The sequence below is a fragment of the Nocardia anaemiae NBRC 100462 genome (genome assembly GCF_001612725.1).
GTDB classification, from domain to species: Bacteria; Actinomycetota; Actinomycetes; order Mycobacteriales; family Mycobacteriaceae; genus Nocardia; species Nocardia anaemiae.
In genome coordinates this window covers 1-54,689 of the sequence record NZ_BDAZ01000033.1, presented here as the reverse complement: position 1 = coordinate 54,689, position 54,689 = coordinate 1, and the positions used below count along the sequence as shown (strand labels likewise).

At 64.8% G+C, this 54,689-nt stretch carries 53 protein-coding genes, 1 tRNA gene and 2 pseudogenes; 30 read left to right on the top strand and 26 right to left on the bottom strand.

The features are described 5' to 3' along the window. From NA5_RS41355 to NA5_RS20765, 3 genes and pseudogenes are all read left to right on the top strand, one after another. Nucleotides 1-228: pseudogene (locus NA5_RS41355) on the top strand (hypothetical protein); the annotation flags it as partial. Between the two features lie 10 nt (nucleotides 229-238). After that, nucleotides 239-754, top strand: coding sequence for an ImmA/IrrE family metallo-endopeptidase (locus tag NA5_RS20770; protein ID WP_062988544.1), 516 nt, complete (start codon nucleotides 239-241; stop codon nucleotides 752-754). Beyond that, entirely contained in the window at nucleotides 751-1,761 is a 1,011-nt protein-coding gene (locus NA5_RS20765; RefSeq protein WP_062988541.1) for a hypothetical protein, read from the top strand. Before NA5_RS20770 ends, NA5_RS20765 begins: the two co-directional genes overlap by 4 nt. 313 nt (nucleotides 1,762-2,074) lie before the next feature. Here NA5_RS20765 and NA5_RS20760 read toward each other — a convergent pair whose 3' ends face one another. Both NA5_RS20760 and NA5_RS20755 read right to left on the bottom strand, forming a co-directional pair. After that, entirely contained in the window at nucleotides 2,075-2,491 is a 417-nt protein-coding gene (locus NA5_RS20760; RefSeq protein WP_011207048.1) for a helix-turn-helix domain-containing protein, read from the bottom strand. 362 nt (nucleotides 2,492-2,853) lie between these two features. Beyond that, nucleotides 2,854-4,017 (bottom strand): steroid 3-ketoacyl-CoA thiolase, encoded by a 1,164-nt coding sequence (locus NA5_RS20755; protein WP_062988539.1) that lies wholly within the window; start codon nucleotides 4,015-4,017, stop codon nucleotides 2,854-2,856. Between the two features lie 98 nt (nucleotides 4,018-4,115). Between NA5_RS20755 and NA5_RS20750 the strand changes: the two genes are divergently transcribed. Next, a complete protein-coding gene (locus NA5_RS20750; protein ID WP_062988537.1) occupies nucleotides 4,116-5,423 on the top strand; it encodes a cytochrome P450 in 1,308 nt (435 codons plus the stop codon). Nucleotides 5,424-5,556: 133 nt separating this feature from the next. Here the strand turns inward: NA5_RS20750 and NA5_RS20745 are convergent, their stop codons facing one another. Genes NA5_RS20745 through NA5_RS20725 form a run of 5 tightly spaced genes read right to left on the bottom strand, consistent with a single transcriptional unit; the run spans nucleotide 5,557 to nucleotide 10,047 of the window. After that, complete coding sequence (locus NA5_RS20745) at nucleotides 5,557-5,973, bottom strand: nuclear transport factor 2 family protein (protein WP_062988535.1); 417 nt, start codon at nucleotides 5,971-5,973, stop codon at nucleotides 5,557-5,559. Further along, the gene (locus tag NA5_RS20740) at nucleotides 5,970-6,860 is read right to left on the bottom strand and encodes a TIGR03619 family F420-dependent LLM class oxidoreductase (protein ID WP_062988556.1); all 891 of its coding nucleotides are present in this window, start codon (nucleotides 6,858-6,860) and stop codon (nucleotides 5,970-5,972) included. The genes NA5_RS20745 and NA5_RS20740 overlap by 4 nt, the downstream gene beginning before the upstream one ends. A gap of 8 nt (nucleotides 6,861-6,868) precedes the next feature. Continuing rightward, nucleotides 6,869-8,038, bottom strand: a complete 1,170-nt coding sequence (locus NA5_RS20735; protein WP_062988533.1) for a thiolase family protein — start codon at nucleotides 8,036-8,038, stop codon at nucleotides 6,869-6,871. Next, entirely contained in the window at nucleotides 8,035-9,075 is a 1,041-nt protein-coding gene (locus NA5_RS20730; protein ID WP_062988530.1) for a thiolase family protein, read from the bottom strand. Before NA5_RS20730 ends, NA5_RS20735 begins: the two co-directional genes overlap by 4 nt. 9 nt (nucleotides 9,076-9,084) lie before the next feature. Next, nucleotides 9,085-10,047, bottom strand: coding sequence for a Zn-ribbon domain-containing OB-fold protein (locus NA5_RS20725; protein WP_062988528.1), 963 nt, complete (start codon nucleotides 10,045-10,047; stop codon nucleotides 9,085-9,087). Between the two features lie 115 nt (nucleotides 10,048-10,162). Between NA5_RS20725 and NA5_RS20720 the strand changes: the two genes are divergently transcribed. Both NA5_RS20720 and NA5_RS20715 read left to right on the top strand, forming a co-directional pair. Beyond that, nucleotides 10,163-11,200: an LLM class F420-dependent oxidoreductase gene (locus NA5_RS20720; RefSeq protein WP_062988526.1), complete on the top strand. Its 1,038-nt coding sequence runs from the start codon at nucleotides 10,163-10,165 to the stop codon at nucleotides 11,198-11,200. 22 nt (nucleotides 11,201-11,222) lie between these two features. Then, nucleotides 11,223-12,773 carry an acyl-CoA synthetase gene (locus NA5_RS20715; protein WP_062988524.1) on the top strand — a complete coding sequence of 517 codons (1,551 nt, stop codon included), beginning with the start codon at nucleotides 11,223-11,225 and terminating at the stop codon, nucleotides 12,771-12,773. Between the two features lie 402 nt (nucleotides 12,774-13,175). Here the strand turns inward: NA5_RS20715 and istA are convergent. Together istA and NA5_RS20705 are read right to left on the bottom strand one after the other, a co-directional pair. Beyond that, nucleotides 13,176-14,366, bottom strand: a pseudogene (gene istA, locus NA5_RS20710) (IS21 family transposase); the annotation flags it as partial. A gap of 1,046 nt (nucleotides 14,367-15,412) precedes the next feature. Then, nucleotides 15,413-16,402: a sigma-70 family RNA polymerase sigma factor gene (locus NA5_RS20705; RefSeq protein WP_062988522.1), complete on the bottom strand. Its 990-nt coding sequence runs from the start codon at nucleotides 16,400-16,402 to the stop codon at nucleotides 15,413-15,415. A gap of 173 nt (nucleotides 16,403-16,575) precedes the next feature. On the opposite strand from NA5_RS20705, the gene NA5_RS20700 reads away from it, so the two are divergent. Next, on the top strand, nucleotides 16,576-16,992 hold the full coding sequence (locus NA5_RS20700) for a VOC family protein (RefSeq protein ID WP_062988520.1): 417 nt from the start codon (nucleotides 16,576-16,578) through the stop codon (nucleotides 16,990-16,992). Between the two features lie 368 nt (nucleotides 16,993-17,360). After that, nucleotides 17,361-17,579 carry a hypothetical protein gene (locus NA5_RS20695; RefSeq protein WP_157110546.1) on the top strand — a complete coding sequence of 73 codons (219 nt, stop codon included), beginning with the start codon at nucleotides 17,361-17,363 and terminating at the stop codon, nucleotides 17,577-17,579. 1 nt (nucleotide 17,580) lies between these two features. Here NA5_RS20695 and NA5_RS20690 read toward each other — a convergent pair whose 3' ends face one another. After that, nucleotides 17,581-18,357 (bottom strand): crotonase/enoyl-CoA hydratase family protein, encoded by a 777-nt coding sequence (locus NA5_RS20690; RefSeq protein ID WP_062988516.1) that lies wholly within the window; start codon nucleotides 18,355-18,357, stop codon nucleotides 17,581-17,583. A gap of 103 nt (nucleotides 18,358-18,460) precedes the next feature. Between NA5_RS20690 and NA5_RS20685 the strand changes: the two genes are divergently transcribed. Both NA5_RS20685 and NA5_RS20680 read left to right on the top strand, forming a co-directional pair. Beyond that, a complete protein-coding gene (locus NA5_RS20685) occupies nucleotides 18,461-20,110 on the top strand; it encodes an acyl-CoA synthetase (RefSeq protein WP_062988514.1) in 1,650 nt (549 codons plus the stop codon). A gap of 91 nt (nucleotides 20,111-20,201) precedes the next feature. Next, complete coding sequence (locus tag NA5_RS20680; RefSeq protein WP_062988512.1) at nucleotides 20,202-21,032, top strand: thioesterase family protein; 831 nt, start codon at nucleotides 20,202-20,204, stop codon at nucleotides 21,030-21,032. Between the two features lie 41 nt (nucleotides 21,033-21,073). Here NA5_RS20680 and NA5_RS20675 read toward each other — a convergent pair whose 3' ends face one another. Then, nucleotides 21,074-22,255: an FAD-dependent oxidoreductase gene (locus NA5_RS20675; protein WP_062988510.1), complete on the bottom strand. Its 1,182-nt coding sequence runs from the start codon at nucleotides 22,253-22,255 to the stop codon at nucleotides 21,074-21,076. Between the two features lie 100 nt (nucleotides 22,256-22,355). Here NA5_RS20675 and NA5_RS20670 point away from each other — a divergent pair, with 100 nt between their 5' ends. Continuing rightward, complete coding sequence (locus NA5_RS20670) at nucleotides 22,356-22,970, top strand: TetR/AcrR family transcriptional regulator (RefSeq protein WP_062988508.1); 615 nt, start codon at nucleotides 22,356-22,358, stop codon at nucleotides 22,968-22,970. On the opposite strand, the gene NA5_RS20665 is transcribed toward NA5_RS20670, so the two are convergent. The 7 genes from NA5_RS20665 to NA5_RS20640 all read right to left on the bottom strand — a co-directional run bounded on the left by NA5_RS20665 (nucleotide 22,943) and on the right by NA5_RS20640 (nucleotide 28,916). Further along, nucleotides 22,943-23,710 (bottom strand): SDR family NAD(P)-dependent oxidoreductase, encoded by a 768-nt coding sequence (locus NA5_RS20665; RefSeq protein ID WP_062988506.1) that lies wholly within the window; start codon nucleotides 23,708-23,710, stop codon nucleotides 22,943-22,945. The genes NA5_RS20670 and NA5_RS20665 overlap by 28 nt on opposite strands. Beyond that, nucleotides 23,707-24,681, bottom strand: a complete 975-nt coding sequence (locus NA5_RS20660) for a hypothetical protein (protein WP_062988504.1) — start codon at nucleotides 24,679-24,681, stop codon at nucleotides 23,707-23,709. The genes NA5_RS20665 and NA5_RS20660 overlap by 4 nt, the downstream gene beginning before the upstream one ends. Nucleotides 24,682-24,870: 189 nt before the next feature. Beyond that, the gene (locus NA5_RS20655) at nucleotides 24,871-25,662 is read right to left on the bottom strand and encodes an alpha/beta fold hydrolase (protein WP_062988502.1); all 792 of its coding nucleotides are present in this window, start codon (nucleotides 25,660-25,662) and stop codon (nucleotides 24,871-24,873) included. Nucleotides 25,663-25,732: 70 nt separating this feature from the next. Further along, nucleotides 25,733-26,842 (bottom strand): cytochrome P450, encoded by a 1,110-nt coding sequence (locus NA5_RS20650; RefSeq protein WP_062988500.1) that lies wholly within the window; start codon nucleotides 26,840-26,842, stop codon nucleotides 25,733-25,735. Between the two features lie 33 nt (nucleotides 26,843-26,875). Continuing rightward, nucleotides 26,876-27,775, bottom strand: coding sequence for an SMP-30/gluconolactonase/LRE family protein (locus NA5_RS20645; protein ID WP_157110544.1), 900 nt, complete (start codon nucleotides 27,773-27,775; stop codon nucleotides 26,876-26,878). After that, complete coding sequence (locus NA5_RS42340) at nucleotides 27,772-28,188, bottom strand: cytochrome P450 (RefSeq protein ID WP_245672318.1); 417 nt, start codon at nucleotides 28,186-28,188, stop codon at nucleotides 27,772-27,774. The genes NA5_RS20645 and NA5_RS42340 overlap by 4 nt, the downstream gene beginning before the upstream one ends. Continuing rightward, a complete protein-coding gene (locus NA5_RS20640) occupies nucleotides 28,158-28,916 on the bottom strand; it encodes a cytochrome P450 family protein (protein ID WP_245672317.1) in 759 nt (252 codons plus the stop codon). Before NA5_RS20640 ends, NA5_RS42340 begins: the two co-directional genes overlap by 31 nt. 86 nt (nucleotides 28,917-29,002) lie before the next feature. On the opposite strand from NA5_RS20640, the gene NA5_RS20635 reads away from it, so the two are divergent. Together NA5_RS20635 and NA5_RS20630 are read left to right on the top strand one after the other, a co-directional pair. Further along, the gene (locus NA5_RS20635; protein WP_245672316.1) at nucleotides 29,003-29,614 is read left to right on the top strand and encodes a TetR/AcrR family transcriptional regulator; all 612 of its coding nucleotides are present in this window, start codon (nucleotides 29,003-29,005) and stop codon (nucleotides 29,612-29,614) included. A gap of 47 nt (nucleotides 29,615-29,661) precedes the next feature. Then, nucleotides 29,662-30,411 carry a helix-turn-helix transcriptional regulator gene (locus NA5_RS20630; RefSeq protein WP_062988494.1) on the top strand — a complete coding sequence of 250 codons (750 nt, stop codon included), beginning with the start codon at nucleotides 29,662-29,664 and terminating at the stop codon, nucleotides 30,409-30,411. A gap of 154 nt (nucleotides 30,412-30,565) precedes the next feature. Here the strand turns inward: NA5_RS20630 and NA5_RS20625 are convergent, their stop codons facing one another. Both NA5_RS20625 and NA5_RS20620 read right to left on the bottom strand, forming a co-directional pair. Continuing rightward, on the bottom strand, nucleotides 30,566-31,672 hold the full coding sequence (locus tag NA5_RS20625) for an acyl-CoA dehydrogenase family protein (RefSeq protein WP_062988492.1): 1,107 nt from the start codon (nucleotides 31,670-31,672) through the stop codon (nucleotides 30,566-30,568). A gap of 20 nt (nucleotides 31,673-31,692) precedes the next feature. Further along, nucleotides 31,693-32,886, bottom strand: a complete 1,194-nt coding sequence (locus NA5_RS20620; protein WP_062988491.1) for an acyl-CoA dehydrogenase family protein — start codon at nucleotides 32,884-32,886, stop codon at nucleotides 31,693-31,695. A 156-nt stretch (nucleotides 32,887-33,042) separates the two neighbouring features. On the opposite strand from NA5_RS20620, the gene NA5_RS20615 reads away from it, so the two are divergent. The 12 genes from NA5_RS20615 to NA5_RS20560 all read left to right on the top strand — a co-directional run bounded on the left by NA5_RS20615 (nucleotide 33,043) and on the right by NA5_RS20560 (nucleotide 44,527). Beyond that, the gene (locus NA5_RS20615; RefSeq protein ID WP_062988489.1) at nucleotides 33,043-33,231 is read left to right on the top strand and encodes a ferredoxin; all 189 of its coding nucleotides are present in this window, start codon (nucleotides 33,043-33,045) and stop codon (nucleotides 33,229-33,231) included. 44 nt (nucleotides 33,232-33,275) lie between these two features. Continuing rightward, nucleotides 33,276-34,193 carry a 3-oxoacyl-ACP reductase gene (locus NA5_RS20610; protein ID WP_062988487.1) on the top strand — a complete coding sequence of 306 codons (918 nt, stop codon included), beginning with the start codon at nucleotides 33,276-33,278 and terminating at the stop codon, nucleotides 34,191-34,193. Between the two features lie 296 nt (nucleotides 34,194-34,489). Further along, a complete protein-coding gene (locus NA5_RS20605) occupies nucleotides 34,490-35,254 on the top strand; it encodes an MlaE family ABC transporter permease (protein WP_062988486.1) in 765 nt (254 codons plus the stop codon). Nucleotides 35,255-35,258: 4 nt separating this feature from the next. After that, nucleotides 35,259-36,110 (top strand): MlaE family ABC transporter permease, encoded by an 852-nt coding sequence (locus NA5_RS20600; protein ID WP_062988484.1) that lies wholly within the window; start codon nucleotides 35,259-35,261, stop codon nucleotides 36,108-36,110. Nucleotides 36,111-36,209: 99 nt separating this feature from the next. Continuing rightward, complete coding sequence (locus NA5_RS20595) at nucleotides 36,210-37,343, top strand: MCE family protein (RefSeq protein WP_062988555.1); 1,134 nt, start codon at nucleotides 36,210-36,212, stop codon at nucleotides 37,341-37,343. Then, nucleotides 37,340-38,368, top strand: coding sequence for an MCE family protein (locus NA5_RS20590; RefSeq protein WP_084484290.1), 1,029 nt, complete (start codon nucleotides 37,340-37,342; stop codon nucleotides 38,366-38,368). The genes NA5_RS20595 and NA5_RS20590 overlap by 4 nt, the downstream gene beginning before the upstream one ends. Continuing rightward, the gene (locus NA5_RS20585) at nucleotides 38,365-39,432 is read left to right on the top strand and encodes an MCE family protein (protein ID WP_062988482.1); all 1,068 of its coding nucleotides are present in this window, start codon (nucleotides 38,365-38,367) and stop codon (nucleotides 39,430-39,432) included. The genes NA5_RS20590 and NA5_RS20585 overlap by 4 nt, the downstream gene beginning before the upstream one ends. Then, nucleotides 39,429-40,697: an MCE family protein gene (locus tag NA5_RS20580; RefSeq protein WP_062988480.1), complete on the top strand. Its 1,269-nt coding sequence runs from the start codon at nucleotides 39,429-39,431 to the stop codon at nucleotides 40,695-40,697. Before NA5_RS20585 ends, NA5_RS20580 begins: the two co-directional genes overlap by 4 nt. After that, nucleotides 40,694-41,914: an MCE family protein gene (locus NA5_RS20575; RefSeq protein ID WP_062988479.1), complete on the top strand. Its 1,221-nt coding sequence runs from the start codon at nucleotides 40,694-40,696 to the stop codon at nucleotides 41,912-41,914. The genes NA5_RS20580 and NA5_RS20575 overlap by 4 nt, the downstream gene beginning before the upstream one ends. Next, a complete protein-coding gene (locus NA5_RS20570; RefSeq protein WP_062988477.1) occupies nucleotides 41,911-43,320 on the top strand; it encodes an MCE family protein in 1,410 nt (469 codons plus the stop codon). The genes NA5_RS20575 and NA5_RS20570 overlap by 4 nt, the downstream gene beginning before the upstream one ends. Further along, on the top strand, nucleotides 43,317-44,045 hold the full coding sequence (locus tag NA5_RS39430) for an Rv1363c family protein (protein WP_062988475.1): 729 nt from the start codon (nucleotides 43,317-43,319) through the stop codon (nucleotides 44,043-44,045). The genes NA5_RS20570 and NA5_RS39430 overlap by 4 nt, the downstream gene beginning before the upstream one ends. Beyond that, nucleotides 44,042-44,527, top strand: coding sequence for an Rv1363c family protein (locus NA5_RS20560; protein ID WP_062988473.1), 486 nt, complete (start codon nucleotides 44,042-44,044; stop codon nucleotides 44,525-44,527). Before NA5_RS39430 ends, NA5_RS20560 begins: the two co-directional genes overlap by 4 nt. A 41-nt stretch (nucleotides 44,528-44,568) precedes the next feature. Here the strand turns inward: NA5_RS20560 and NA5_RS20555 are convergent, their stop codons facing one another. The 4 genes from NA5_RS20555 to NA5_RS20540 all read right to left on the bottom strand — a co-directional run bounded on the left by NA5_RS20555 (nucleotide 44,569) and on the right by NA5_RS20540 (nucleotide 47,690). Beyond that, complete coding sequence (locus tag NA5_RS20555; RefSeq protein ID WP_084484289.1) at nucleotides 44,569-46,089, bottom strand: serine hydrolase domain-containing protein; 1,521 nt, start codon at nucleotides 46,087-46,089, stop codon at nucleotides 44,569-44,571. A gap of 201 nt (nucleotides 46,090-46,290) precedes the next feature. Further along, a tRNA-Thr gene (locus NA5_RS20550) sits at nucleotides 46,291-46,365 on the bottom strand. A 119-nt stretch (nucleotides 46,366-46,484) separates the two neighbouring features. Next, nucleotides 46,485-46,727 carry an MbtH family protein gene (locus NA5_RS20545; RefSeq protein ID WP_011207082.1) on the bottom strand — a complete coding sequence of 81 codons (243 nt, stop codon included), beginning with the start codon at nucleotides 46,725-46,727 and terminating at the stop codon, nucleotides 46,485-46,487. Nucleotides 46,728-46,856: 129 nt separating this feature from the next. Beyond that, nucleotides 46,857-47,690 (bottom strand): alpha/beta fold hydrolase, encoded by an 834-nt coding sequence (locus tag NA5_RS20540; protein WP_062988469.1) that lies wholly within the window; start codon nucleotides 47,688-47,690, stop codon nucleotides 46,857-46,859. A 187-nt stretch (nucleotides 47,691-47,877) separates the two neighbouring features. Here NA5_RS20540 and NA5_RS41350 point away from each other — a divergent pair, with 187 nt between their 5' ends. The 4 genes from NA5_RS41350 to NA5_RS20525 all read left to right on the top strand — a co-directional run bounded on the left by NA5_RS41350 (nucleotide 47,878) and on the right by NA5_RS20525 (nucleotide 52,009). Then, complete coding sequence (locus NA5_RS41350) at nucleotides 47,878-48,048, top strand: hypothetical protein (RefSeq protein WP_169338030.1); 171 nt, start codon at nucleotides 47,878-47,880, stop codon at nucleotides 48,046-48,048. A 178-nt stretch (nucleotides 48,049-48,226) separates the two neighbouring features. Continuing rightward, the gene (locus NA5_RS20535; protein ID WP_062988552.1) at nucleotides 48,227-49,711 is read left to right on the top strand and encodes an alpha,alpha-trehalose-phosphate synthase (UDP-forming); all 1,485 of its coding nucleotides are present in this window, start codon (nucleotides 48,227-48,229) and stop codon (nucleotides 49,709-49,711) included. 67 nt (nucleotides 49,712-49,778) lie between these two features. Further along, the gene (locus NA5_RS20530) at nucleotides 49,779-50,516 is read left to right on the top strand and encodes a response regulator transcription factor (protein ID WP_169811338.1); all 738 of its coding nucleotides are present in this window, start codon (nucleotides 49,779-49,781) and stop codon (nucleotides 50,514-50,516) included. Next, nucleotides 50,513-52,009, top strand: a complete 1,497-nt coding sequence (locus NA5_RS20525) for a sensor histidine kinase (protein WP_169811337.1) — start codon at nucleotides 50,513-50,515, stop codon at nucleotides 52,007-52,009. The genes NA5_RS20530 and NA5_RS20525 overlap by 4 nt, the downstream gene beginning before the upstream one ends. Before the next feature lie 71 nt (nucleotides 52,010-52,080). Here NA5_RS20525 and NA5_RS20520 read toward each other — a convergent pair whose 3' ends face one another. Both NA5_RS20520 and NA5_RS20515 read right to left on the bottom strand, forming a co-directional pair. Continuing rightward, on the bottom strand, nucleotides 52,081-52,506 hold the full coding sequence (locus NA5_RS20520; RefSeq protein WP_062988466.1) for an HIT family protein: 426 nt from the start codon (nucleotides 52,504-52,506) through the stop codon (nucleotides 52,081-52,083). A gap of 176 nt (nucleotides 52,507-52,682) precedes the next feature. Beyond that, nucleotides 52,683-53,057 carry a PH domain-containing protein gene (locus tag NA5_RS20515; protein ID WP_062988464.1) on the bottom strand — a complete coding sequence of 125 codons (375 nt, stop codon included), beginning with the start codon at nucleotides 53,055-53,057 and terminating at the stop codon, nucleotides 52,683-52,685. A 254-nt stretch (nucleotides 53,058-53,311) separates the two neighbouring features. Here NA5_RS20515 and purD point away from each other — a divergent pair, with 254 nt between their 5' ends. Then, nucleotides 53,312-54,583, top strand: a complete 1,272-nt coding sequence (gene purD / locus NA5_RS20510) for a phosphoribosylamine--glycine ligase (protein ID WP_062988462.1) — start codon at nucleotides 53,312-53,314, stop codon at nucleotides 54,581-54,583. Nucleotides 54,584-54,689: the final 106 nt, after the last annotated feature.

Sequence of the window (54,689 nt, the reverse complement as noted above, 5' to 3'; positions counted from 1 at the left end):
GTGCCGCCCGTCGCACCGCCCGCGGCCTCGGCCAAACCGAATCCGGATGTCCGGCCGACCAGTGCCGACGACGGCATGCCGAAGCCCAACGTAGTTGGCGTCGTCGGCGGTCTGATCGCGCTCGCACTGGCCGGAACCGGTTCCGGCGCAGTGAGTTTCCAGAGCGCATCGGCCGCACAGGCCCGCATCGACGCCGCCCGTGCCGAATTCTTCGGACCGAGGACATAAGGGGGCTTCGATGAGTGAGAGCAGAACGCAAAGCGGACTCCGGGCCTACCGCCGGGTCGCGGCGGCGGTCGACGCGGTATGCGCCGTCGCCGCGGATTCCGATGCGACCACCCTGGAGGAGGTCGTCGCCTCCATTGCCAGCGAGCGGCGCCGCGAGATCGAAATCGCCAGTGCCGAACTGGGTCCCGGCGTCTGCGGTCAGCGCCGGTTCTATCCGGATCGCGATGTCATCGTGCTCGCCGCCGCACTGCCGAGCCGCGACCACACGCTCGCACACGAATTGGGCCATATCGTCTTCGACCACGAGGGTGCGCCCGCGCCGGAGGTGACGCTGGAAGCCAGCGACGATCTCATCGCCTACATGCTCAGTCAGCGGGCGCATCAGCAGATCGTCGACGACGGCGCCGACGAGCTCGCCGAATGGGAGGCCGAAACCTTCGCCGCCATGTTGATGACCCGACTCCGCGTATTCAATAGCCGGGGCGCAGGCGTCTCGGTCCTTCGATTCGATGAGGCGCTGGGATGACCCTCTGGTTGACGGCCATGCTGGTTTGGGTTGCCGCCGGTGCCCGTGTGGGGCGCGTGCTGGTGAAGCCAGCGACGACCGCTCGGGTGGCGATCGTCATCGCGGTCGCGGCGGTCGCGCTCGCCGCCACCGTCGCGGTGCCCGAGATCGCACTAGCGCTGGACAACCTGCTGCCGCGCGGCCTGCACTCGGGCATGCTCTCCGACGGTGTCGTGGCCTCGGCCTGGATCCTCTTCGCGACCGCGACCTCGGTGGTCGCCTCGGCGGCGTGGCCGGTCGTCTCCCGCACCAACCTGCGCCAGATCGCCTTCGTCATCTATGGCCTCGGTGTGCTCGCGGTGGCGGTGAATCTGTTCTGGTCCAACACCTTCGGCTGGATAATCGTCGCGCTCGGCTGTGTATTCATCGTCGTCACCGGTGTGCGCAATCTGGACTGGACCGCCCTGGGCCGCGGTATCGCGATCTACACCGCCGGTACCGCGATCGTCGCGGCGTTGTCTGTGCTGCAGGTACGTCGCGCCTGCACCGATGCGGCCCCCGTGCAGGCGGGTGAACCGGACTGGGGCTGGCCGATCTGGGAGGCGGCCGCGCTGCTCATCGCATTCGGCGCGGTCTGGATCGTGGTGGAGTTGTGGGTGCGCGCGCGAATCCTGTTGCGGCAGATCAAGGTTCTGCATCACATCATGGTCGACCGGTTCCCCGAGGTGGTCGCGCACGAGCAGACGGGTACCTCGACCCAGCTCAAGGCCTCCGATCAGGTCGCCCAGATCATGGATGCGCTGTATCTGCAGTCCGGCGGCGGCGTCGAATTGGTCGCCGCGGGTCCGCCACCGCCACTGGTATCGGCGCGAGCGGACCGAGTCGCGCAGTGGGCGCGAAACCCATTGGGCGATGTAGTAGTCGACGCGCGATGGATTGCTCCGCCCGAGGGGATTAGTCCCCGCGGTTGGGTCCAGGCAATCGCGCGTGCCTACGAAGCGGGTGCCGGAGCTGCTGCCCGAAATTGATCGTGTGCAATCAAAACCGATCAATCGGAAGCATTCTGAAGGACTCGCTCCGGGTATTCAATATGGTTGACATAGCATGGAATCCGGCAAGGCTGATGGACGTGTCGGATTCCATGTGTCTACCGACGTATCCGCACAACTGATTTCGTCACAAGCTGGTCACTGTGGGCGCGCTTTTATCGCAACCATGCGCTCGTCGCCAAGCCCATAATTTTATGGGTGATGCGGACGCGACGAAGTCGAGAAGCAACAATACCCATGACGCAGTACGGTGCGACCCTGTGGGCCGCACCGTACTGCGCTGTGGGAGAACCTATTCGGTACCGTCCGGAGGAATTTCGGGCAGACCTTCACTTGCCCGCAACTTCTCCGCCATGGAGGTGAGGAGGTTCTGTGATTCTTCGGACAGATCGAACGCCCTACTCGACAACCGTCGCAGTCCATAGCCCTGCAGCTGGGACAGCAACTCCAGATCGTGATCGATCTTGGCGGCATAGATGTCGTTGAAGAAGTAGTCCGGCTTGACCTTGAAGAACTTGGCCAGTGCAGCCACCGTTTCGTCCGACGGGTTGGTCCGCTGTCCCGACCGTAACTGCGAGAGGTACGGTTTCGAGATCGGATGCCCGGAGGCCGTCAGCGCAGCCGCAACCTCCGCGTTGGTGTGCGGCTTGCGCCCCGGGGGATGCACGGTTTCGAACAGCTTGTTCAGCCGCGCCGCGAAATCAGCCATTGTGAGCCGCCCAATTCCCTTCGCTGTACTAACAGTCGTTATCTCGGATACGTATCATTGATATTAGCGGCTCAGTAACTGAAAACCTACGCCTGATTCAGGATTTCCTTGAAGCTTCTAGGTGCCGCTCCGGGGAAGTGACTGCGACCGTTGCGTTTGCGGGTCACGCCAACGGCTCTTGAGAAAACGTGGTGTGAACCGGTTCTGGCCCGTCGCGGGGGTCTTCCCCGACAGGTCCATGATAGCGAAAAGATAGCTGATGGGTCATCTAGGCAGCTGTGCTGGGGTTTGTGTGGCGTACGACACGTTTTGGCCACATTGGGATGAACGTTCAACCTTTGGGACAGAATTGGTTGAATCCGCTACAAGCGCTCGATGATGGTGCCTGTCGCCAATGCGCCACCTGCGCACATGAGAACCATCGCGGTGCTGCCACCGGATCGTTCCAGTTCATGCAAAGCCGTTGTGATGAGCCGAGATCCGGTTGAACCGACGGGATGTCCGAGCGCAATCGCACCGCCGTTTACATTTACCCGGTCCATGTCTGGTTTGTGTACAGAGGCCCATGAAAGTGCAACGGCCGCAAAGGCCTCATTGATCTCGAAAAGGTCGATGTCGCCGATATTCATCCCGGAGCGTTCGAGCAGGCGGGTACATGCCTGCACTGGGCCGTCGAGATGGAATTCCGGTTCAGCGCCGACGAGCACCTGGGTCACGATCCGGGCGCGCGGACGCAAACCGGCTCGCTGCGCGGCCTTTTCGTCCATCAGCAGTACGGCGGCCGCGCCGTCGGAAATCTGCGAGGAGGTGCCCGCGGTGTGGATTCCTCCCTCCAGTACCGGTTTCAGCTTGGCCAGACCTTCGAGCGAGGTGTCGCGCAGGCCCTGATCCCTTGTTACGTCCAGCTTTTCGCCGGTGAGCTTGCCTTCCTTGTCGACGGCGGGCGCCGTCACGGTGAGCACCTCGCGGTCGAAGCGACCCTCGGCCCAGGCTTGGGCGGCCAACCGCTGCGAGCGGACGCCGAGTTCATCGAGATCGTCGCGAGTAAAGCCACGCCGCTTGGCAATACGCTCGGCCGCCTCGAATTGGTTCGGCAGGTCGATATTCCAGGAGGCGGGTCGGCGCGGGCCCGCGTTCTCGCCGACGTTGGCGCCCAACGGAACTCGGCTCATCGCCTCCACGCCGCAGGCCATGCCGATATCGATGGCGCCGGTGGCGATCAGTCCGGCGATCAGATGGTTGGCCTGCTGGGCCGATCCGCACTGCGCGTCGATGGTGGTGGCGCCGACCTGCCACGGCAGTCCGGCGTGCAACCAGGCGACCCGAGTCACGTTATTGGACTGTTCACCGGCCTGGGTGACGCAGCCGCCGATGACCTGCTCCACCGATGCCGGATCCAGGTGCGCCTTCTCGAGCAGTCCGCGCTGGGCGAGGCCGAGCAGTTCGGCGGCGTGCAGACCGGCGAGCCAGCCGCCGCGCTTGCCGATGGGGGTGCGAGCGGCCTCGACGATGACGGGTGTGCCCATGTCCAACCTTTCTTTTCGGGACAGAACTGAAACGTGTGTTCGCGCGTGTTGCGACGGAATCTGTCCTGTTCTTCCCTCATTATGCAGCCTATGCTTGAATGATTGTAGAACGTGTTTCAGTTTGTCGAAGGAGACATCTGGTGGTAGACCAGCGGAATGCCCGGCCGAATCTGCCGGATGGGTTCGATGTCACGGACCCGGACATTTATGCCGAGCGTGTTCCGGTCGAGGAGTACGCCGAACTGCGCCGTACCGCACCGATCTGGTGGAATCCGCAGCCTCCCGAGATCGGCGGCTTCCACGACGAGGGCTTCTGGGTGGTGAGCAAGCACGCCGACGTCAAGGAGGTCTCGCGCCGCAGCGATGTGTTCTCCACCTTCGAGAACACCGCGATCCCGCGCTTCAACGACGACATCACCCGCGAGCAGATCGAACTGCAGCGCTTCGTCCTGTTGAACATGGACGCGCCCCAGCACACCAAACTGCGCAAGATCATCTCCCGTGGCTTCACCCCGCGCGTGATCAACGGCCTGAAAGCAGAACTCAAGACCAGGGCCGAGGCCATCGTGAAGGAGGCCGTGGAGAACGGCACCGGCGATTTCGTCACCCAGGTCGCCTCCGAACTGCCGCTGCAGGCGATCGCCGAGCTGATCGGCATCCCGCAGGAGGACCGCAGGAAGGTCTTCACCTGGTCCAACGATATGACCGGCTACGACGATCCGGAGAGCACGGCCGATCCGGTCGCCGCCTCGGCCGAGGTGCTCGGCTACGCCTACCAGATGGCCGCGGCGCGCAAGGAATGTCCGGCCGACGATATCGTGACCAAGCTGATCGAGGCGGATGTCGACGGCGATGAGCTGACCCCGGAGGAGTTCGGCTTCTTCGTGATCATGCTGGCCGTTGCGGGCAATGAGACGACCCGTAATGCGATCACCCACGGCATGGCGGCCTTCCTGGAGCATCCGGACCAGTGGGAGCTGTTCAAAAAGGAGCGTCCGGCCACCGCCGCCGACGAGATCATCCGCTGGGCCACCCCGGTCACCTCGTTCCAGCGGACCGCGTTGGAGGACACCGAACTCGGTGGCGTGCAGATCAAGAAGGGCCAGCGGGTGGTCATGCTCTACCGCTCGGCCAACTTCGACGAGGACGTCTTCGAGAACCCGGAGAAGTTCGACATCATGCGAAAGGACAACCAGCACTTGTCCTTCGGCGGCACCGGCGCGCACTTCTGCATCGGCGCGAATCTGGCGCGCATGGAGGTCGATCTGATCTTCAACGCCATTGCCGATGCCATGCCCGATATCACCAAACTCGGTGATCCCAAGCGGCTGCGCTCCGGCTGGCTCAACGGGGTCAAGGAATTCCGGGTCGACTACAAGGCCTCGGGCTGTCCAGTCGCGCACTGAAGTGCGGGGATCCAGGCTTGTGTCGGCAGCCTGGATCCCCGGCCTTCGGTGACAGACAAGGGCCCCGCACCGGTTTGCCCAAAGCCGGTGCGGGGCCCTTGTTGTGCTGCCCCCGAGGGGAGAGGCAGCGTGCTCAGGTGCTCGGCTTCGCCGTCGCCATGGCGCGGTCGACCTCCCAGAAGGCCCGTAGCGCTGCGATTTTGCCCGATTCGTCGACCTTGTAGGTGAACACGCCCTCGGCATCGATCTGGTGTCCGCCCATCTTGGTGCGGATCAGACCGGTGAAGGCGATCTCGCTACCGCAAGCGAAGGAGTCCCCGAACAGGAACTCGATCGAATCGGTCTTCGCGATCGCCATATCCCAGAAGGCCGCGATGGCCTCCTTACCGCGATGGCCCTTGCCCTCCGGATCGAAACCCGAAGGGCCGATGGGATCTTCGACGATGCCATCGGTTGCGAACAGGTCGACCCAGGCTTGCTTATCCCTGGCCCGCACCGCCGCCTGCGAGGCTAGTCCGGCGGCTCGTGCTGGATGTTCGGAATTACTCATACGCGTGCCTTCGCGACGATGGGTTCCTCGATATTCTTCGCGGCGAAGCGGCGCAGTGACTCCTGTTTGGCCGCCAGCTCACCGTCGAAGCCGATGCCGTCGGCCAGCCACGGGACCACGATCGCATCGGTCACCCCGGCATCGGCCAGATCCTGATATCCGGAGCGCCCGAACTTGTCGATGCACACCGCCTGGATTTCGAAAGGCACACTCGCCCTGCCGAATTCGGCGCGCAGTGTATCCAGCTTGCCGATGGTGGCGCACAGTTCGTCGTAGGTCATCATCGCCGAGGTCCAGCCGTCACCGACCTTGGCCGCCCGGCGCAGTGCGGGCGCGGTGTGGCCGCCGATGTAGAACGGCACCGGTTCGCTCGGCGCCGGGCTCATCTGCAGCGGCTCGAAATCGAAAAATTTCCCGTGGTATTCGACCATGCCGCCGCCGAGTACCAGCTTGATGACCTCGATCATCTCGTCGACGCGGGCGCCACGAGCGACATAGGGCACGCCGCACCATTCGAATTCCTCGGGCGCCCAGCCGATTCCGACACCGAATCCGAACCGGTTTCCGGACAGGTTGGCGACCGAGCCCACCTGGCGCGCGAGCAGCAGCGGATTGCGCGAGCCGAGCTTGAGCACGTTGGTGTAGAAGCGAATGCGGCTGGTCACCGCGGCCATGGCGGTCGCACCGATGAGCGGGTCGACCCACGGTGTGTCTGGACCCCAGAAGCGACTGCCGTCGGGGGTGTAGGGATACTTCGCCGACGCCGACTGCATATAGAACAGCGAATCCGGTAGGGCAATCGAGGAAAAGCCGCACTCCTCAGCGGTTTTCGCCAATTCTGGCAGCTGCTCCAGCGGACTCAGCGCGATTCCGACGGTGAACTTCAACGGGGTCATCAGCTCGGCGGCTCCGAGCCGACCACCCACATCGAGAAGTACTGCGAGCCACCGCCGTACGCATGCCCGAGTGCCTTCTTGGCATTCGCGACCTGATAGTCCCCGGCCCGGCCCATGACCTGCTTGGCGGCCTCGGCGAACCGGATGAGCCCGGACGCGCCGATCGGATTGGAGGAGAGCACGCCGCCGGACGGATTGACCGGCAGGGTGCCGCCGATCTCGGTCTCGCCCTTATCGGTGAGCTTCCAACCGTCGCCCTGCGGGACGAAGCCCAGGTTTTCCAGCCACATCGGCTCGAACCAGGAGAACGGCACGTAGATCTCGGCGACGTCGATTTCGTTGAGCGGGTCGGTGATTCCGGCGGCCTGCCACAGTGCGGCCGCGGCATCCTGTCCGGCCTGTGGATTGACCTGATCGCGTCCGGCGAAGGTGGTCGGCTCGGTGCGCATGGCGGTGCCGTGCACCCACGCGACCTTCTTGCCGGTGGCCTCGACGGCCTTGGCGGCATCCTCGTCACCGATCACCAGGGCACACGCACCGTCGGAGGACGGGCAGGTCTCGTCGAATCGGATCGGGTCCCAGAGCATTTGGGAGGAGAGCACCTTCTCCAGCGTGATATCGGGCTGGTGCAGATGGGCCAGCGGATTCTTCGCGCCGTTACGGCGATCCTTCACCGCGACCATCGCGCCGATATGGCCCGGCGCATTCGATCGACGGATGTAGGAACGCACATGCGGTGCGAAGTAGCCGCCCGCGCCAGCGCCGACCGGCATGGTGAAGGGCACCGGAAATGACAACGCCCACATGGCATTCGATTCCGACTGCTTTTCCCAGGCAATGGCGAGTACCCGCTTGTGCACCCCGGCCTGCACCAGATTGGCGGCGACGATACCGGTGGAGCCGCCGACGGAACCGGCGGTGTGCACACGCAGCAGCGGTTTTCCGGTGGCGCCCAACGCATCTGCCAGATACAGCTCCGGCATCATGACGCCCTCGAAGAAGTCGGGTGCCTTACCGACCACCACCGCATCGATATCGGCAATGGTGAGTCCGGCATCGACGAGTGCACGATCGATTGCCTCGCGGCACATGCCCGCCATGGACACATCGGTTCGTTTCGTCACGTGATGGGTTTGTCCGGTGCCGAGCACCGCAGCGGGAGTACTCATCGGCTCGCCTCCGAATCCAAAACGGCTACCAGGTTCTGTTGCAGCGCGGGACCACTGCTGGCATGAGCCAACGCCCGATTCGCGGTGCCCCCGATAATTGCCTCGGCCGCGAAGCCGATGCGCTCCAGACCCGCAGCGAACATCGGATTGGCGGCGAGTGCGCCGCCGGACGGATTCACCTTGGTCTCGGGCCGCAGGCCGATGGCCTCGGCGAGGATCAGCTGCTGATGGCTGAACTGCGCATGCAGTTCGGCGATATCGAAGCCACTGGTATCGCCGCCGGTAACCGACTGTGCCGCAGCCGAAGTCGACGGGGAAACGGTCAGATCACGGGCACCGAGATTGGGGGTGTCCACCCGATGCGCCATGCCGGTGATCCAGGCCGGACGCTCGCACAGTTCACGCGCCCGATCGCCGACCGCGAGCACAATGGCGGCCGCGCCGTCGGTGATCGGTGCGACATCGTGCGCGCGCAGCGGATCGGCGACATACGGTGCGGCGAGCAGAGTTTCGATATCGCCGGAGTCACCGGCCGCCACCGCCGCCATATCGCGCTCGGTCCAGCGGCCCGCATCCAGTCCGGCCTGCGCCTGTAGACCCGCGATGGACCACGCATCCGGCCACAGCGGAGTGACCAGATACGGATCGAGCTGCATGGTCAGAACCTGGCGCAGTGTACCCGCCGACGACTTGCCGAACCCGTACACCAGCGCCGTCTGCGCCTGGCCGGAGCGGAGTTTCACGAAGGCCTCGTAGAGCGCCCACGCGGCATCCATTTCCACATGCGATTCGTTGATCGGCGGCACCGCGCCGATGGCGTCGACCGCCGAGATGAACGAGAAGGCCCGGCCCGCAAGGTAATCCGAGGAACCAGAGCACCAGAAGTCGATATCTGACTTGGTAATGCCGAGTCGGTCGTAGAGCTGCTGGAAAATGGGCACCAGCATCTCGACACCATTGGTGGTGCCGAAGGTCTCCGGCACATGCGGTGCGTGGGCGAAGCCCACAACCGCGATGTCGCTATCGTTGTTCGTCAACGTGGCCTCTCAGAGGTGGTGCTTGTAGGTCTCGTAGTCGGCATCCGGCTCGCCGGTGGGTCGGAAGTGGTCCACATTGCTGAGCCCGAAGCCCCACTCCTCGCGCGGTTTCCACACCGCCTCCACCCGCATGCCCATCCGCACCTCGCTCGCATCGCATCCGAGCACCAGGTGCAGCACCGGGATATCGGCACCGTCGAGCAGCACATATGCCGCGACGTACGGCGGCTTGATCCGCTGGCCCATGAACGGCACATTCACGATGCAGAAGGTGGTGACGATGCCACGGTCGGGCAGTTCGACGATTTCGTCGGTCGGTCGGCCGTCGGTCGGATTGGCGCCGCGCGGCGGGAAGTACACCTTGCCCGCGGCATCCGTGCGCCCGCCGAGCAGTTTGCCCTCGGCCAGACCGCGCAGGTAGATGGTCTCCTGCGGCGATGCGCTGTGCATGTAGTGCAGGTCGACCGGGGTGATGAGCACCTCGACCGGCTCGACGTCCGCGCTGGATTCTGCGGGCACGGTGGAGGTCTCGCCCGGTTCGAAGCAGGCGATGTCCTTGATGCTGCCGATGGTCTCGTCGGCCCAACGCGCGACCACGCGCAGTCCGGTGTGGATGTCCTCGGGTGTGGAAACATCGACGGCGTGCAGCAGCGTGGTGTCCGCGCCGTCGAGCTTGATCAGTGCCCAGGCGAACGGGCGGTCGAACGGCTGGCCCGGCAGCGGCTCGCGCACGAAGGTCCACGACTCGACGGTGCCGGTATCGGCCACATCGACGAATTCGGTCAGCCGTGCGGAGGTGACCGGATCGTATTCCGGCGGCGGCACCAACACCCGCCCGTCCGAGCCGCGCACACCGACGATCCGGCGGGCGCGCAGCTCGCCGAGGAAGGTGCCGATGGTCGGTCCGACCGATCGCGTGTAGTCGAATTGCACCCGCAGGGGTGCGCTGAGTACATCGGGTCCCGTGTTCAAATTCGACCCTCTCTCATCCGTGATTGTGCCGGATGCGGTATTCCCCTGAGTCACGATATCGAGTAGAACAGGTTCTTATTCTGCTGGCAAGAAGTTGTGTGGAAAGAGGCCTCCCATGAAGTTCGGATTGCAACTCGGGTACTGGATGGCGCAGCCGCCGCAGAATGCCGGTGAGTTGGTGGTCGCCGCCGAGGCGGCCGGTTTCGATGCGGTCTTCGCGGCCGAATCCTGGGGGTCGGATGCCTTCGGGCCGCTGATGTGGTGGGGGTCGTCGACGAATCGGGTGCGGCTCGGCACCTCGGTGGTGCAGATGTCGGCGCGCACGCCCGCCGCGACGGCCATGCACGCGCTGACCCTGGATCATCTCAGTGGCGGCCGGGCCATCCTCGGGCTCGGCGTTTCCGGGCCGCAGGTGGTGGAGGGCTGGTACGGGCAGCCGTTCGCCAAACCGTTGCAGCGCACAAGGGAGTACGTCGGCATCATTCGCCGCATCCTGGAGCGGCAGGCGCCGGTCACCAATGATGGACCGCAATACCCACTGCCCTACACCGGGCCGGGCGCCACCGGACTCGGTAAGCCGCTCAAGCCGATCGTGCATCCGCTACGAGCGGATTTGCCGATCTGGCTGGGCGCGGAGGGGCCGAAGAATGTGGCGCTGACGGCCGAGATCGCCGACGGCTGGCTGGCGATCTACTACGCGCCGCGGCTGGCCGGAATGTACAACGACTGGCTCGACGAGGGCTTCGCCAGGGCCGGGGCGCGGCGTTCGCGGGAGGATTTCGAGATCGCGGCGAGCTGTCAGGTGGTGATCACCGACGATCCCAAGAGCGAGCTGGAGCGGATGCGCTGGATCATGGCGCTCTATATCGGCGGCATGGGCGCACCCGAACTGAATTTCCACGCTCAGGTCTACCGGCGGATGGGTTATGAGCGCGAGGTGGACGAGATCGGCAGGCTGTTCCAATCCGGGAAGAAGGCCGAAGCCGCCGCGATCGTGCCGGATGAGCTGATTCTGGATACCTCGATCATCGGCGACGAGGAGCATGTGCGTAAGCAACTCGGGGTCTGGGAGGCCGCGGGTGTCACCGAGATGCTGGTGTCGGTTCCAGATATCGAGCAATTGCATCGGCTCGCACCCCTTGTACAGATGTAGAACACGTTCTAGATTCGTAGGGGTGACGCAGCAGTCAGCAGAAATTCTCGGTCTCTGGAACATCGCGAACGCGGAACCCGATCGGATCGCATTGGTGGATCCATCCGGCCGCGAGGTGAGCTATCGCGAATTGGCCACGCTCGCAAACCGATACGGCACCGGATTGCGGGCGCTGGGCCTGCAGCCCGGCGACGTGCTGGTCAGCATGGTGCACAACTGCGTCGAGGCAGTCGCCGCCTACTTCGCTGCCTATCAGGCCGGGCTGTACATCGTCGCAGTCAACTGGCATCTGACCGGCCCGGAGGTCGCCTATATCCTCGCCGACAGCGAGGCCAAGGCCTTCATCGCCAGCGACCGGTTCGCCGCCGCCGCGATCGCCGCTGCGGATGAGGCCGGGCTGCCCGCCACCGCGCGCTTCGCGGTCGGTGAGATCGAAGGCTTCAAGTCGGTGTCGTGGCTTGGTGCCGCCGATACCGGTCGCCCCGACAACCGGACCACCGGTGCGCCGATGCTCTACACCTCGGGAACCACAGGGCGCCCCAAGGGCGTTCGGCGTCCGCTCACCGGCACCGACCCGGATGTGGTACCGCCGCATTCACCCGCATTCTTCGGCCTGTTCGGGCTGAAGCCCTACGACGATCACGTGCACATCTGCGGGTCGCCGCTGTATCACACGGCCGTGCTGAACTTCGCGACCATCTCGATCCAGTTGGGGCACAAGGTCGTTCTGATGGATCGCTGGGACGCCGAGGAAATGCTGCGGCTCATCGAGAAGCATCGGGTCACGCACAGCCATATGGTGCCGACCCAATTCCACCGTCTGCTCGCGCTGCCCGCCGATGTGCGCGCCAAGTACGACGTGTCCTCGTTGCGCAGCATGGTGCACGGTGCGGCCCCCTGCCCCGCCGAGACCAAGCGGCAGATGTTGGAGTGGTGGGGCCCGACCGTCACCGAGTACTACGCGGCCACCGAGGGTGGCGGCACGGTGATCAGCGGCACCGAATGGCTGCAGAAGCCCGGTTCGGTCGGCAAGGCCTGGCCCTGGTCGGTGATCAAGGTGCTGAGCGAGGAAGACGGTTCCGAAGTTCCCGCGGGCGAGACCGGTCTGGTCTATATGCGCATGGGTGCGTCCAGCTTCGAATACCACCACGCCAAGGAGAAGACCGAAGAGTCAAGGGTCGGTGACCTTTTCACGGTCGGCGATATCGGCCACCTCGACGAGGACGGCTACCTCTACCTGCACGACCGCCGCTCCGACCTCATCCTGTCCGGCGGTGTGAACATCTATCCGGCCGAAATCGAGAACGTACTGACCACCCACCCGAAGGTCGAAGATGTCGCGGTCTTCGGTCTACCCCACCCGGATTGGGGCCAAGAGGTCAAGGCCGTCGTCCAGCCGGTCGCGGGCGTCGAAGGCAACGACGAACTCACCGCCGAACTACTGGCCTACGCCGCAACCCAATTGGCGAAATACAAAATCCCCCGCTCCATCGACTACCTAGACGAACTCCCCCGCGACCCCAACGGCAAACTCTACAAACGCAAACTCCGCGACCGCTACATCCCGGCCTAACCCCCGCCGCTCCCTCCGCACAGGCACCGCAATCAGCGGTGCCTGCGCTGGTCTGCTTGCCCCCTGACCGCGCGCCAGGGATCGCTGTCGCATACCCACTGACTGTCGCGCACAGGGCATACGCTATGCGCAATAGCCACTGCTTGTGCGAAAAGCTCCCAGTCTGTGCGTGGCGGGGTGCGGGCCTCCGCTGGTCTGGCCGGGCTGCACCGTCGTTGTCATCACTTGTGCCGCAGACGTTTTCGCGCCCTGCGGACGGACTTGCGCGGCATGTGTTGCTGTCGCACATCCAGTGACTATCGCGCAGAGGCTATACGTTGTGCGCGATAGCCACTGCCTGTGCGGGAGGCTCACACATCGTGCGACATGCTCGGAGGGTATGCGAGACGGTCGCGGGCGCCCGCCGAAACGGGCGTCGTAGTCGGCGAGGTTGCGCACCAATCCACCGTCATCGCTCTCTGTTGGGGATCGCTTGTGTCCGAATGCTTCTCGCAGCCGCGCCGCTGTCTCGACATGGGCAGGATCGGTGATGGTCAACGCTTTCGACCACGCTCTGCGGTGAGTGGCGACGAGCAGTCCTTCGCAGCGGGCGGTGACGGTATCCAGATCGGCATGAACGTCGATCATCCGGCCGATCACGGTCGGGTCGACCGAGTAGTCGTTGCCTAGAACCCGCAGGTAGTAGTCCCGCGGCAACCGGGCCCGGTGGGTGAACCCGACCGCAGGGCTGATCGGCGGCAACGCTGTCATCGCCGCCCGGTCGGTGGCGATCAACTCGGCTGGGCTGGCGGCGATGCGCCGAACGTGTCGAGTGTTCGCGATCGGCAGCCACTCGGTGAGCTGGGTGTTGAAATCGGTTGGTGAATCGAATGACCGGCCTGGCAGGAACGAGGTTTCCAGATAGCCGTTGACGCGTTCGACGATGCCCTTCGATTCCGGGTCGAACGGTTTGCACTGGATGATGCGGGTGGCCAGCATCCCGGTGAACGCGGCCACCCCGGCCGCCAGATGCCCGCCCTTGCCGATACCGGATTCGTTGTCCCACAACAATCTTCGCGGCACCTTGCCCAACTGTCCCGACAGCAGCGACCACATCCCGGCCAGCAGATCCGCCGTCGTCCGCGTCGGGATCATCATCGCGGTGATGAACCGCGAGAACGACGCCACGATCACCAGAACCGGCGGTGTTCCGATCTGCCCGGCGCCCAACGGAATCGGTGTCGGCGGGAACCACAGATCACACTGCGCCTGATCACCAGGTCGATACTCAAGCCGATCAGCTGGATCCTTCGGCGCGTACTCCGGGCGCAGCTCGGCGACCTTCTTACGAAACCACGACGCCGACCCCGACCAGCCCACCCGCTCGGCGATCACCGCCGCCGGCATCACCGGGAACTCCGCCAACAACGCCCGCACCAGCGGCTCGAACTCATCGAACGCCGAGGGACCCGCCACCCGCTGATACCGCGGAGGCGAGTCCGACTTGATCGCCCGCGAAACCGTGTCCCGCGAGATCCCCAACCTGGTCGCGATCGCCCGCATCGACAGGCCCTCGCTCGCATGGAGATACCTGATCTGCGCCCAATCCTGCACTGAGATCACCCTTCCGATCGTGGATGGGTGGCCGATTTTCAAAGAGCGCTAGTGGCCAGGTTTTCGAAGAGCGCTGACAGGCATCGAGCTGCTATCGCATACCCAGTGGCTATCGCGCAGAGGGTATACGTTGTGCGCGATAGCCATTGCTTGTGCGGGAAGCTCATACGCTGTGCGTGGCGGGCGCGCGGTTACCCGGTTCGCCGTCTGCGCGACAGCCGCAGGCGCTGCGCGGCGTTCACCGGGAGTGCAGGACGGCGGCGCGTGTCCGCGGTCGGGTCTGCGCGCCTCGGCTGGCCGGTTCGCCCCTTCGCTCAGCTGTCCGTTGCGGATTTGTCTTGTTCGTCCACAGGTCCGGCCTGCGCGCGGCCTCCTGGTCACCTCGCCAGATGCTGTCGCATATCCAGTGACTATCGCGCACAAGGTATACGTTGTGCGCGATGGCCACTGCTTGTGCGGGAGGCTCACAGGCTGTGCGTGAGGGGGCGTGTGTGCGCTGGTTCGGTGTGGTTGGCACGGTTTGGTCTGGAGTGCTTCAGGGTTGGCTGTTCTTCGCGGGGTTCGGATCGTTCGTCCGCTGGCCCGGACTACCTGCCTCTCGTCGGGTCTGCTCGGTCGTCGGGTCGGCTTCCTCGCCGGGCCTGGTCGTCGGTTTTGCTTCCTCGCCTGGCCTGCTGGTCGAGCTTGCCTCCTCACCCGGCCTGGCCGTCGGGTCTGCTTCCTCGCCTGGTTTGCTGGTCGGGCTTGCTTCCTCGCCTGGCTTGGTCGTCGGTTTTGCTTGCTCGCCTGGTTTGCTGGTCGGGCTTGCTTCCTCGCCTGGCTTGGTCGTCGGTTTTGCTTGCTCGCCTGGCTTGCTGGTCGAGCTTGCTTCCTCGCCTGGCTTGGTCGTCGGGTCTGCTCCCTCGCCTGGCCTGCGCGTCGGGTCTGCTTCCTCGCCGGGCCTCCTCGCCCGGCCTGCTCCCTCGCTCGGCAACCCTCCCGCCCAACCGACCGCCGTCTCCTCTGCCAACCCTCCCCATCCCCGGCGCGGCGGAACACCCTCCCCTTCAGGCAGTTTCGCGCAGCTCCGGGGCCAAGCCGAAGAGGGGGAACAGCTTTTCGGTGTCGAGGAAGAAGTTGAGTCCGGCGATCGAGTCGCCATCGAGTTCCAGCACCGTGATGGACCATGGCACCCAGACGCCCGGTTCGGTTTCACTCGGCTTGTAGTGGCCGAAGGCGGGCAGGCCGTTGGCGCCTTCCAAGCGGATCATGCGGGAATCGCGGCAGCCTTTGCCGTGGCCGAGCATGAACGCGGCCACGTTCTCGGGGCCCGAGACCCACAGTTCGATCGGCGGCATGGACAGTGCCACATCGGTTTTCAGCAGGGTGGTCAAGGTGTCCATGTCATAGGCCTCGAAGGCCTTGACGAAATTGTCGACGAGTTTGCGTTGATCGTCATCGGATTCGTCATAGGTGTCGGTGGCCGTGGGCTGCACCTTCGACATGGTGGCCCTGGCCCGTTGCAGTGCGCTGTTCACCGAGGCGGGCGACATGGTGAGCGCCTCGGCCGTCTCGCTGGCCGAGAACCGCAGCACTTCGCGCATGATCAGAATGGCGCGCTGGGTTGCGGGCAGATGTTGACAGGCCGCGACGAAGGCCAGCCGCAGTGTGTCCTTGGCCGAGGCGTGCTCGGCCGGATCCGACCCGAATGCCAGTGCGTTCGGGATCGGTTCGATCCAGACGTAATCCGGCTGCGGCATCGGCATCGGCGAATCCGGTCGCGACGGACCGGACAGATCCATCGGCCTGGCCCGCCGTTGTGGGCCGTCGAGCATATCGAGGCAGACATTGGTAGTGATCTTGTATAGCCAGGACCGTAAGCTGGCGCGACCCTCGAACGAGTCGTAGGACTTCCAGGCGCGGGTGAAGGTTTCCTGTACCGCGTCCTCCGCTTCGAAGGACGAGCCGAGCATGCGATAGGCGTACGCGCACAGTTCCCGCCGGTGTCCTTCGAAGGAATCGAGGACGTCCGGGGTGAGGCCGACGGAGTCGTTCATGGGTGTCACCCTGCCACAGCCCACCGACACATTCGAGACCCGAAATGGCTCTACCTGCAGCTTCAAGATCATCGACAGATGTGTTCGGCCACACAGCGCCTGGAACCGATGAGTTTCGCGTGCTCGCACCGTCACTACATAGAAGCCGCCGAAGCCGACGTAAGGGATCCCGCATGCCCAGCAAGATGATCTTCATCAACCTTCCCGTCGCCGACCTGGGCCGGTCCAAGGACTTCTACGAGGCGATCGGCTGGAAGGTGAATCAGGACTTCACCGATGACAATGCCGCGTGCATCGTCATCGACGACAATATCTGCGCCATGCTGCTGACCAAGGATTTCTATTCGACCTTCAGCAAGCGCCCGATCGCCGACACGATCGCGACCACCGGCGGCGCGTACGCGTTATCCCTGGCCAGCGCACAAGAGGTCGACGCACTGACCAATGCCGCCCTGGCCGCGGGTGCCACCGAGGAAATCAACGACGACCGCCGCGCCCAGGAAGCCCAGGTCGGCATGTTCGGCCGCACCTTTATCGATCCGGATGGCCACCAGTGGGAGCCTTTCTGGATGGACTACCCCGGCAACTGATCCATCCGACGCCGATCGAATGGTGGCCCCAGCGATCCGGGTACCACCAGTCGCCCCGCACTCGGCCGTTCGGCCCATGTTGGCCGTCGATCCGTGACGACTGGTCGGCCGTGTCGGTCAGGCGATCCGTGTTGGCTGGTCGATCGGCGTCGCCAGTCGGGCCGCGTTGACCAGTGGGTCTGTGTCGCCGGTCGGCCGTGTCGGCCAGTCGGGCCGTGTTGGCTGGTCGGTCCGTGTTGGCTGGTCGGTCCGTGTCGCCAGTCGGCCGTGTTGGGACGCGGCCTTCGTGCCCAGCCAGCCGCCCAGAGTCGGCCTTCCGAAGGTGGTTCGATGCCTTCGGTGACGACGTGCTCGCCGACCACCATGCGGTGACGATTGCGAAACTGGTGCGTCGAGGGGAGATCGGTGCGGCCGAGGCCGCCGAGACGGCGTGGGCGCGGGCCGCGCTGCGTGCCTTCGACCGGCCAGTCGGTCCGATCCGTGTCGGCTGGTCGGTCCGAGTCGTCGGTCGACCCGCGTTGGCCAGTCGACCCGTAACGGCCGGTCGATCCATGACGGCCGGTCGACCCGCCTCGGCGCGAACCTAGCTCAGCTCCCGGTAAAAGTCGGCTTGCGCTTCTCCGCGAAGGCCTTCGGGCCTTCCTTGGCATCGGCCGAACGGAAGACTGCCATGCCGAGTTTGGCCTCGATCTGGAAGGCGTCCTCTTCCGGCATGGCCTCGGTCTCCCGAATGGTGCGCAGAATCGCCTGCACCGCGAGGGGGCCGTTGGCCGAGATCTGCGCGGCGAGTTCGAGGGCCTTGTCCAATGCGGTGCCGTTCGGGACCACATGCCCGATCAGTCCGATCTCCTTGGCCTCGGCGGCGGTGATGTGCCTGCCGGTCAGCAGAATGTCCGCGGCGACGGTGTAGGGGATCTGGCGGACCAGCCGTACGGCCGAGCCGCCGAGCGGGAACAGACCCCAACGGGCTTCGGACACACCGAATTTCGCGCTTTCGGCGGCCACCCGGATATCGGTGCCCTGCAGGATTTCGGTGCCACCGGCGATGGCAGGGCCCTCCACCGCCGCGATCAGCGGTTTGGTGAGTCGGCGGCCCTTGAGCAGCGCCTCCAACTTGGTGGGATCGAAGCTGCCCGCATTGTCGCCGGGGTGCTGTGCGGTCATCGCCTTGAGGTCCATGCCCGCACAGAACGCACCGCCCGCACCGGTCAGAATCGCGACGCGGATATCGGGATCGTTGTCCACCTGGTCCCAGGCGTCGCGCATGATCGCCATCATCTCGGCCGAGAGGGCATTGCGGGCCTCGGGCCGATTCATCGTGACGATGAGGACGTGATCGCGCTTCTCGACGAGGCAATCTGGCATTGCTGTTTCTCCTGACTTTCCAGGGGGCGGCAGGTCGGCGGATTCGGCCGGGCAGCCAAATTCGGCCTTGTCAGAAACAGTAACACGTTCTATTTTTAGCTCTGTGAGCTACAACATAGCGGACCTAGTCGAACACGCCATCGATCTGATGCCCGACCGCGTAGCGCTGGCCGACGACGGTCGCGAGGTGACTTACGCGCAGCTGGAGGAGCGGGCCAACAAACTTGCGAACTACCTGCTGCAACAGGGTGTCCAACCGGGCGACAAGGTGGGCATCTATTCACGGAACACGATCGAGGCCGTCGAGGCCATGGTCGCGGTCTTCAAGGCGCGTGCCGTGATGATCAACGTGAATTTCCGATACGTCGAGAACGAGTTGCAGTACATTTTCGACAATTCGGATATGGTCGCGCTGATCCACGAGCGCCGCTACAGCGACCGGGTGGCCCGGGTTCGCCCGAATACGCCCCTGCTGAAGACGGTCGTCGTCGTGGACGACGATACGACCGGCACCATTGCGACCGCAGCCGATTCGGTGGAATACGAAACGGTGCTGGCCGAGTCCTCCGGTGAGCGCGACTTCGGCGAGCGCTCGGCCGATGACATTTTCATGCTCTACACCGGCGGCACCACCGGCCTGCCCAAGGGCGTGATGTGGCGGCACGAGGACTGGTGGCGGGTGCTCGGCGGCGGCATCAACTTCCTCACCGGCGAATACGTCGAGGACGAATGGCATCAGGCCAAAACCGGTGCGGGCAATCCGCAAATGGTGCGGTTTCCGATTCCGCCGATGATTCACGGTGGCTCACAGACCGCGACCTTCCACAGCCTGTTCGACGGCGGTAAGGCCGTGATGATTCCGGAGTTCACCGGGCACGGCGTGTGGCAGCACATCGATCGGCACAAGATCAACCTCATCTTCATCACCGGTGACGCCATGGCCCGGCCGATGATGGATGCGCTGGTCGAGGGCAATCCGGAAACCGGTGAGCCGTATGATCTTTCGAGCCTCTATCTGATCGCCAGCAGTGCGGCACTGTTCTCGCCGACGCTCAAAGACCAGTTCCTGGAACGACTGCCGAATCGGATGATCACCGATTCCATCGGCTCCTCCGAGACCGGCTTCGGCGGTCTTTCCGTTGTCGCCAAGGGCGCCAACCACACCGGTGGTCCGCGGGTGAAGATCGATGCGGCCACCCAGGTGCTCGACGACCAGGGCAATCCGGTGGAACCCGGCTCCGGGCAGGTCGGCTTCCTCGCGCGCAGCGGACACATTCCGGTCGGCTACTACAAGGACGAGGCCAAGACCAAGGCAACGTTCAAGGAGTTCAACGGAATTCGCTACTCCATCCCCGGCGACTACGCCCGGGTCGAGGAGGACGGCACCGTCACCATGCTCGGCCGCGGTTCGGTGAGCATCAACAGTGGCGGCGAGAAGATCTACCCGGAGGAGGTCGAGGGCGCGCTCAAGATCCACCCGGAGATCTTCGACGCACTGGTGGTCGGCGTTCCGGACGAGCGGTGGGGGCAGCGGGTAGCGGCGGTCGTGCAGTGTCGCGGCGATAAGCGTCCGACCCTCGACGAACTGCGTCCGGTGCTCACCCAGGAGATCGCGCCCTACAAGCTGCCGCGCAGCGTGTGGTTCGTCGATCAGATCAAGCGCAATCCGGCGGGTAAACCCGATTACCGTTGGGCCAAGGCGCAAACCGAGGAGCGTCCGGCCGACGAGCACGCCGAGGCGAGCAGCAAGTAGTACCGCTACTCGAACGACGGCAAGGGCTACCGCGATCCGCGGTGGCCCTTGCCGTTTCGGTGCGCCGATGGAATAGGAGATCGAATTGGCAATGCGCTTGGGGTTTTTCGAGGAGACCGCGCTCGGCTTCGAGCCGTTGCCGTTCGCCGCGAGCGCTTGGTCGCCAGATATGGTCAACGGTCCCGCGATCTGTGGACTGCTGGCGCAGGCTCTCGAAAGCGAACACGGTCGGGACGGATTCGTGCCCGCCAGGCTGACCGTCGATCTGTTCCGGCCCACGCGCAGGCAACCGGTCCAGGTGGTCACCGAGTTGGTGCGCGACGGGCGGCGGATCCGGGTCGCGGATGCCGCGCTGATGCAGGACGGCGCCGATGTTGCCAGGGCGACGGCGGTCTTCTTGAAGAAGTCGACACAGCCGCCGGGAGAGTTGTGGACCCGACAGGATCAACCCGCGCCGCCGCCGATCGAGATCTCCCCGCCAACGGATCTGCCGCGGGCGCCGATGTGGGGCAGCGACGCCCATGCCGACGGGTGGTCGACACGGATCGGTGAACATCAGAACGGCAGTCGCAAACGGAGCTGGCAGGTGCCGATGCCGTTGATCGAGGGGCAGACGCCGTCCGCATTCGTCGGTGCGACCATCATCGGCGAGGGGACCAGCATGATGACCAATTGGGGCAGCGCCGGAATCGGATTCATCAATACCGATCTGACCCTGGCACTCGCGCGGCCCGCCGTGGGCGTGGAAATAGGGCTCGAGGCCGATATGCACATCAGCGCCGACGGGATCGCGGTGGGCACCGCGACGCTGTTCGATCGGCACGGATCCTTCGGGACCTGTGTGGTGACCGCGCTGTCGAACGCCGAACGCCAGGTCGATTTCTCCAACGGGATGAGTCACGTCGAGGCCGCGAATAGGTAAGGCCCGCCGGGCACTTGCCGGGCGGGCCGCTTATGCGGGGACTATCGGTTCGCGAGTTCCGCGAGGCGGAATGCGAGCTTGTTCCGGACCGCCGGGATCCGGGTCGCCACCGTCATAACGGTATTGCGGACGACGCGCGCCGGAAGCGGACGCAGGGTGGCCATCTTCGTCATCCGATCGGTGAAGGCGACGACGCCGAGAGCCACTGGGCGACGGGTCGATTCGTAGGTATCGAGCACGTTGTCGGGCTCGCCGTTGACCACCCGGGCCAGCAGCAGACCGAGGAATGCCGCGTCCTGGATGCCGGTGTTCATCCCCTGTCCGCCCGCCGGGCTGTGCACATGTGCGGCATCACCGGCCAGCAGTAGACGGCCCGCACGGTAGTGATCCGCGACGCGGTGGTGCACCCGGAAGCGCGAGCTCCACAGCACCTCACGGACTTTCACGCTGCCGCCGGGGCCACGGGTGTCCAGGATGGTCTGAATGTCCTCGATGGTCGGGTGTTCGGGGGCCTCGTCGACGGTCGCCACGACCCGGTACCGATTCGGATCGGTGTCGTCCGGCAGCGGCGCGACCACCGTCACGCCCTCCGGTGAAAGGTGCAGTGCCACTTCGTCACGCGCGATCGGCCAGTCCATCCGGACATCGGCGAGGACGAAGGATTCCGGGTAGGTCTCGCCGGTGAAGCCGATACCCGCCTGCTCCCGGACGACGCTGTGCATACCGTCCGCGCCGACCACATAGTCCGCCCGGATTGTGCCGGTCTCGCCCGAACCGTCGACGTATTCGACCGTGACGCCGTCGTTCTCATCGACCACCTCGGTGATCCGGTAGGGCCGGTGTACATCCCCGCCCGCCTTGCGTAATCGTGCGAGCAGTACGGCTTCGGTGGTGTCCTGCGGAACCATCAGGGTGTACGGGTATGCGGTGGGCAGTCCGCCGAACGCGACTGTCGCCAGTGTGCGGTTGCCGTCCAGCACTCGGAAGGTCGGCACCACGATGCCTCGGTCGACGAGTTCCTCGGCAATGCCCATTTCTCGCAGCACCTCGAGGGTCCTGGCGTGGACGACCGCGGCGCGCGAGGTGTTCGCGCCCTCGGCGAGCCGGTCCAGCAGTACGAACTCGATACCGGCGTCGGCCAGGGTGATCGCGGTGGTCAGTCCGGCCGGACCGGCCCCCACGATGACGACGGAAGTGGTCTCCGGCAGCGGGGTGGTGTTCATTGGAACTCCTAGGTCAACATCTGTGGGCCAACGCTTGTTGGCATAACCGTAGCGCCCACCGGCTATGGAAGTCAACAGTTGTTGGCCTACACTTGTTGGCATGAATATCGAGCCTGGTCAACCAGCTGCGCGTCGCTCCGATGCCACCCGCGCGGCAATCCTGGCGGCAGCGCGGGCCCGGTTCGCCGCCGAGGGTTTTCGCAAGGCGACCATCCGCGCCATTGCCGCCGACGCCGCGATCGACCCGTCGATGGTGATGCGCTACTTCGGCAGCAAAGATGGGCTCTTCGCCGCGGCCGTCGATGTGCGCCTCGACCTGCCGGATCTCGCCACGGCCGAGCCGGATGCCATCGGCGAGCTATTGGTTCGCCGATTCCTGGCGATCTGGGAGGACCAGCCCGATAACAAGGTGCTGGTGATTCTGCTGCGCTCATCGATTACCGATGAGGCGGTGAGTGAACGCTTTCGGCAGATCTTCGCCGAACAGGTGCTGCCCGCGGTGCTGCGCTTCGGTGATCCGGCCGATGCGCAGCGCCGGGGGGGTCTGATCGTCACCCAGCTGCTCGGGCTCGCACTGTGCCGCTATGTGCTCCAGCTGCCGCCCGTGGTCGGCCTGACGCGTCAGCAGATCATCGCCGATATCGCACCGACCCTGCAGCGCTACCTGACATCGACGCCGATCAGCGCTCAGACGTGCGCGCCTCCGTCGACGTGAATCGTTGTGCCGGTGATGAATTCGCCATCGTCGGAGGCGACCATCGCCACCACACCGGCGACCATCTCGGGCGTGCCGAGCAGCGGTCCGATGGCCGGAGCCATCTTGCTCATCAGGGTCGGATCGATGTCCGGTGGTACATTCAGCAGGCTGTAGGTCATGGCCGTCTCGATGCCGCCGGGCGAGACGCAGACCGCGCGCAGATTCCGCTTGCTGTACTCCAGCGCCAGCACCCGTGTGAAGGCCTCCAGTCCGCCCTTGCTCGCCGCGTACGCCGCGCGATACGGCGCGGCATAGGACGCCGCGTTCGAACTGATATTGACCACCACCGCGCGCCCGGACTCCAGCAGTGCGGGCAGGGCGCTCCGGGTCACCAGGAACGATCCGGTCAGATTGGTGCCGAGGACGGTATTCCACAGCTCGGTGGTGGTTTCGTGGGTATGCGAAATGCGTACGATCCCAGCGGCATTCACGAGTACGTCCAGGCCGCCCATCCCGGCTATCAGATCGGGGACCGTCTGTGCAACCGCCGCCTCGTCCGCGATATCGAGCGACGCGACGCTGAGCCGGTCGCCCACCTCCTGATCCATCGCGAGCTGGGCGGTCTTGGCGAGCCCATCGCCGGTTCTGCTGACGCCCACCACCTCCGCTCCTTCATCGAGCAGGCGCAGGACGATGGCCCGGCCGATGCCGGAACCCGCGCCGGTCACCAGCACTCGGCGTTGCGCGAAACGTTTCATACGCTCTGCACATCCCGCTCGGCCAGCAACCGCGCGATCTCGGGCAGTCGGTCGAGATCGTTCGGCTCGGCGACCAATTCGACGGGGAAGGGCCGAACCGCGGGCTGCGGCAGGCCAGGGCCGAGGATCAGGCCGCCGCGGATGCCGATAACGTCCATCTCCTGAATCAACGGCTCATAACGTGCGGGCTGTAAATTGTTGTGCAACACGAAATTCCGGACATCGTCTGCGGTGGTCAAACTGCGCTGCCGTGCCGGGGAGCAGACCGGGAATTTCGGATCCCGGAAGGTCATCTCGTCGACGAAGCCGCGCATGAAATCCGCGGCATGCTGCTGCAACGGCGAATGGAACGCACCCTTGTACGCGTCCAGCACGAACATTTGGCGGGTATCCGAGGATGCCGCTATTTCGGCCAGGATCTCTTGCAGCGCCGTGAGATAACCCGAGATCACGAACGATCGGTGCACGTCATCGATCGGGCCGGTATCAACGGCGAGGTGCACACCGGGTCGGCGTGCGCCGTAATAGTTCGCCGGATCGTCCTCGATCGGCGTGTACATCAGCCCCATCCCTTGTGCGGCAACACCTTCCGGCAGTTCCGGTACGAGTCGACGGTGATGCAGCATGCCGAACAATTCGTGCCGCTCGACGGCTCCGGCCACACAGGTGCTGATCAGCGCACCCAGGCTCAGTCCACCGGCGGCCTCCGGTTCGAAACCGGCTGAGGCCAGATCCTCGGCCAGACCGAGCGCGAAGGCGGCTTGGCGCAATGCGCCGAGGCTGTGCCGATCCTCCGGTTCGCTCGCCATTTCCGCGGCCAGCTCCCTGGCGCGCAGTCGGTCCACCGATAATCCGGTCACCGCGGCGGCTTCTTCGTAGGCGAGTGCGATGGACGGACACCGCTCGCAGAACTCATCGATGAGTTCGGCGGTCAGACTGACCTGTCCGCCGAACAGAAAAGAAACCCTCATTGCCTGTCCTACCCACGCCGGGGTCGCACAACGGCGACACCCATCGCGTATCTGTGAATCACGTTCGACCGGAACGGAATTGGCGGCGCCGCCGTATCGAATACACCAAGCGGGCGTCCCGGCGGGCAAGAGTTTCGCCGGACCAGGCGTTGGCCACCCCCTGGCGGGTAGTACCCCTTATCAGTAGTACTACCGGCCGAGACCCTCGAGGAAGCGCAGCATCAGCTGGTCGATTTCACACGCGTGCGTGAGATTCGGTGTGTGCGCGGCGCCATCGACAGTGTGGAATTCCGCGGGACCGCCGAGTCCCTTTGTCAGTAAATCCACGGAGTCGTGATCGAAGGCCGGATCGAAGGCACCCCGGACCAATAGTGCGGGACAGGTGATATCGCCGATGAGATCCGAGATGTCGTCCACATTGATCAGACAGTCGGCAGCCGCGGCGACGCGTTCCCGGTCACCGCTCAACCATTTGGTCAGCCACGGTTGATGATCGGACCGATCACCGCCGATGATCAACCCCGCCACCATCTTCGCGATCACCGTCAACGGCCCCGTCCCGATCCAGGCATCGGTGACCTGGCGATAGCCGATCCGCTGCACGTCGCTGTAGGCCTGCGCCGAACAGCCGAGCAGGATCAGTCCATCCACTCGTGGCGGACACAGCAGGGCCATGCGCAGCGCGGTGAACCCACCCTGCCCGACGCCGCCGACGACCACCCGGTCGATGTCGAGCTGGTCGACCACCGACCAGGCATCGCGGGCCAGATCCCAGAAACTGTATGCGCCGCCGTCGTGTTCGGTCAGCCCGTGGCCGCGCGCATCGATCGAGATCACGCGGTATTTCGGGGCGAGCGCGGCAACCTGGTTCGCGAACATTTCGTGATCCATGAAGAAGGCGTGCCCGAGCACCACCGCGGGCCCGGATCCTCCGCTGTCGACGAAGTGCACTTTCGCGCCAGCGGAGGTTACGAAGGGCATAACCGTGCTCCTGTCAGACTGCGTCCCCCGAAGGGAGCAGCCTAACAAGAACCGGTTATACCAACGGTTTTCACCACATCACGGGCAACTCCTCGACACCGCCGGTGAAGCTGCTGGTGCGCATCGGCACGGCGGCCGGGTCGACGGCCAAGCGCATGGTCGGGAAGCGGGTCAGCAATTGGCTGAATACGGTGTGCAATTCGATGCGGGCCAGCGGTGCGCCGATGCAGTGCCTGGCACCGTAGCCGAAGGTCACATGGGAGCCGTCCTTTCGGGTCACGTCGACGCGGTCGGGGTCGGTGAAGACGCTCGGATCATGGTTCGCCGCGGTCAGATCCAGCAGCACGAGATCGCCGATACGCACCTGGTTGCCATCGATCTCCATATCGGTGCGCGCGTAGCGGGGCATCTGGGTGGCATCCGCCGTCCGAAGCAGTTCTTCGATCGCGGTCGGTACCAGTTCGGGATCATCGACCAGGGCCTGCCATTGGTCGAGGTTTTCCAGCAGCCGTTTGGCGCCGACGCCGATCTGGACCACCGTGGTCTCGTGGCCGCCGAACAACAAGCCGAGCCCGAGCGTGGCGATGCCCTGATCGGACAGATCGTCCCGGGCACACAGATGCGACAGCACGTCATCGGCCTGCTCGTGCCGTTTGCGCTCGACCAATGCCATGAAGTACTCGAACAATCCGGCGACACCCTGCTGTACCTTCGCGGCATCGTGCTGTTCGCCGAGGGCCTCGGTCCAGGCGCGGAACTGATCGCGGTCGGCGTAGGGCACACCGAGCAATTCGCAGATGACCAATAGCGGCAGCGGTAGTGCCACGGCGGTGTGTAGGTCGGCGGGGGAGCCCTTCGCGGCCATCTCGTCGAATAACTGCGTGGTGAGTTCTTCCACCCTGGGCCGCAATTCGCGCATTCGCCCGGGTGAGAAGAACGGAACCACCAACTCGCGCAATCGCGCCTGATCGGTGGGTTCGGTCTCGAAATTGCCGAGCGGTCCGCCGAAGAACATCGAATCCGAGGCTCGCGCAGCGTTTTCCGGTGTGGGATGGGCACGGCCGAGGCGCGGATCGGCGAATAACGTCCGGACCTGCGCGTAGCTGGTGGCCAACCAGCCTTCGTGGCCGAGTGCGGTGCGCGTGCGCTTGATGGTGTCGCCCGTGACGGGGCAGCCCATGTCCACGGTTACTCCTTACGTAGTTCTCGGGGGTTATTCGGGCAGGCGCACCCGCAGCAGATTGCCGCTCGCCGTGCCGACCAGGAATTCCCGTTCGTCGCTTCGTGATACGACGATCGAGGTCATCGCCTCGCCGGTCAGGACGGTGCACGTCGAGTGATCCGCCGGGTTGATGCGCACCAGTCGACCGGAGGTGGTGGCGTCGTAGAGTAGGCCGTCCGGGCCGATGGCGAGATCGTCGGGTAACGGTGGCGCGCCGGGGCCCGCCGCCAGATCCGCGACGACGGTGGCGTGCGACGGATCGTCGAGCGGGATGCGCAGGATGCGGCCGTTCGGGCTGAGATACAGCGTGACGTAGAGCGCATCGCCGTCGACCAGAATGCCATCGGCACCGAAATGCCTTGCCCGGTCGGACCATTCGGCATCGACACGGCCGTCCGGCCGAATCCGGACAACGCCGGTCGAGGTGTCGGCGACGAAAAGGTTTCCCGCCGCGTCGAATGCGGCGCCATTGGCCATGCCCAGACCGAAGGCGAATATCTCGGCCCGCGGCGTCTCGGCCGATGGATCGATGCGGATGACGCCGCCGCCGGTCGAGCCGGGTACCAGATTGGTCGGGAAGTTCCCGTATGTCACGTAGATCAGTTGGTCCGGGCCGAGTTTCACGGCACCGGGATACGAGACCGCGACCCTGGCGGTGACCCGGCCGGACGGGTCGTAGCGCACTACTTCGTTGCGTCGCACGCGCGAGACCCACAGGTCGCCGTGCGCGTCATAGGCCAAACCCTCGGCCCAGTCCTCATCCGGCACGACAGCGGCGGCCGCGATCGTCGCGGTGGCGGTGCCGCACGAAACCGGTTCGGCCGCAGCCGAAATCGGGAGCACGCCGACGACCGCGCAGGCGATCGCGATGCCGGCCGGTGCCGCGTTCACCATGCGACGGGCAGCGAGGTCAGGCCCTTGGTGACAACGTTCTCGCGCACCTTCAACTCATCGGGGTCGACCGTCAGATGCAGTGTCGGGAAGCGGGATATCAGTTGACCGAAGGCGACCTGCAATTCGATGCGAGCCAGCGGCGCGCCGGTGCAGTAGTGCAGGCCGTAGCCGAATGCCAGATGCTGCCCCTCCGCCCGGGTCACGTCGAGTTGGCGCGCATTGGTGAAGATCTCGGGATCATGGTTGGCCGAATCGACGTCGAGCAGCACCAGATCGCCGGTCCGCACGGTGACGCCGTCGATCTCCATATCGGTGCGCGCATACCGCGCGAAGGCGGTGGAATCGTGCACCCGCAGCAGTTCCTCGATCGCGGCGGGTATTAGCTCCGCTGCTCGACCAGCTTCTGCCACTGCGCCGGATTCCGCAGCAATTGCACAGTGCACAGGCCGATTTCGACGACCGTGGTCTCGTGCCCGGCCAAGAGTAAACCCATGGCGAGCGTCGCGATGGCATCGTCGGCCAGGTCCGGCACCTCGCACAGCTTGGCGATCACGCCCTCGCCCGGTTCCCGGCGCAGCCGTTCGACCAGCGATTTGCAGTAGAGGAACCATTCGGCCCCGGCCTGTCCCGACTTCGCGCCGTCGCTGGTGTCGAACAGCGCCTCGCTCCAGATCCGGAACTGCGCGCGATCCTCATAGGGGACCCCGAGCAGTTCGCTGATGACAAGCAGCGGCAGCGGTTCGGCGAAGGCTCGGTGCAGGTCGGCGGGGGAGCCCTTTGCGGCCATATCGTCGAGCAATTGCGTGGTGAATGCGGCCACCCGCGGTGTGAGTTCGCGCATTCGCTTGGCCGAGAAGAGCGGATTGAGCAGCCCGCGCATGCGCGCGTTATCGGTGGGTTCGGTCTCGAAGTTCCCGAACGGGCGGCCGAAGAACACCGACTCCGATGAGCGTGCCGCGGTCTCCGGTGTCGGATGAGAGCGGCCGAGACGCACATCGGTGAACAGTTCCTTCACCTTGTGATAGCCGCTGACCTTCCAGGCTTCGTCACCCGTCGCGGTGCGGACGCGGCTGATCGAGCTGGGTGCGGCGTCGGTTCCGGTAAAGGGGCATGCGAGTTCCGATGAGTCGGTGGTCATGGCTCACTCCTTGCTAACAAGCTCTTGTACAAGCAAGCTTAAACATAATTGCTTGTACTATTCCACTTGAACAAGGAGGTGATGTCGTGCCCGAAAGCCCAACGCCCGCCGAGACTTCGGCCGAACCCGTCCGGCGCATGCCGCGCGCCCAGCGGCGCGAGCAGATCCTCGCCGCGGCCACTCGCGCCGTGGCCCGCAATGGATTCACCGGGACGGGACTGCCCGATATCGCCGCCGAGGCGGGCATTACGCACGTCATCCTCTATCGGCATTTCGCCTCGAAGGCCGATCTGTACCGGGCCGTGCTGGAACGGGCCTACACCAGGCTCGGCGACGCAGTCGGCACCGAAAAGCTGGACGGCACCAGCATTTCCGCGCTGCTGCGCGCGGCGGCCGCGGATCCGGACGCCTTCCGGCTGCTGTTCCGCCACGCGGTCCGCGAGCCCGAATTCCGCGACGTGATCGATATGGTCCGCAGCTATTCGACGATGATCGCGCAGCGGTATCTCACCGATGCCGTGCCCGCGGGGCCGTGGCAGGACTGGGCCGCGCAGGTCATCCCCACCTTCATCCTGGACGCGGTGATCGCCTGGCTCGATGCCGGACAGCCGGATCTCGACGATGCCGCCGAACGGATCAATCGCGCGGCCCGTGCGCTCATCGAGGTCGCGGGCGGCGAATTGGTCCAGAAGGATTGAGCGGCAAGGCATAACGTCATCCATGGGCAGCGACGCGAAGGAGGAACATGGATGAACTACAGGTGCCGACGCTCGCCGAATTCGTGCGGATGCGGCGGCAGCGAACGACCGCGGCGCATCCCGGCGGCCTGAGCCGACAGCAGCTCGCCGAGGCGGTCCACTCCAGCGTCGGCTATCTCGCCAAGATCGAACAGGGCGGTGCGTTCAACCCGAGCCCATCGATTCTCGATGCGCTCGCCGATGTCTTCGCACTGGATCCGGACGAGCGCATCCATCTGTATCACCTTGCGCAGCAGCGATTCAGCGGCGCCGCACCGCAGCCGAGCCCGGTGCACCCGCCCATGCGCAAGACACTCGACGCGCTGACTCCGCATCTCGCGGCAGCGCTCGACGACGGTTGGCGCGTCATCGACTGCAACGACGCCTTCGACGAGGCCTTCCCCGGTCTGCGGCCGAACGGACACGCGCTGCGCTGGATGTTCACCGATCCGCGAGCACGTCTGGTGATCGAGGAATGGGAACGCGAGGCCGATCTCATGGTCGGGCGTTTTCGCGCCTACGCGGGCCGGGCCGGTGCCCGACCCGAAGTCCAGCTGCTACTGCGCGAGCTGGGTGTTCAGCCCGACTTTCACCGCCTGTGGAATACCGGCCGGGTACACATCGGCCGCCGCGATCCGACGATCCGGCTTCGAAATCGTAAGACCGGCAAGCCATTCGAAATCCACGTGCAACGATTCCGCACCACCTTGCCCGAGCCGACCCGACAACTTTTCGTCGGGTTGCTCGAGGACAATTAGGCCGAACAACGACCCGGTCGACCACTGCTACAAAAGCTCCAGGGCAGGATGCGAAGGCGTTCGTGGTTCGAAGAGATTGACCGGCTGCGTCGCGCAGCAATCGGCCCGCCGGTGGCAGGTCCGGCGGGCCGATGCGGGTGCGGCCACTACTGGGTCAGGCAGGAGTTTCCGCGAGGAGCGAGCCGATGGCGCGCAGGTGATCGGTGGCCGCGCCGAGCGCGAATTCATTGTGCTTGGCGGCGGTGAAGTAGTTGTGCACGATGTGGTCGCGGTCGATGCCGACGCCGCCGTGTACGTGAACTACGGTGTGCGCCACCCGATGTCCGGCATCGGCGGCCCAGAATTTGGCGGTGTGCACCGCTTCCGCGCTGGCCAGATCCTCCGAAACCCGCCAGGCGGCCTGGGTGACCGCGAGCCGAAGACCCTGAACGTCGATGTAGGCGTCGGCCAGGCGCTGCGCGACGGCCTGGAAGCTGCCCACCGCCTTGCCGAATTGTTCACGCTCGCGGGCATAGTCGGCGACCAGTTCGAGTGCGCGTTCCAGGGTGCCCAATTGCTGCGCGCTCAGACCAAGCCAGGCGCGAGTCAGGATCCAGTCCAGGATCTCCGCGCCGTCGCCTACCGTCGCGACCAATTCGGCCGGGGTGTCATGGAATTCGACGCCGAACTCGGCGCTGAAGTCGACCACACGCTGGGCGGTCACCTGCACCGTCGCATCGGCGGGATCTACAAGGAACAGCGCGGGTGCCCCGGAAACCGTGGCGGGGACCAGGATTCGGGCCGCGCGATCGGCATAGGGCACGGTGGTCTTCGCGCCGGTGAGTCGCCAGCCGCCGTCGGCCTCGTGCGCGACCGTAGTCGGTTTGGTCGGCTCCCAGTTGTGTTCCTCGGCGAGCCCGGCGGTGAGGATGATGCTGCCCGCGCCCGCCTGGCGCGCCCAATCCTGTTGGGCGTCCGAGCCGAAACGTGCGAGCGCACCCGCACCCACCACGATCGACCACAGGTACGGGACCGCGGCGACATGCTTGCCCAGTTCACGCAGTACAGCGCTCTGCTCGAGGGCGCCGAAATCGCCGCCGCCCACCGCTTCCGGCAGTGCGGCGGCCAATACGCCGGTCTCGGCGAGGGATTGCCACAGCGGTTCGTCGAAGCGGCCCTCGGCGTCGAGTTCCCGGATCCGGTCCGCGGTGACCAATTTGGCGCAGACCTCGGCGGTCAGGCGGGTCAGATCGAGCTGAGCTTCGGTGGGGGTGAAGTCCATGGTGTCTACCTGCTTTCTGCTCAGCGCGCCGCGGCGGGTTGCTTCAGTGCGGTCATGGCGATGATGTCGCGCTGGACCTCGTTGGTGCCGCCACCGAAGGTGAGGATCAGTGCGGCGCGGTGGAACCGCTCCAACCGTCCGCGCAGCTCGGCGCCGGGCGAATCCTGACGCAGATAGGCCTGCGGGCCGAGGATTTCCATCAGCAGGCGGTAGGCCTCGGTGGACAGTTCGGTGCCGTAGACCTTGCAGGTCGAGGCATCCCACGGCCGCGGTGCGGCATCCCCGCCCGCATCGGCCCGGCTGGCGATCTCCCAGTTCAGCAGCTTCAGATATTCGACCTTGGCCTGCACCCTAGCCAGATTGAGCCGTACCCATTCCTGATCGATGACCCGGGAACCGTCGCCCGCTTTGGTGTTGCGCGCCCATTCGATGGTCTGGTTCAGCGCGACCATGAGCGGCCCGGCCGAGGTCAGCGCGACCCGCTCGTGGTTGAGCTGATTGGTGATCAGCGCCCAGCCGCCGTTCTCCTGCCCGACGAGCGAACTCGTCGGCACCCGAACGTCTTGGTAGTAGGTGGCGCTGGTGTCCGGTCCGGCCATGGTGTGCACCGGGGTCCAGGAGAAGCCCTCGGCGGTGGTCGGCACGATGAGCATGCTGATGCCCTTGTGCTTCTTGGCGGTCGGATCGGTGCGAACCGCGAGCCAGACATAGTCGGCGTAGGCGATCAGGCTGGTCCACATCTTCTGGCCGTTGATCACATAGTCGTCGCCATCGCGCACGGCGGTGGTGCGCAGGCTGGCCAGGTCGGTGCCGGCGCCCGGTTCCGAATAGCCGATGGAGAAGTGCAGTTCACCCGCGGCGATCTTGGGCAGGAAGAACTTCTTCTGCTCCTCGCTGCCGTAATGCATGATCGTCGGCGCCACCGAATTGATGGTGAGGAACGGTACCGGCGCACCCGCGATGGCGGCCTCATCGGTGAAGATCAGCTGGTCCATGGTGGGACGGTCCTGGCCGCCGAACTCCTTGGGCCAGGCCAGGGTGAGCCAGCCGTCGCGGCCCATTTCATGGACCACCTCGCGGTAGACGTTGCCGTGGCCGTACTCGCCGGTGGTCGCGCTGAGCGCGGCTCGGCGCTCCGGGGTGATCAGCCGCGCGAAGTAGTCGCGCAGCTCCGCGCGGAGCTCTTCCTGCTGCGGCGTGTACGCAATGCGCATGGCAATACCTCATGCCCCTCGTTCGGTGTCGGTCAACCGATCATTGCATACGAACTGAAACATGTTCCAGTATTGCTACCGAATCCGCACAATGGCGGTACCCGAGAAGACCTGGTGTTGTTACGCTTCGACCAGAGTCGCGTTTAAGGAGTTCCTATGAAGGTCACGGTCGATCTGGATCAGTGCGAGGCCAACGGAATCTGTGTCGGAATCGCCCCCGACGTGTTCGAACTCGATGACGAGGACGTGCTGCACATCGTCTCGGCCGACGTGCCCGACGATCGGCTCGCCGATGTCGAGGATGCGGTCGCCCAATGCCCGAAGGCGGCGCTGAAGTTGCAGTAGCCGATGGCTTGCCGTTGGTGAGAACACGTTCTAGAGTCGGGCCCGTGAGTGATGTAGACAACACGGATGTGAGCCTTGCTGGGCGGGTGGCCATCGTTACCGGTGGCGGCGCCGGACTGGGGCGGGCCGAGGCGCTGGCCTTGGCGGGGGCGGGCGCGTCGGTGGTGGTCAACGACCTGACGGAATCGGACGCGGTGGCCGAAACCCTCGCCGATATCCGTGCGCTCGGCGCCAAGGCCGAGTTCGTCGCGGGCAGCATTGCCGAGCGCGCGACCGCCGATGCGCTGATCAGTACCGCCGAGGAGGCGTTCGGCAGCGTCGACATCGTGGTGAACAATGCGGGCATCACTCGCGACCGCATGCTGTTCAATATGTCCGACGAGGACTTCGACGCGGTGGTTGCGGTGCATCTGCGTGGCCATTTCCTATTGACCCGCAACGCGGGCGCCTACTGGCGGGCCAAGTCCAAGGCGGCGGGCGCGCCGATCTACGGCAGGCTCGTCAACACCTCTTCGGAGGCTGGCCTGCTCGGTCCGGAAGGGCAAGCGAACTACGGCGCGGCCAAGGCCGGTATCACCGCGCTGACGCTGTCCGCCGCGCGCGGGCTGTCCCGATTCGGTGTGCGCGCCAATGCCATTGCGCCCCGGGCGCGAACCGCGATGACCGAGGCGGTCTTCAGCGCGGCGCCGGAGGGCGGCATCGATCCGCTCTCGCCGGATCATGTGGCCCGGCTGGTCGCCTATCTCGCTTCTCCCGCCGCCGATGCGGTGAATGGTCAGCTGTTCGTGGTGTACGGACCGATGGTCGCCTTGATGGCCGCGCCGGTCGTCGAACAGCGCTTCGATGCCGCCGACGATCACTGGTCGGTAAATGATCTGGCCGCCACGCTCGGCGGTTACTTCGCGCAGCGGCCGACGGGGCGTACGTTTTCAGCGTCTTCTCTGATCGATCTGGACAACTGACACTGTGATGGCAGGTGCCATCGGAGGCTGGCTGATCATCCGACCAGTTGTTGATCACCGATGCGGCGCTTGGTAGACATGGGAGTCAACGGTGTGTGACGCCTCAAAAGGGTTAGGCCACCCTCAAATGACACCTGTTACAAATTCATGGGCCGAATTTGAGAAAAATGGCACTTCAAATATGCCAAAAAGCTTCCTACAGCAATGAGAACATGTTCTAATCGTTGCGGCGATGTGGCCGGGGTGGGGCATCGTGCGATGAGCGGAATCAGCAGGATGAGCAAGGAGGATCGTGCATGAACGAGGTCCTTGCTGTGCCATTGCGGGCAGTCGGCGGATTCTTCGAACTCGTCGCCGACGTCGCGCGGGCCAGCATTCGACGTCCGTTCCAAGGGCGCGAGTTCATTGATCAGGCCTGGTTCATCGCACGCGTTTCGATCATTCCGACACTGCTGGTGGCGATTCCGTTCACCGTGCTGGTGAGCTTCACGCTCAACATTCTGCTGCGCGAAATCGGCGCCGCCGATCTCAGTGGCGCCGGTGCGGCATTCGGTGCGGTCACCCAGGTCGGGCCGATTGTCACCGTATTGATCGTGGCGGGCGCGGGCGCCACCGCGATCTGCGCGGATCTCGGGGCGCGAACCATTCGCGAAGAGATCGATGCGATGCGCGTCCTCGGTATCGACCCGGTGCATCGGCTGGTGGTGCCGCGGGTGCTGGCCTCGATGTTCGTGGCATTGATGTTGAACGGCCTGGTGTGCACCATCGGAATCGTCGGCGGCTTCTTGTTCTCGGTGCTGCTGCAGGATGTGAATCCGGGCGCTTTCGTCAATGGCATCACGCTGCTCACCCATCTGCCCGAGCTGGTCATCTCCGAAGTGAAGGCCGGTTTGTTCGGGCTGATCGCCGGACTAGTGGCCTGTTATCTCGGCCTGAATGTCAAAGGTGGTCCCAAGAGTGTCGGTGATGCGGTGAATCAGACCGTTGTCTTCGCCTTTATGGCCCTGTTCGTGGTGAATGTCGTGGTCACCGCCGTCGGCATCAAGTTCGCGGCGCGGTGAGGCGATGGCATTCGTAATCCAATCCCGCTTCCCGCGTACCGTGCGGCGAGTGCGTCGTTTTTCGAATTCGCTCGATTCGGTGGGTAAACATGCGGTGTTCTATGCGCAGACGATCGGTTCCATCCCACGCGCACTGACGCACTATCGGACCGAAACCATTCGTTTGATTGCCGAAATCAGCATGGGCACAGGTGCTTTGGCGGTTATCGGCGGCACGGTGGTCATCGTCGGATTTCTCACGCTGTTCACCGGCGGCACCATCGCGGTACAGGGCTACAGTTCGCTCGGCAATATCGGCGTCGAGGCATTGACGGGCTTCTTCGCGGCATTCATCAATGTGCGCATCGCGGCGCCGGTGATCTCCGGAATCGGTTTGGCGGCAACCATCGGCGCTGGTTCGACCGCGCAGCTGGGGGCCATGCGGGTGGCCGAGGAGATCGACGCACTGGAATCCATGGCGATCCGGCCGATGCCGTTTCTGGTCGGCACCCGGGTGCTCGCGGGCATGATCGCGATCGTGCCGCTGTACGCGCTCGCGGTGATCTGTTCGTTCATTGCCAGCCGATTCGCCACCGTGGTCATCTACGGGCAGTCGGCGGGTGTCTACGACCATTACTTCTCCACCTTCCTGATCCCCAGTGACATTCTCTGGTCCTTCGCCCAGGCGATCTTCATGGCTTTGGCCGTCATGATGATTCACACCTATTACGGCTACAACGCCGCGGGCGGACCGGTCGGCGTCGGGATCGCGGTCGGCAATGCGGTGCGGGCCTCGTTGGTCGCGGTGGTCACGGTGACACTGCTGATCTCGCTGGCCATCTACGGCACCTCCGGCAACTTCCATCTCTCCGGGTAGAGCGGTATGGCAACGAAGCAATCGGGAAGCGGCCCAAACACTTCATCCTGGGCCGCGGCACTGCGCGGCGGGCTCGGACTCAAGCTCGCCGGGCTGGGCATGGTGATCGCGCTGGTCGCGATTGTGTCCGTCGCGATGGTCATGTTCGTCGGCGGATTCACCAAGACGGTGACCGTCACGGTGGACGCACCGCGCAGCGGTCTGGTGCTCGATCCGGACGCCAAGGTGAAGATCCGCGGTGTGGAGATCGGGCGGGTCTCGCAGATCAAGCAGACTGCCGACGGTGCGAAGCTGACGCTGGCGATGGATCCCGAACTGCTGAAGATGGTTCCGTCCAATGCGAGCGTGGATATCAAGTCCACCACGGTATTCGGCGCCAAGTACATCAATTTCACTGCGCCGGACCAGCCTTCGTCGACCCCGCTGAAGCCGGGATCGACCGTGACGGCCGAATCGGTGACCGTCGAATTCAATACGCTGTTCCAGCATCTGACCGATGTGCTGCAGAAGATCGAGCCGGAAAAGCTCAATGCCACCCTGTCGGCACTTGGCACCGCGTTGCAGGGGCGTGGCGAGAAGCTCGGTGATCTGCTCGCCCGCAGCGATGCCTACCTGCGCGATATCAATCCGAGTCTGCCCGCGCTGCAACGGGATCTGGTCTCCTCGACCGGTGTCACCAACCTGTATGCCGACACGGTGCCGGATCTATTGCGCACCACTGATAACGCGACCGTGACGGCCGCGACGCTCGTCGAGGAGCAGGAGAACGTCGATGCCATGCTGGCCAACCTCATCGGATTGGCCGATACCACCGGCTCGGTGCTGCACGAGAACGAACAGCCACTGGTGACGGCGCTGGATCTGCTGCGCCCGACCACCCAGCTGCTCGACGACTACAAGCCCGCGCTGTACTGCCTGGTCGTCGGCCTGGCCAATGTGCTCCCGATCGGTGAGGACATCTTCGGCGGACGGTACGACGCGGTGCCGCTGAATGCGAGTTTCATGCCGGGCGCCGATGCCTACCAGTACCCGCAGGATCTGCCGAAGGTGAACGCCACCGGCGGGCCGCACTGTGAGGGCGTGCTGGACCGGGTGCCGGACAGCCACGCGAACTTCGTGGTCACCGACACCTCCGAGGGCCATGTGTGGACGCCGTCGACGACGACGCATCTGAACGGGCCCAAGGTGTTCCAGTTGCTGTTCGCGGGATTGCCGGGGGTGGGGCAGCTGTGAAACAGCGCGCGACAACGATCAAGCTGACCATCTTCACGCTGGTGATGGCGCTGGTATTGGCCGGACTGGTAGTGGTGTTCAGCCAGATGCGCTTCGCCAGGGAGACCGGTTATCACGCCGTCTTCACCAGCTCCTCCGGCATCGCGGACGGTGCGAAGGTCCGAATCGCCGGTGTGCCAGTTGGTTCGGTAACCGGGGTGCATGTGGGTAAGGACAATCTCGCGCACGTCGATTTCGATGTGGACAGCAAGTACCGGCTCTACACCAGCACCAAGGCGACCATCCGCTACGAAAACCTGGTCGGGGACCGGTATCTCGAACTGCTGGAGGGGCCGGGCACCGCGCAGGTGATGTCCAAAGGCGCCACCATCGGCACCGACCGCACCTCGCCCGCACTCGACCTCGATATGCTGCTCGGTGGCTTCAAACCGCTGCTGCGCGGCCTCGATCCGGCTCAGGTCAACGATCTGACCGAGGCGCTGCTCCAGGTTTTCCAGGGGCAGGGCGGCACACTTGTCGCGCTGCTGAACAGTTCCGGATCGTTCGCCAAAACCCTCGCCGATCGAGATGCGTTGATCGGCAGCGTGATCGAGAATCTGAAGACCGTGCTCGCCACGATCGATGACCGCGATCAGCAGTTCGCCACCACACTCGAGGAATTGCAGCGGCTGGTCAGCGGTTTGGCCGCCGATAAGGATCCGATCGGCGCCGCCCTGCCGCGGATCGCCGGGGCGACCGGGGACCTGACCAACCTGCTGCAGCAGGCTCGCCCGGATCTGAAGACCACGATCGAGCAGACCGGCACGCTCGCCGCCACGCTCGACGACGGCTCCGACACCGTCCAGTGGGTGCTGGACCGGCTGCCGGATACCTACAAGAAGCTGGTCCGGATCGGTTCCTACGGGTCGTTCCTGAATATGTACGTGTGCGGCACGAACTTCATTGTCGACGGGCCGGACGGCAAGCCGTTGCACATCACCCTGCCCGGGTTGCAGACGACGGGAAGGTGTGCGAAGACCCGATGAACGAAACTCGATCACGCGCAGTCTCGCTCGGCATTATCGGCATTGTCGTCGCGACCACGGTCTCGCTGTCGGCGCTGCAGGTCGACCGGCTGCCGTTCATTCGCTCCGGCGCGACCTATACCGCGTATTTCGCCGATGCGGGCGGACTGGTTCCCGGCGACAATGTGCAGGTCGCGGGGGTGAAGTCGGGACGCGTCGAGCAGGTGAAGCTGGACGGTGCGAAGGTCTATGTCCGGTTCACCCTGGACGAGGGAATCGTGCTGGGCGATAAGACGAGTGCCGCCATCAAGACCAATACGGTGCTCGGCCGCAAATCGCTCGAGGTGACTCCGTCGGGCAGCGGTTCGACCCGGACCAACGACACCATTCCGCTGGACCGGACCACCTCGCCGTATTCGCTCACCGACGCGCTCGGCGATCTGACGAATACCGTCAAGGGCCTGGATATGGACAGGGTCAACCAGACACTGGACGCATTGTCCACGACATTCGCCGATACCCCAGCCCCGTTGCGGTCGGCACTCGACGGTGTCACCCAACTCTCGCGCAGCCTGAATGCCAGAGATCAGGCGCTGACCGAGCTGCTCAGCCGGGCGCAGAACGTCACCAAGGTGCTCGCCGATCGCAGCAATCAGATCAACGCGCTGCTGGTCGACGGCAATGAGTTGCTCGGCGAATTGGACCGGCGGCGCAGCGCGCTCAGTCAGTTGATCGTCTACATCAACGGGCTGGCCCAGCAGCTGACCGGCCTCGTCAACGACAATGAGGCACAGCTGAAACCCACATTGGACCGGCTGAATTCGGTGCTCGCACTGCTGCAGTCCAATAAAGACAACCTGTCGAAGGCGCTCGATGGACTCGGTCCGTTCTCGGCCGCGCTCGGCGAACAGGTCGGCAGCGGTCCGTACTTCCAGGCGTATGTCTCGAACGCGACCACGCGCGGCCTGCAAATCCTGGTCGACGCGCTGGTGTGGCCGCAGCATGTGCCCGACTCCTTCCGCGCATATCTGACCGACCCCGCGTTGCCGTCGATCGAGCCCGCGATTCAGGAGCCGCCGCGATGAATGCATTGCGCACTGTTCGTTCGGCACCGCGGTGGGTGCGGGTGCTCGCGCTGGTCGTCATCGCCGCACTGGTGATCGCCGGTGGGTGGTCACTGATATCGCGGATCGGAAAGACCTCGATCACCGCGTATTTCCCGTCCACGACCGGCCTGTACGCCGGTGACGAGGTGCGAGTACTCGGGGTCAAGGTCGGCAGGATCGACTCCATCGATCCCGGTAGGGACCAGGTCCGGGTCGCGATGACACTCGATCGCGGTATCGAGATCCCGGCGGATGCCAAGGCGGTCATCATTTCGCCGTCGCTGGTCTCGGCACGGTTCATCCAATTGGCCCCGGCATACACCGGCGGGCCGAAGATGCACGACGGCAGCGTGATTCCGATCGAGCACACCGCGGTGCCGGTCGAATGGGATGACATCAAGGCCGAATTGTCCAAGCTGGCAACGACATTGGGGCCCGTTGGCGACGATAAGCAGGGCTCGTTCGGGCGGTTCGTGAACACCGCCGCCGACAATCTCGGCAATGGCAATGCGGAGGCGCTGCGCGATACCCTGCGCGAGCTGTCGCACACGCTGAGTACGTTGTCGGACGGGCGCACCGATCTGTTCGGCACCATCCGCAATCTGCAACAGTTCGTGGATGTGCTGTCCAAGAGCAACGATCAGATCGTGCAATTCGGCGGACGGCTCGCCTCGGTCTCGTCGGTGCTCGCGAATGTTTCCGGTGATCTCGGTGCCGGACTGGACAACCTCGACATCGCCGTCGGTGATGTGCAGCGGTTCATCCAAGAGCGCGGCGGGGCGCTGACCGAGGGGGTGCAGCGGCTGGCCGAGGTTACCCAGACCCTTGCGGACAAGCGGCCCCAGCTCGAGCAGGTATTGCATTCCGGGCCGACGTCGCTGGCGAACTTCTATCAGATCTACGATCCGGCGCAGGGCAGTCTCACCGGTGCCGTTGTCGGGACGAACTTCGCCAACCCGTTCGCCTTCCTCTGCGGCGCGGTCGAGGCGAATGATGCGAACGGTTCCGATCAGAGTGCCGCGCTGTGCCGCCAGTATCTGGCGCCGGTGATCCAGCAGCTCATGATGAATTACCCACCGCTGCTCGCCAATCCGGCCTCCAACCAGACCGCTTTCCCGCATCAGCTCGTATACAGTCCGCCGAGTCTGGCCGCGCGCGGACCGAGCGAGTCGGTGCCGCAATCGGATCCGGTCACGGTGCCGAACGGCATTGCGGGACTGGCCATTCCGGGAGGAGGGCGATGATGCGCAGGCGAATGGCCGGTGCGGCAATCGGATTGGCCGTCGTGCTCGGCGTCAGCGGCTGCGAGTGGGACGGGCTGAATTCGCTGCCCATGCCAGGTACGGCCGGAAGTGATCCGAACGCCTACGAAGTCGAGATCCAGATGCCCAATGTCACCACGCTGACTCGCAATTCGCCGGTCCGCGTCAATGACGTGACGGTCGGCACGGTGAAGAATATCGAGGTGGAGGGCTGGCACGCGCTGGTCACCGTCTCGTTGAACCACGATGTGAAGCTGCCGGCCAATGCGACCGCCCGGATCGGGCAGACCAGTCTGCTCGGCAGCAATCATCTCGAACTCGCCGCGCCGAAAGATGTTCCGGCACAGGGTGAGCTGAAGAACGGCGACCTGATCCCGCTGGACCGGGCGGGCGTCTATCCGACCACCGAGCAGACCTTGTCATCGCTGTCGGTGGTGCTCAATGGCGGCGGCATCAGTCAGCTCGAAACCATTACCCACGAACTCAATGCCGCGTTCAGCGGCCGCGAGGATGCGATCCGTGATCTGCTGCCGCAGCTGACCGAGCTGACCACCACCCTGGATTCGCAGACCAAAGACATCATCGATGCGATGGGCGGACTCGACCGGTTCGCGGGCACGCTCGCCAAGCAGAAGGATCGGGTAGCCGCGGCGATCGAACAGATTCATCCGGCGCTCACGGTGCTCGCCGATCGGCGCGAGAACATCACGCATACTCTTACCGCCCTGGGTGATCTGAGCGATGTGGTGCAGCGGATCGTCGCGCAGGGCGGGGACAATCTGAAGGCGAATCTGGCGAATCTGGCACCCGTGCTGGAGACGCTGGCCAGCACCGGGAACAGCCTGGTCGAGGTCTTGAAGATACTGCTCACCTTCCCGTTCCCGATGAAGAATCTCGATCACGCGGTCAAGGGCGATTACATGAACCTGCTCATGACCGTCGATATCACCGGCAAGCGGTTGGATTCGAACTTCCTCACCGGAACTCCGCTCGGCGGTCGGTTCGGTGGGGTCGAGGGCGCACTCGGCGGTCTGGCCGGTTCGGCGGAGGGCAATAGCAATCCGGCGACGGCACCGCTGCAGCCACCGGCGACCCCGGCTCCGACGCCGAGTATCCCTGGGCTGCCCCCGATTCCGGGACTGCCCGCGATTCCCGGCCTCACCGTTCCGCCCGCAGGGCAGGAAGGTGCGGGCCGATGAAACTCACGCGCTTCGTCCGGATCCAGTTGGGCATCTTCTCGGTGCTGACGGTGATCGGGTTGGTGGTGATGGGCGGCACCTATGTGGGACTGCCCGCCATGTTCGGCATCGGCCGCTATCAGGTGACGGTCAAGCTGTTGGCCACCGGCGGGCTTTATCCGACAGCCAATGTCGCCTACCGCGGCACGAATGTCGGCAAGGTGGAAGAGGTTCGACTCACCCCCACAGGTGTGGACGCGAAGCTTTCCATCGATAGCGATTACAAGATTCCGTCCGATGTCGACGCGTGGGTGCGCAGTGTCTCGGCCATCGGTGAGCAGTACGTCGATCTGGTACCGGCCGCGAATGCCAAGGGCGGCAACCTCTCCGACGGTTCGGTGGTTCCGGTGGACCGCACCAGGCTGCCCGAGGATATCGGCACCGTGCTCGATCGCTCCGATCGTCTGCTGTCCAGCATTGCCGATACCAAGCTGCGGCAGGTGATCGACGATGCTTTCAAGGCATTCAACGGGGCCGGACCGGATCTACAGAAGTTCATCGATTCGGCATCGCTGCTGGTTCAGGAGGCCCAGGCGAATGCCGAGCCGACCAAGGACCTGCTGGAAAAGATCGGGCCGCTGCTGGACACGCAGAATCAGTCCGATGCGGCGATCCGGTCGTGGACCCAGGACCTGGCAACCGTCACCGACCAACTGCGCGCCCATGATCCGGCACTGCGCAATGTCATCGAGAAGACGCCCGGTGCGGCACAACAGGTGAGTTCGCTGTTCCAGGACCTGCGCCCGACCCTGCCGATTCTGCTGTCGAATCTGGTCAGCGTGGGTCAGGTCGCGGTGACCTATCACTCGGGTCTGGAACAGATCCTGGTGATCTATCCACCGCTGACCGCCGCGTTCCTGACGGCCATCCGCGGCCCCGTCGAATACGGTGCCGTCGTGGACTTCCACCTGGAACTCAACGACCCGCCCGGCTGCACCACCGGCTTCCTCACGCCGGAACAGCGCCGCTCGCCCGCCCAGCTCGACACCCCGGATACGCCGCCCGGGCTGTACTGCAAGGTGGCACAGAACGCCAAGGAAGCCGTGCGCGGTATCCGCAATACGCCGTGCATGGAGGTACCGGGTAAGCGGGCGCCGACGCCCGAGCTGTGCCGCGACCCGAACGGCTATGTGCCCGAAGGCAATAACCCGGCGTTCGGTCCGCCGCAGCCGGTGACCCCGTCGGGTGACCCCATCGGGGGTCAGGGCTCGACCCACCCGGCCGCGCACAGTACGACATTGGATCCCGGCAGTGGGACGTTCATGGGACCGGACGGACGCACGTACCGTCAGGGGGATATCGGAAAGGACGGATCCGGCACGATACCGTCGAGTTGGCAGGCGATGCTTCAGGAGCAGCAGCAATGAGTGAATCCAGTGTGGTCAAGGTTCGGCCGAGGCGACGGGCGGTGCGTTCGGCGGGTCCGCCGCCGGAGGACACCCTCCCGCTCGAGACCGAAGGTGTCGAGCTGTCCAAGGCCGTCGATGTCACGGTCAAGGTGACGAAGGCGGAGTCGGACGGTCCGAGCGAGGATGCCGAACCCGTGACGACGCTGGAGATACCCAACGTCGGCGAAGTCGTCGATGACGCTCCGAAGTCCGCGCCACCGCGCTGGGTCCTCATCGCCGGTGCCGCCGCGGCCGCGATCGTGGCGATCGCGCTGGTGGTCGGCACCGGATTCTTCGCCTACAACCTGCACACCGCATCCGATCGCGATGCGCGGCGCGCGGACTATGTCCAGACCGCCAAGCAGGCGATTCTCAATCTCACCACCATCAAGGACGACACCGCCAAGGCCGATATCGACCGTGTCCTCGCGGTGGCATCCGGTGAGCTCAAGGCCGAATACTCGCAGCGCAAGGACGCCTACGCGAGCGTTGTCGAGCAGGCCAAGGTGAAGGCCACCGGTGAAATCATCGAATCCGCCATCGAGAGCGAGGACGGGGATTCGGCACGCGTGCTGGTCGCCGCCAAGCAGACCCTGACCAATGCGGGCATGGCGGATCCGCAGACGCGGTACTACCGATTCCGGGTCACCGTCACCCGCGGCGATAACGGGATCACCGCCTCACAAGTGGAGTTCGTGGCATGAACCGGCGGCTGATTCTGGTGGCGTCCGCGGTCGCCCTCGTCATCGTCGCGCTGGCGGCCATCTGCGGCGTCACCGGATACAAGTACTGGAACGACCGCAAGAGCGAACAGGCGCGCACCCAGGCCGTCCCCGCGGCCCAGCGCACCGTCGAGTCGATGTTCACCTACAACTTCAAAACGGTGGACGCCGAGTTGCCGAAGGTCGCGGACGATCTCAGCGGCAGCTTCCGCGACGACTACCTGAAATTGATCAGGGAAGCCATCGCCCCCGGCGCCAAGGAGAAGGAACTCAACGTCCAGGCCACCACCCAGGCCACCGGCGTAATCTCCGCCGAGCCCGCCCACGCGGTAGTCCTGCTCTACCTGAACCAGGTAACCACCGGCAAGGACTCCCCCCAAGGCAACATCACCACCAGCCGAGTCCGGGTGAGCCTCGAAAAGGACAACGGCCACTGGCTCGTATCCGCGGTAACGCCGATCTAGCGGGCCGCAGCCGCCGGTATCCCCGATGAGCGAGAGCCCGGCTAGGGGCAGGCCGGCGATTGCTGTCCATCGGCAACGATCTGCATACACACCCAGCCATCGTCCAGCCGCCACGCGTTGTCTACGAGGACGAGTGGGATGAGCATGGGGACGTTGCCATCCGTGGTAGTGGTGCTGGTGGTGGCGATCAGGTGGCCGCGGCCCATGTCGGTGGTTTTGTCGACTGTCACCTCGATGGCGGCATGGGTGTAGGCCCGGGCCAATTTCGTGACCAGGTCCGGGTCTTTGTCGTCACCCTCGATGCGTAAGTTCTTGGCGGAGGTGGGAATCGACGGGTTCAAGGCCTGCGCGAGTTCGGCGGTGAGGTCGGCTGGAGCGGGAATCGGTGGTTGAGCGGTCGGCCGGTTGTCGAGGCCAGGAATGGTGCCTGGATAGAGCTGGGCAACCAGGTCGGTCCAGATGTAGGTCGCGTCGATCGGGAGCAGGGCGCGGTAGGCCGGGGTGTACTGATTCACGGCGACAGCGACGCTGACTTTGCGTTCGGGGAGGTACATCGTCATCGAGGTGTAGCCGAGGACCGCGCCGGAGTGGCCGACCCAGGAGCCGCGCTTCATCAGACCGAGGCCGTAGCCGTCGGTGAAAGTTGTTCGTGCCGAAACGGTTCGAGGCTCGAGGAATCGTCCCTCACCCAGTGCGGCGGCGTAGGTGGCGAGGTCGGGCACGGTGGCCACCAGGGAGCCCGCGGCTTCCCACAGGGTAGGTGGTGTGCGTGCTGTGACGTCGGCGCGGACGTATTTGTCGTAGGCGTAGCCCCGGCTATCGGGTGCGGGCAAATTGGCGTCGGGAGGGTATTCGGTGTTGTGGAGCCCGTACTCGCGGACGAGGTCGTTGACAACGTCGCGCACCGGGCGACCTGTGACCTTCTCCAGGATCAGGCCGAGCAGGAGATACTCGGAATTCGAGTACGCGGTACGGGAATTGGGTGGCTGTGCCTTGTCAGGGTTGTCGCTGATGATGCGCAAAGCGTCGCCAATGGACCACACGCGATCCGGTGTCGCGGTGAGTAATTGGGGACCGAACTCAGGGCTCGTGGCGAAATCGTAGACACCACCTCGCATCCCGAGCAGGTCGCGCACGGTGATGATGTCGCCATTGGGGATACCGTCGACGTATTTTCGGAGGGGGTCGTCGAGTGCAAGTTTCTGTGCATCAGCGAGGCGCAGTACGGCGGTCGCGACGAACGTCTTGGTGATGCTGCCGACCCGGTAGTGGTCGCTCACGTCGGCTCGACGGCCGGTGGCGGTGTCCGCCACCCCGTAAGCCTGGCTGTAGGTGCCGTGTTCGGGGTCGATGATCGATACCGCTGCGCCCGGAATCAGCCCGGCGTCGATATGGGATTTCATGATCTGGTCGATCTGGCCGGCCAGATCGGCGGGAAAGGCCTGTGCCCGGTCGGCGTCGGTGGTGGTGCCGCACCCGATGGTGAGCAACATCGCGATCAGGAGTGAGGCGAGCACTCCGAGGATTCGTCGCGATAGGACATGGTGATGCGACCCAGACATTGCGGAATCCCCTCCCCGCCGGGTCAGTACCGGCGCCCGCAGCCGAGGTTAGCAGCACGGAACCCCGAAGGTGAACGATCGTGCGGTGATCGACGCGCTCGGCTGGAGGCCCCTGTCGGGATCGGACCGACGACCTTTCGCTTACGCCGATGGCAGGGCCTCTGCCACGTGAACGAGCGCGCCGTCACCGACGCGCTCGACTGGAGCCCCCTGTCAGGATTGAACTGACGACCTTCGCTTTACAAGAGCGGTGCTCTACCACTGAGCTAAGGAGGCGGACGGTCTTACAAACGGTGCCAATCATAACCGGACACGCCAGCTGCGTGACACCGGCTTTACGGTGCCACGCAGTGACGGTTCAGCAGTGGGCCCGGCGCAGTATCGGATACCGCGGGTCAGGACTGGGCGCCCTGACGGGCCGCGTCATCGGCGGCCATCGCGTCACGCAGGCTCTTCGGACGCATATCGGTCCAGTTCTTCTCGACGTACTCCACGCACGCGGCGCGGCTGTCCTCGCCGAAAACGACTCGCCATCCGGCCGGAACCTCCGCAAAGGCGGGCCACAGCGAATGCTGTTCCTCATCGTTGACCAGAACGAAGAAGCGGCCGTCTTCGTCATCGAAGGGATTGGTGCTCAATTTCACCTCACTGGATACTGGCGCATGTACGGGGTCGCCCTTGGCTCGTCCAACGCTGTTCGAGCGTCGGAAGCTCCCCGAGCGTTGTGTCGACCCTAGCAAGGCAGACGTTACGTGTAGGCAGTTACCTCAGGCCGCGAAGAAATCGAGCAGGATCTTGTTCACCGCTTCTGGACGCTCGAGATAGCCGTAATGTCCCGCATCAGGAACTTCCAGGTAACGCGCACCGGGTATGGCCTCGGCAACCTCCCTGGACAGATACGGCGGAATCATCCGATCGTCAGCGAATCCGATGGCCAGACACGGCACCTTGATGCCGCGGTAGGCCTGCACCCGGTCGAAATCGTGGTCCATTCGGCGCTGGGCGCGGATGCCGGGGGTCACCGCACCACCGGTGAATTCGAACAGATCGAGCCAGTCGCGGGCGGCATTCGGATCGGCCATGGTCGCGGGCGACATATTCATCACCGCGGTCACGGCGGCCTCGTACTTCGGGGGCAGGCTGACCCCGCTCGCGTCGAGTTCGTGCTCGCCGAGCGAGAGCGTCTTCTGGAACTGGTCGAGTCGGCCGTGTCCGGCCATGAATACGGCCTTGCGCACCAGTTCCGGACGCGCCAGCGCGAGTTCCTGCGCGACCCGCGCGCCCATCGAGGTACCGACCACCAGTGCCGGACCCTCGTCGAGCAGTTCGATGAGCCCGGCGGTATCGCCGACCAGTTGATCGATGGTCATGCCCTCGGCCGCCTCATAGGACGGTTTGATGCCGCGATTGTCGAAGGTGCAGACCCGATATCCCGCCTTGACCAACGCCGGGACCTGATGCAACTCCCAGACCCGGCCCGGGCTGCCGGTGCCCATGATCATGACGACGAGCGGACCCGCGCCCTTCGCCTCCGTGCCCTTGGTTCGGTCGCCCTTGACCTGGTAGTTGAGTGAAATTCCGTTCACCGTGGCCAGCGGCATATCGACCCTTTCGTGGAGTTGGTGCTGCGTTCCCAAGGTATAGGGCTTCGGTTTTCGACGAACAGCGAAGGGTATGACGCCGAACGTGTCCGAGGTCACCCTTAGCCAGGTGCGGCGCACCTGCGCGGTGGCCAGATACCATTGACTATTCGCACGTACGAGCGTACTGAGCCGGGAGGACAAGAAGATGGCCGCGAAGAGCAGCGCGAACGACATCGCGGACGACGATCTGGAACCACTCGCCGACGAGACCGCCCGTCAGGCGCAGCGAGTCGTCGCGGCCTACGCGGAGGATGCCGACGAATGCCGGATGCTGCTGTCGATGCTCGGCATCGGACCTAACTCTCGGGGCGAGTAAACCAACTCGACGTCAACGGGGCCGTCGACCTATCTCATAACTTCAACGGGAATAGCGACGCGCAAAGGATGCGTGAGTGGACCAGATGACCCAACAGCCGTCCGATGACTCCGAACACGCCTTTCTAGAGCCCCCATCCGAACCCGACACCACGGTGGTCCCCTCCGCCCTCGCCGAGATGAACGGGGCCGGTTCCGGCTTCGTCGTCGTCGCGAACCGGCTGCCTGTCGACCTGGAGAAACTGCCCGACGGCTCCACCCGCTGGAAGCGCAGTCCGGGCGGCCTGGTGACCGCGCTGGAGCCGGTGCTCCGCAATAACAAAGGCTCCTGGGTGGGCTGGGCCGGTGTGCCGGATGTGGACATCGATCCGATCATCGAGGACGGTCTCGAACTGCATCCGGTGCCGCTGTCGGCGGAGGAAGTCTCCGAGTACTACGAGGGCTTCTCCAACGGCACGCTGTGGCCGCTGTACCACGATGTGATCGTGCGCCCGGTCTACGATCGGGCCTGGTGGGCCGCCTATGTCACGGTGAACCGGCGTTTCGCCGAGGCCACCGCGAAGGTCGCCGCCGAGGGCGCGACCGTCTGGGTGCAGGACTACCAACTGCAATTGGTGCCGAAGATGCTGCGCATGCTGCGGCCCGATCTCACCATCGGATTCTTCCTGCACATTCCGTTCCCGCCGGTCGAGCTGTTCATGCAGATGCCGTGGCGGACCGAAATCATCGAGGGTCTGCTCGGCGCCGACCTGATCGGCTTCCACCTACCCGGCGGCGCGCAGAACTTCCTCTACCTGGCCCGCAGGCTGGCCGGGCAGCCCACCTCGCGCGGCACCGTCGGTGTGCGTTCCAAGCTCGGCGTGGTGCAAGTGGGTTTCCGAACGGTCCGGGTCGGCGCGTTCCCGATTTCCATCGCCTCGGCCGAACTCGACGAGCATTCGCGCCGCCGCTCGGTCCGGGAACGGGCCGCGAAGATCCGCGCCGAACTCGGCAATCCGAAAAATATCCTGCTCGGCGTCGACCGCTTGGACTACACCAAGGGCATTGACATCCGCCTCGCCGCGCTGGAGGAATTGCTACTGGAGAACAGGCTGGATCCGGCCGATACCGTCATGGTGCAGCTGGCTACTCCGAGCCGGGAGCGGGTGGAGAGCTATATCCAGATGCGCGGCGATATCGAGCGCCAAGTCGGCCGGATCAATGGTGAATTCGCCAGGGTCGGCTATCCGGTCGTGCATTATCTGCATCGCCCGATTGCGCGCGAGGAACTCGTCGCCTTCTTCGTGGCCGCCGACGTCATGCTGGTGACGCCGCTGCGCGACGGGATGAATCTGGTCGCCAAGGAGTACGTCGCCTGTCACAGCGGTCTCAACGGAGCGTTGGTTCTGAGCGAATTCACCGGCGCCGCAGCCGAATTGCGCCAGGCCTACCTGTGCAACCCGCACGATCTGAACAGCGTGAAGGATGCCGTCGTCGCGGCGCTGGAGGACGACCGGGATACCCGCCGCCGGCGAATGCGCTCCCTGCGTCGCCAGGTCCTCGCCCACGATGTGGACCGCTGGGCGCGATCGTTCCTTGAGGCGCTGGCTCAGGACCAGGTCGCGGGCAGCGCGCTACTCACCGACGACGACGTATACCCGGAGTCCCGAGCTCCCCGTCGCTGACACCACTCACAGCTTTCACCCAGCTAAGGTCCAGACAGTTCCCAGCCGATTGCCGGACTATGTAGCAATGAGTGGTGCGCCTGTGGAGTCCACGCCCGAGGCCAGGGTGCTGGTGGTGGACGACGAACCCATGATCGTGGAGCTCCTGTCGGTGAGCCTGCGCTATCAGGGGTTCGCCGTCGACACGGCCATCGACGGGGCGCAGGCGCTGGACAAGGCGCGCACCTTCCGACCGCAGGCGCTGATCGTCGATGTGATGATGCCCGGCATGGACGGCTTCGGGCTGCTGCGCCGACTGCGCGCCGATGGCATCGACGCGCCGGTACTGTTCCTGACCGCGCGCGACGACGTCCAAGACAAGGTCGCCGGACTCACCCTCGGCGCCGACGACTACATCACCAAACCGTTCAGCCTCGAGGAAGTGGTGGCCCGGCTGCGAGTTGTCTTGCGCCGCTTCGGTCATACCGCACCGCAGCGCGAGAGTTCGCGAATCCGGTTCGAGGACATCGAACTCGACGACGATACGCATGAGGTGTGGAAGGCGGGCGAGCCGGTCGCGTTGTCGCCCACCGAATTCACTCTGCTGCGGTATTTCATGGTCAATGCCGGGACGGTGTTGAGTAAGCCGCGCATCCTGGATCATGTTTGGCGCTACGACTTCGGGGGTGAGGTCGGCGTGGTCGAAACATATGTCTCGTATCTGCGCAAGAAGGTCGACACCGGCGATCAGCGCTTGATTCACACGCTACGTGGCGTTGGCTACGTGATGCGCGCGCCGAATCGCACGCGCCAGCCCGAGAAATGATCACCTCCCGGATCGAACAGACCCGTCGCACACTGGCACGCGTTTCGTCGGCGATTCCGCTGCGGGTGACGCTGGTGCTCGCGCTCGTGCTGCTTTCCGCGCTCGGGTTGTTCGCCTCCGGCATGGTCGTCACCTCGGCGCTGGAGAATTCGCTGCTGCACCGCACCGATCAGCAGCTTCGCGATGCGGTGATGGCGTGGTCGCGCCCGCGCCCGCCGACTCCGTCGAATCCGCCGCATCCGTCCAGCACCTTTTTTGTCCACATCGAGCCGACCCCCGGCGGCAACGGCACCGTGTATCTCGAGACCAGGCCGTTCAACGAGGAGGCCGAGCCCGAGCTGCCGCGGCTGACCGATGCGCGTCCGAGCACGGATCCGCCGGGCAGCAAGGTACTCACCAAACCGGTGACCGTCGGCTCCAAGAACGGCTCGACGGTCAAATGGCGCATCATCACGGCGGTTTCGCCCGATACGACGACAACCGTCGCGATACCGCTCACCGAGAACATCGACACCGTCAATCGACTGATCATGTTGCAGCTCATGGTCGGCGCCGCGGTGCTCGCCGCGCTGGCGGTGCTGGCCTACTTCGTGATCAGACGCAGTCTGCGGCCGTTGCGTGCGGTCGAGAAGACCGCCGCCGCCATTGCCGCCGGTGATCTGCATCGCCGGGTTCCGGTGCGCGGCACCAACACCGAGGTGGATCGGCTGTCCCAATCGCTCAACGGCATGCTGGCCCAGATCCAGCGGGCCTTCGCCGCGACGGAAGCCTCCGAATCGGCGGCCCGGCGCTCCGAGGCGAAAATGCGCCGCTTCGTCGCCGACGCGAGTCATGAACTGCGCACCCCGCTCACCACCATCAGCGGCTTCGCCGAGCTGTATCGGCAAGGCGCGACCGCGGAACCGGCCATGTTCATGGATCGCATCGAACACGAGGCTCAACGCATGGGGCTGTTGGTCAAGGATCTGTTGATGCTGGCCCGATTGGATGCGCAGCGTCCGCTGGAACTGGGTCCGGTGGACCTGCTCGCCCTCGCCAGCGATGCCGTGCACAATGCCCGCGCCGTCAGCGCGGCCAATGGCGACGACGGGCCGCACCGCTCGATCGAACTGGAAATCCGTTCGGGCACCGGAACTTTGGAAGTGATCGGCGACGAAGCGCGGCTGCGTCAGGTACTGGCCAACCTGCTGAACAACGCTCTCACCCACACGCCACCGGACGCCGATGTCAAGGTCCGGCTGACGCCAGCCGACGACGAGGTCCTGCTGGAGGTCGCCGACACCGGTCAGGGCCTACCGCCCGAGGAGGCCGAGCGCATCTTCGAACGCTTCTACCGCACCGACACCTCCCGCACCCGCGCCAGCGGCGGCACCGGCCTCGGCCTGTCCATCGTCCAAGCCCTGGTCGACGCCCACAACGGCACAGTGACCGTCGAAAGCACCGAAGGTGAAGGCACCACCTTCACCGTCCGCCTACCCCGCGAAATCCGCTGAGTCTGCGCGACCAGGTTGCCCACCTGCGTGAGCCGGGCACATCTGTGGGCCGCGCAGCGGATCGACGCTGATCAGGCGGGGACGTGGGCGGCGTAGCCGAGGTCGCGGAGGGCGGTTTTGATTTTGGTTTGGGCCTCGTCGAGGGATTCGGGGGTCGGGTGGGGGTTCGCGCTGGAGATGTCGAAGTTGCCCATGGTGAAGGCCGGGAAGACGTGGACGTGGAGGTGGGGGACTTCCAGACCGGCGATGAGTAGTCCGGCACGGGGGGCGTTCCAGGCGCGGCGGACCGCTTGGCCGATTTTCTGCGCTACGCCGTTGAGCCGCGCGAAGGTGTCGGAGTCGACGTCCTGCCACTGATCGATCTCCTTGCGGGGGACCACCAGGGTGTGCCCTTGCGTCACCGGGGCGATGGTGAGGAATGCGACGAATTCGTCGTCCTCCCAGACGAAACGGCCCGGCAGCTGGCCTTCGATGATCGCGCTGAAAACAGAAGCCATGCACCGCAGGCTACGCCGAGCGCTCGCACGGTTCCGCTCAGCCACCGGCTGATGCGTCGCCGCGGCAATGCACGGGCGCTGCGAACCGAGACCCCGAACGGCATCTCGGGCGGGCCTCGTCACCATCGGTGGCATTCGAGCGAGGTCCGTCCGGTGATCACCAGCGGAGTCGGTGCTCAGGCGACGTAGTGCGACAGGATGCCCTGCACTTCGTAGATGTCGACTTGGCGGTTGAATCGCTTCTGCACCGGTTCGTGGGTGCCGGAGATCCAGATGCAGAGCTCAGCATCCAGGTCGAAGGTGCCCGCGGTTTCCACCGAGAAGTGGGTGATGGCGCGATAGGGGATGCTGTGATAGCTCACCTTGCGGCCGGTGACACCCTGCTTGTCGACCAGGATGAGACGCTTGTTGGTGAACAGAATCGCATCGCGGACAAGAAGATACGCGGCATAGACCTGTTCACCGCCGCCCATCAGTCTCGCGTATTCCTCTTGCGCCTTACCGGGATCGATCCGCCCGGCATTGCCCATCAGTCCGTCGATCAGACCCATAGTCAGCACGTCCTTTTGCGCGATGGAGGTCGGCTGTCGCGCCCCCTCCCATCAATCATCCACACGACGACCGCTGGGGACGGAGAACCTGACGACTGATTTCGCGAGTACATGGGTCGCGCCCGAGGATGAGCCACGCCGGGCGGCTGGGGGATCGTAATTCGACGCGGGTAGATGCACAGGTGATGAACCACGAGTGACTGGCCGTCGGACTCCTGGTCAGCCGCTGTTGGCGACAACCTAAGCTGTTGGCCGTGCGCGTACTCGTCATCGGTTCCGGAGCCCGTGAACATGCCCTCGTCCTCGCCCTGCGCCGGGACCCCGCGGTGACCGCGCTGTTCGCTGCGCCGGGCAATGCGGGTATCGGCCAGTACGCGCAGGTCAGAGCGGTCGATCCGTCTTCCGCGGAGGCGGTTGTCGCGCTGGCCACCGAGTTGGACGCGGACCTGGTCGTGATCGGGCCCGAGGTGCCGCTGGTGCTCGGCGTCGCCGATGCGGTCCGGGCCGCGGGCATCGCCTGCTTCGGTCCGTCGGCCGCGGCCGCGCGCATCGAGGGTTCGAAGGCCTTCGCCAAGGATGTCATGACCGCCGCCGGGGTCCGCACCGCGCACAGCGAGATTGTGGACAACCCGGCTGAACTCGATGCCGCACTGGATCGGTTCGGCCCGACCTGGGTGGTCAAGGACGACGGTCTGGCCGCGGGCAAGGGTGTGGTGGTGACCGCCGACCGGCATGCGGCCCGCGACCACGGTGCAGAATTGCTCGAGCAGGGCCATCCGGTGCTGTTGGAGTCCTTCCTGGACGGGCCGGAGGTTTCGCTGTTCTGCCTGGTCGACGGCGAGACGGTGGTGCCGCTGCTGCCCGCGCAGGATCACAAGCGCGTCGGCGACGGTGATACCGGGCCGAATACCGGCGGTATGGGCGCGTACACGCCGCTGCCATGGTTGCCGGAGGAGACGGTCACCGCGATCGTCGAGGATGTGGTCGAACCGGTCGCGGCGGAACTGGTGCGGCGCGGCTGCGGCTTCTCCGGGCTGCTCTATGCGGGTCTGGCGATCGGTGCGGAGGGACCCGCTGTCGTCGAATTCAATTGTCGCTTCGGCGATCCGGAGACCCAGGCGGTGCTCGCGCTGCTGGAGAGTCCGCTCGGCGAATTGCTGAATGCCACCGCGACCGGCACTCTCGCCGAGGTCGCCGCCCCGCGTTGGCGGGACGGTTCGGCCGTCACGGTCGTGATCGCCGCTGAGAACTACCCGGGCCGTCCCCGCGTCGGTGATGTGATCACCGGAGCGGGCGAGGGCAATACCGACGACTCGTCTGCCGTGCTGCATGCGGGAACCGCGTTGCGCGAGGACGGTGCCCTGGTCTCCGCGGGCGGTCGGGTGCTGAGTGTCGTCGGCATCGGCGCGGATCTGGCCGAGGCCCGCGCGCACGCCTACGACCGCATTGCCTCGATCAAGTTGCCCGGCAGTCACTTTCGCACCGACATCGGTCTCGCCGCGGTAGAGGACCGCATTTCTGTTTGACCCATACGGCTCGCACTACTGACAGTGCACCAAGTGCCGAACATTCCGCCATCACCGACCCCAATGGAGTGAGTCTTACGAGCGACGTTCGCGGCCCGTCTCACGT

Bases quoted from the DNA above. Each gene is read 5' to 3' on its own strand.
- NA5_RS20770 (WP_062988544.1), top strand. From the start codon at position 239: ATGAGTGAGAGCAGAACGCAAAGCGGACTCCGGGCCTACCGCCGGGTC.
- NA5_RS20765 (WP_062988541.1), top strand. From the start codon at position 751: ATGACCCTCTGGTTGACGGCCATGCTGGTTTGGGTTGCCGCCGGTGCC.
- NA5_RS20760 (WP_011207048.1), bottom strand. From the start codon at position 2,491: ATGGCTGATTTCGCGGCGCGGCTGAACAAGCTGTTCGAAACCGTGCAT.
- NA5_RS20755 (WP_062988539.1), bottom strand. From the start codon at position 4,017: ATGGGCACACCCGTCATCGTCGAGGCCGCTCGCACCCCCATCGGCAAG.
- NA5_RS20750 (WP_062988537.1), top strand. From the start codon at position 4,116: ATGATTGTAGAACGTGTTTCAGTTTGTCGAAGGAGACATCTGGTGGTA.
- NA5_RS20745 (WP_062988535.1), bottom strand. From the start codon at position 5,973: ATGAGTAATTCCGAACATCCAGCACGAGCCGCCGGACTAGCCTCGCAG.
- NA5_RS20735 (WP_062988533.1), bottom strand. From the start codon at position 8,038: ATGAGTACTCCCGCTGCGGTGCTCGGCACCGGACAAACCCATCACGTG.
- NA5_RS20720 (WP_062988526.1), top strand. From the start codon at position 10,163: ATGAAGTTCGGATTGCAACTCGGGTACTGGATGGCGCAGCCGCCGCAG.
- NA5_RS20705 (WP_062988522.1), bottom strand. From the start codon at position 16,402: ATGAACGACTCCGTCGGCCTCACCCCGGACGTCCTCGATTCCTTCGAA.
- NA5_RS20700 (WP_062988520.1), top strand. From the start codon at position 16,576: ATGCCCAGCAAGATGATCTTCATCAACCTTCCCGTCGCCGACCTGGGC.
- NA5_RS20690 (WP_062988516.1), bottom strand. From the start codon at position 18,357: ATGCCAGATTGCCTCGTCGAGAAGCGCGATCACGTCCTCATCGTCACG.
- NA5_RS20680 (WP_062988512.1), top strand. From the start codon at position 20,202: ATGCGCTTGGGGTTTTTCGAGGAGACCGCGCTCGGCTTCGAGCCGTTG.
- NA5_RS20675 (WP_062988510.1), bottom strand. From the start codon at position 22,255: ATGAACACCACCCCGCTGCCGGAGACCACTTCCGTCGTCATCGTGGGG.
- NA5_RS20670 (WP_062988508.1), top strand. From the start codon at position 22,356: ATGAATATCGAGCCTGGTCAACCAGCTGCGCGTCGCTCCGATGCCACC.
- NA5_RS20665 (WP_062988506.1), bottom strand. From the start codon at position 23,710: ATGAAACGTTTCGCGCAACGCCGAGTGCTGGTGACCGGCGCGGGTTCC.
- NA5_RS20660 (WP_062988504.1), bottom strand. From the start codon at position 24,681: ATGAGGGTTTCTTTTCTGTTCGGCGGACAGGTCAGTCTGACCGCCGAA.
- NA5_RS20655 (WP_062988502.1), bottom strand. From the start codon at position 25,662: ATGCCCTTCGTAACCTCCGCTGGCGCGAAAGTGCACTTCGTCGACAGC.
- NA5_RS20650 (WP_062988500.1), bottom strand. From the start codon at position 26,842: ATGGGCTGCCCCGTCACGGGCGACACCATCAAGCGCACGCGCACCGCA.
- NA5_RS20640 (WP_245672317.1), bottom strand. From the start codon at position 28,916: ATGACCACCGACTCATCGGAACTCGCATGCCCCTTTACCGGAACCGAC.
- NA5_RS20630 (WP_062988494.1), top strand. From the start codon at position 29,662: ATGGATGAACTACAGGTGCCGACGCTCGCCGAATTCGTGCGGATGCGG.
- NA5_RS20625 (WP_062988492.1), bottom strand. From the start codon at position 31,672: ATGGACTTCACCCCCACCGAAGCTCAGCTCGATCTGACCCGCCTGACC.
- NA5_RS20620 (WP_062988491.1), bottom strand. From the start codon at position 32,886: ATGCGCATTGCGTACACGCCGCAGCAGGAAGAGCTCCGCGCGGAGCTG.
- NA5_RS20615 (WP_062988489.1), top strand. From the start codon at position 33,043: ATGAAGGTCACGGTCGATCTGGATCAGTGCGAGGCCAACGGAATCTGT.
- NA5_RS20605 (WP_062988486.1), top strand. From the start codon at position 34,490: ATGAACGAGGTCCTTGCTGTGCCATTGCGGGCAGTCGGCGGATTCTTC.
- NA5_RS20600 (WP_062988484.1), top strand. From the start codon at position 35,259: ATGGCATTCGTAATCCAATCCCGCTTCCCGCGTACCGTGCGGCGAGTG.
- NA5_RS20595 (WP_062988555.1), top strand. From the start codon at position 36,210: ATGGTGATCGCGCTGGTCGCGATTGTGTCCGTCGCGATGGTCATGTTC.
- NA5_RS20585 (WP_062988482.1), top strand. From the start codon at position 38,365: ATGAACGAAACTCGATCACGCGCAGTCTCGCTCGGCATTATCGGCATT.
- NA5_RS20580 (WP_062988480.1), top strand. From the start codon at position 39,429: ATGAATGCATTGCGCACTGTTCGTTCGGCACCGCGGTGGGTGCGGGTG.
- NA5_RS20575 (WP_062988479.1), top strand. From the start codon at position 40,694: ATGATGCGCAGGCGAATGGCCGGTGCGGCAATCGGATTGGCCGTCGTG.
- NA5_RS20570 (WP_062988477.1), top strand. From the start codon at position 41,911: ATGAAACTCACGCGCTTCGTCCGGATCCAGTTGGGCATCTTCTCGGTG.
- NA5_RS39430 (WP_062988475.1), top strand. From the start codon at position 43,317: ATGAGTGAATCCAGTGTGGTCAAGGTTCGGCCGAGGCGACGGGCGGTG.
- NA5_RS20560 (WP_062988473.1), top strand. From the start codon at position 44,042: ATGAACCGGCGGCTGATTCTGGTGGCGTCCGCGGTCGCCCTCGTCATC.
- NA5_RS20555 (WP_084484289.1), bottom strand. From the start codon at position 46,089: ATGTCTGGGTCGCATCACCATGTCCTATCGCGACGAATCCTCGGAGTG.
- NA5_RS20540 (WP_062988469.1), bottom strand. From the start codon at position 47,690: ATGCCGCTGGCCACGGTGAACGGAATTTCACTCAACTACCAGGTCAAG.
- NA5_RS41350 (WP_169338030.1), top strand. From the start codon at position 47,878: ATGGCCGCGAAGAGCAGCGCGAACGACATCGCGGACGACGATCTGGAA.
- NA5_RS20535 (WP_062988552.1), top strand. From the start codon at position 48,227: ATGAACGGGGCCGGTTCCGGCTTCGTCGTCGTCGCGAACCGGCTGCCT.
- NA5_RS20530 (WP_169811338.1), top strand. From the start codon at position 49,779: ATGAGTGGTGCGCCTGTGGAGTCCACGCCCGAGGCCAGGGTGCTGGTG.
- NA5_RS20525 (WP_169811337.1), top strand. From the start codon at position 50,513: ATGATCACCTCCCGGATCGAACAGACCCGTCGCACACTGGCACGCGTT.
- NA5_RS20520 (WP_062988466.1), bottom strand. From the start codon at position 52,506: ATGGCTTCTGTTTTCAGCGCGATCATCGAAGGCCAGCTGCCGGGCCGT.
- NA5_RS20515 (WP_062988464.1), bottom strand. From the start codon at position 53,057: ATGGGTCTGATCGACGGACTGATGGGCAATGCCGGGCGGATCGATCCC.